The sequence below is a fragment of the Marinobacter sp. SS21 genome (assembly GCF_028369065.1).
Taxonomy (GTDB): domain Bacteria; phylum Pseudomonadota; class Gammaproteobacteria; order Pseudomonadales; family Oleiphilaceae; genus Marinobacter.
The window spans coordinates 1-56,892 of record NZ_JAQNDA010000018.1; the positions used below are offsets into that span (position 1 = coordinate 1).

The 56,892-nt window shown below is 56.2% G+C and carries 53 protein-coding genes, 1 tRNA gene and 1 pseudogene (1 of these 55 only partly in view); 27 read left to right on the forward strand and 28 right to left on the reverse strand.

Annotation, left to right across the window (positions count from 1 at the left end; genetic code table 11):
* The first annotated feature begins 190 nt into the window (after positions 1 to 190).
* Positions 191 to 526 carry a hypothetical protein gene (locus N6L25_RS17040; RefSeq protein WP_271982835.1) on the forward strand — a complete coding sequence of 112 codons (336 nt, stop codon included), beginning with the start codon at positions 191 to 193 and terminating at the stop codon, positions 524 to 526.
* A 54-nt stretch (positions 527 to 580) separates the two neighbouring features.
* Here N6L25_RS17040 and N6L25_RS17045 read toward each other — a convergent pair whose 3' ends face one another.
* Together N6L25_RS17045 and N6L25_RS17050 are read right to left on the reverse strand one after the other, a co-directional pair.
* Complete coding sequence (locus N6L25_RS17045) at positions 581 to 826, reverse strand: helix-turn-helix domain-containing protein (protein WP_271982997.1); 246 nt, start codon at positions 824 to 826, stop codon at positions 581 to 583.
* Positions 827 to 853: 27 nt separating this feature from the next.
* The gene (locus N6L25_RS17050; protein ID WP_271982838.1) at positions 854 to 1,225 is read right to left on the reverse strand and encodes a winged helix-turn-helix transcriptional regulator; all 372 of its coding nucleotides are present in this window, start codon (positions 1,223 to 1,225) and stop codon (positions 854 to 856) included.
* A gap of 106 nt (positions 1,226 to 1,331) precedes the next feature.
* On the opposite strand from N6L25_RS17050, the gene N6L25_RS17055 reads away from it, so the two are divergent.
* The 5 genes and pseudogenes from N6L25_RS17055 to N6L25_RS17075 form a co-directional block, all read left to right on the forward strand.
* The gene (locus tag N6L25_RS17055) at positions 1,332 to 1,916 is read left to right on the forward strand and encodes an NAD(P)H-dependent oxidoreductase (RefSeq protein ID WP_271982841.1); all 585 of its coding nucleotides are present in this window, start codon (positions 1,332 to 1,334) and stop codon (positions 1,914 to 1,916) included.
* Between the two features lie 18 nt (positions 1,917 to 1,934).
* Complete coding sequence (locus N6L25_RS17060) at positions 1,935 to 2,306, forward strand: hypothetical protein (protein ID WP_271982844.1); 372 nt, start codon at positions 1,935 to 1,937, stop codon at positions 2,304 to 2,306.
* 72 nt (positions 2,307 to 2,378) lie between these two features.
* Positions 2,379 to 2,780: a GFA family protein gene (locus N6L25_RS17065; RefSeq protein ID WP_271982846.1), complete on the forward strand. Its 402-nt coding sequence runs from the start codon at positions 2,379 to 2,381 to the stop codon at positions 2,778 to 2,780.
* Positions 2,781 to 2,810: 30 nt separating this feature from the next.
* Positions 2,811 to 3,476: a DsbA family oxidoreductase gene (locus N6L25_RS17070; protein ID WP_271982849.1), complete on the forward strand. Its 666-nt coding sequence runs from the start codon at positions 2,811 to 2,813 to the stop codon at positions 3,474 to 3,476.
* Positions 3,477 to 3,480: 4 nt separating this feature from the next.
* A pseudogene (locus tag N6L25_RS17075) lies at positions 3,481 to 3,675 on the forward strand (aldehyde dehydrogenase family protein); the annotation flags it as partial.
* Between the two features lie 19 nt (positions 3,676 to 3,694).
* Here N6L25_RS17075 and N6L25_RS17080 read toward each other — a convergent pair.
* Positions 3,695 to 4,267, reverse strand: a complete 573-nt coding sequence (locus N6L25_RS17080; protein WP_271982852.1) for an acyloxyacyl hydrolase — start codon at positions 4,265 to 4,267, stop codon at positions 3,695 to 3,697.
* A gap of 333 nt (positions 4,268 to 4,600) precedes the next feature.
* On the opposite strand from N6L25_RS17080, the gene fdhD reads away from it, so the two are divergent.
* Positions 4,601 to 5,392: a formate dehydrogenase accessory sulfurtransferase FdhD gene (gene fdhD, locus N6L25_RS17085; protein WP_271983000.1), complete on the forward strand. Its 792-nt coding sequence runs from the start codon at positions 4,601 to 4,603 to the stop codon at positions 5,390 to 5,392.
* A gap of 58 nt (positions 5,393 to 5,450) precedes the next feature.
* Here the strand turns inward: fdhD and N6L25_RS17090 are convergent, their stop codons facing one another.
* A complete protein-coding gene (locus N6L25_RS17090; RefSeq protein WP_271982855.1) occupies positions 5,451 to 7,775 on the reverse strand; it encodes an FdhF/YdeP family oxidoreductase in 2,325 nt (774 codons plus the stop codon).
* A 605-nt stretch (positions 7,776 to 8,380) separates the two neighbouring features.
* Here N6L25_RS17090 and N6L25_RS17095 point away from each other — a divergent pair.
* Positions 8,381 to 9,274, forward strand: coding sequence for a LysR family transcriptional regulator (locus N6L25_RS17095; protein ID WP_271982858.1), 894 nt, complete (start codon positions 8,381 to 8,383; stop codon positions 9,272 to 9,274).
* Between the two features lie 39 nt (positions 9,275 to 9,313).
* On the opposite strand, the gene N6L25_RS17100 is transcribed toward N6L25_RS17095, so the two are convergent.
* The 3 genes from N6L25_RS17100 to N6L25_RS17110 all read right to left on the reverse strand — a co-directional run bounded on the left by N6L25_RS17100 (position 9,314) and on the right by N6L25_RS17110 (position 11,053).
* Positions 9,314 to 9,589: a hypothetical protein gene (locus N6L25_RS17100; protein ID WP_271982861.1), complete on the reverse strand. Its 276-nt coding sequence runs from the start codon at positions 9,587 to 9,589 to the stop codon at positions 9,314 to 9,316.
* Between the two features lie 177 nt (positions 9,590 to 9,766).
* A complete protein-coding gene (locus tag N6L25_RS17105; RefSeq protein ID WP_271982863.1) occupies positions 9,767 to 10,345 on the reverse strand; it encodes a porin family protein in 579 nt (192 codons plus the stop codon).
* A gap of 117 nt (positions 10,346 to 10,462) precedes the next feature.
* Positions 10,463 to 11,053: an NADPH-dependent FMN reductase gene (locus N6L25_RS17110; protein WP_271982866.1), complete on the reverse strand. Its 591-nt coding sequence runs from the start codon at positions 11,051 to 11,053 to the stop codon at positions 10,463 to 10,465.
* Positions 11,054 to 11,361: 308 nt separating this feature from the next.
* Between N6L25_RS17110 and N6L25_RS17115 the strand changes: the two genes are divergently transcribed.
* Positions 11,362 to 13,497 (forward strand): TonB-dependent receptor plug domain-containing protein, encoded by a 2,136-nt coding sequence (locus N6L25_RS17115; RefSeq protein ID WP_271982869.1) that lies wholly within the window; start codon positions 11,362 to 11,364, stop codon positions 13,495 to 13,497.
* Here N6L25_RS17115 and N6L25_RS17120 read toward each other — a convergent pair.
* The 8 genes from N6L25_RS17120 to N6L25_RS17155 all read right to left on the reverse strand — a co-directional run bounded on the left by N6L25_RS17120 (position 13,494) and on the right by N6L25_RS17155 (position 22,955).
* Complete coding sequence (locus tag N6L25_RS17120; protein ID WP_271982872.1) at positions 13,494 to 14,312, reverse strand: hypothetical protein; 819 nt, start codon at positions 14,310 to 14,312, stop codon at positions 13,494 to 13,496. The genes N6L25_RS17115 and N6L25_RS17120 overlap by 4 nt on opposite strands.
* Positions 14,309 to 15,142, reverse strand: a complete 834-nt coding sequence (locus N6L25_RS17125) for a citryl-CoA lyase (RefSeq protein WP_271982875.1) — start codon at positions 15,140 to 15,142, stop codon at positions 14,309 to 14,311. The genes N6L25_RS17120 and N6L25_RS17125 overlap by 4 nt, the downstream gene beginning before the upstream one ends.
* Positions 15,143 to 15,193: 51 nt before the next feature.
* The gene (locus N6L25_RS17130) at positions 15,194 to 16,918 is read right to left on the reverse strand and encodes a thiamine pyrophosphate-binding protein (protein ID WP_271982878.1); all 1,725 of its coding nucleotides are present in this window, start codon (positions 16,916 to 16,918) and stop codon (positions 15,194 to 15,196) included.
* A gap of 360 nt (positions 16,919 to 17,278) precedes the next feature.
* On the reverse strand, positions 17,279 to 18,973 hold the full coding sequence (locus tag N6L25_RS17135) for a GGDEF domain-containing response regulator (RefSeq protein ID WP_271982881.1): 1,695 nt from the start codon (positions 18,971 to 18,973) through the stop codon (positions 17,279 to 17,281).
* Positions 18,974 to 18,985: 12 nt separating this feature from the next.
* Positions 18,986 to 19,432, reverse strand: coding sequence for a response regulator (locus N6L25_RS17140; protein WP_271982884.1), 447 nt, complete (start codon positions 19,430 to 19,432; stop codon positions 18,986 to 18,988).
* 137 nt (positions 19,433 to 19,569) lie between these two features.
* A complete protein-coding gene (locus tag N6L25_RS17145; RefSeq protein ID WP_271982887.1) occupies positions 19,570 to 21,030 on the reverse strand; it encodes an ATP-binding protein in 1,461 nt (486 codons plus the stop codon).
* Positions 21,027 to 21,575, reverse strand: a complete 549-nt coding sequence (locus N6L25_RS17150) for a YfiR family protein (RefSeq protein WP_271982890.1) — start codon at positions 21,573 to 21,575, stop codon at positions 21,027 to 21,029. The genes N6L25_RS17145 and N6L25_RS17150 overlap by 4 nt, the downstream gene beginning before the upstream one ends.
* 207 nt (positions 21,576 to 21,782) lie before the next feature.
* On the reverse strand, positions 21,783 to 22,955 hold the full coding sequence (locus N6L25_RS17155; protein WP_271982893.1) for a CapA family protein: 1,173 nt from the start codon (positions 22,953 to 22,955) through the stop codon (positions 21,783 to 21,785).
* 206 nt (positions 22,956 to 23,161) lie between these two features.
* Between N6L25_RS17155 and N6L25_RS17160 the strand changes: the two genes are divergently transcribed.
* Positions 23,162 to 23,854 carry a DUF2914 domain-containing protein gene (locus tag N6L25_RS17160; RefSeq protein ID WP_271982896.1) on the forward strand — a complete coding sequence of 231 codons (693 nt, stop codon included), beginning with the start codon at positions 23,162 to 23,164 and terminating at the stop codon, positions 23,852 to 23,854.
* 89 nt (positions 23,855 to 23,943) lie between these two features.
* Positions 23,944 to 25,746, forward strand: a complete 1,803-nt coding sequence (locus N6L25_RS17165) for a diguanylate cyclase (RefSeq protein ID WP_271982899.1) — start codon at positions 23,944 to 23,946, stop codon at positions 25,744 to 25,746.
* A gap of 54 nt (positions 25,747 to 25,800) precedes the next feature.
* On the opposite strand, the gene N6L25_RS17170 is transcribed toward N6L25_RS17165, so the two are convergent.
* From N6L25_RS17170 to N6L25_RS17180, 3 genes are all read right to left on the reverse strand, one after another.
* The gene (locus N6L25_RS17170) at positions 25,801 to 28,962 is read right to left on the reverse strand and encodes an efflux RND transporter permease subunit (protein ID WP_271982902.1); all 3,162 of its coding nucleotides are present in this window, start codon (positions 28,960 to 28,962) and stop codon (positions 25,801 to 25,803) included.
* A gap of 12 nt (positions 28,963 to 28,974) precedes the next feature.
* Positions 28,975 to 30,114, reverse strand: a complete 1,140-nt coding sequence (locus tag N6L25_RS17175; protein WP_271982905.1) for an efflux RND transporter periplasmic adaptor subunit — start codon at positions 30,112 to 30,114, stop codon at positions 28,975 to 28,977.
* A gap of 329 nt (positions 30,115 to 30,443) precedes the next feature.
* Positions 30,444 to 31,016, reverse strand: a complete 573-nt coding sequence (locus N6L25_RS17180) for an acyl carrier protein phosphodiesterase (protein ID WP_271982908.1) — start codon at positions 31,014 to 31,016, stop codon at positions 30,444 to 30,446.
* Between the two features lie 192 nt (positions 31,017 to 31,208).
* On the opposite strand from N6L25_RS17180, the gene N6L25_RS17185 reads away from it, so the two are divergent.
* Positions 31,209 to 32,621, forward strand: coding sequence for a TrkH family potassium uptake protein (locus N6L25_RS17185; protein ID WP_271983003.1), 1,413 nt, complete (start codon positions 31,209 to 31,211; stop codon positions 32,619 to 32,621).
* 76 nt (positions 32,622 to 32,697) lie between these two features.
* Here the strand turns inward: N6L25_RS17185 and N6L25_RS17190 are convergent, their stop codons facing one another.
* The 3 genes from N6L25_RS17190 to N6L25_RS17200 form a co-directional block, all read right to left on the reverse strand.
* A complete protein-coding gene (locus N6L25_RS17190) occupies positions 32,698 to 33,063 on the reverse strand; it encodes a PilZ domain-containing protein (RefSeq protein WP_271982910.1) in 366 nt (121 codons plus the stop codon).
* Between the two features lie 323 nt (positions 33,064 to 33,386).
* A complete protein-coding gene (locus tag N6L25_RS17195; RefSeq protein WP_271982912.1) occupies positions 33,387 to 34,049 on the reverse strand; it encodes an alpha/beta hydrolase in 663 nt (220 codons plus the stop codon).
* A gap of 26 nt (positions 34,050 to 34,075) precedes the next feature.
* Entirely contained in the window at positions 34,076 to 35,260 is a 1,185-nt protein-coding gene (locus N6L25_RS17200) for a 1-acyl-sn-glycerol-3-phosphate acyltransferase (protein WP_271982915.1), read from the reverse strand.
* A 234-nt stretch (positions 35,261 to 35,494) separates the two neighbouring features.
* On the opposite strand from N6L25_RS17200, the gene recQ reads away from it, so the two are divergent.
* Positions 35,495 to 37,342, forward strand: coding sequence for a DNA helicase RecQ (recQ, locus tag N6L25_RS17205; protein ID WP_271982917.1), 1,848 nt, complete (start codon positions 35,495 to 35,497; stop codon positions 37,340 to 37,342).
* Here the strand turns inward: recQ and N6L25_RS17210 are convergent.
* The gene (locus tag N6L25_RS17210) at positions 37,334 to 37,900 is read right to left on the reverse strand and encodes a YiiD C-terminal domain-containing protein (protein WP_271982921.1); all 567 of its coding nucleotides are present in this window, start codon (positions 37,898 to 37,900) and stop codon (positions 37,334 to 37,336) included. The two genes, recQ and N6L25_RS17210, sit on opposite strands and share 9 nt — an antisense overlap.
* Before the next feature lie 353 nt (positions 37,901 to 38,253).
* On the opposite strand from N6L25_RS17210, the gene N6L25_RS17215 reads away from it, so the two are divergent.
* Positions 38,254 to 39,132 carry a hypothetical protein gene (locus N6L25_RS17215; protein ID WP_271982924.1) on the forward strand — a complete coding sequence of 293 codons (879 nt, stop codon included), beginning with the start codon at positions 38,254 to 38,256 and terminating at the stop codon, positions 39,130 to 39,132.
* A 12-nt stretch (positions 39,133 to 39,144) separates the two neighbouring features.
* On the opposite strand, the gene N6L25_RS17220 is transcribed toward N6L25_RS17215, so the two are convergent.
* Positions 39,145 to 41,034 (reverse strand): methyl-accepting chemotaxis protein, encoded by a 1,890-nt coding sequence (locus tag N6L25_RS17220; RefSeq protein WP_271982927.1) that lies wholly within the window; start codon positions 41,032 to 41,034, stop codon positions 39,145 to 39,147.
* 255 nt (positions 41,035 to 41,289) lie between these two features.
* Between N6L25_RS17220 and N6L25_RS17225 the strand changes: the two genes are divergently transcribed.
* The 8 genes from N6L25_RS17225 to N6L25_RS17260 all read left to right on the forward strand — a co-directional run bounded on the left by N6L25_RS17225 (position 41,290) and on the right by N6L25_RS17260 (position 50,277).
* Complete coding sequence (locus tag N6L25_RS17225) at positions 41,290 to 42,819, forward strand: bifunctional GNAT family N-acetyltransferase/carbon-nitrogen hydrolase family protein (protein WP_271982929.1); 1,530 nt, start codon at positions 41,290 to 41,292, stop codon at positions 42,817 to 42,819.
* A 159-nt stretch (positions 42,820 to 42,978) separates the two neighbouring features.
* Positions 42,979 to 43,377, forward strand: a complete 399-nt coding sequence (locus tag N6L25_RS17230; RefSeq protein WP_271982932.1) for a hypothetical protein — start codon at positions 42,979 to 42,981, stop codon at positions 43,375 to 43,377.
* Between the two features lie 187 nt (positions 43,378 to 43,564).
* Positions 43,565 to 44,170, forward strand: a complete 606-nt coding sequence (locus N6L25_RS17235; protein WP_271982935.1) for a helix-hairpin-helix domain-containing protein — start codon at positions 43,565 to 43,567, stop codon at positions 44,168 to 44,170.
* On the forward strand, positions 44,170 to 46,455 hold the full coding sequence (gene selD, locus N6L25_RS17240; protein WP_271982938.1) for a selenide, water dikinase SelD: 2,286 nt from the start codon (positions 44,170 to 44,172) through the stop codon (positions 46,453 to 46,455). The genes N6L25_RS17235 and selD overlap by 1 nt, the downstream gene beginning before the upstream one ends.
* A gap of 28 nt (positions 46,456 to 46,483) precedes the next feature.
* Complete coding sequence (locus N6L25_RS17245) at positions 46,484 to 47,353, forward strand: putative selenate ABC transporter substrate-binding protein (RefSeq protein WP_271982941.1); 870 nt, start codon at positions 46,484 to 46,486, stop codon at positions 47,351 to 47,353.
* Positions 47,353 to 48,009, forward strand: coding sequence for a phosphonate ABC transporter ATP-binding protein (locus N6L25_RS17250; RefSeq protein WP_271982944.1), 657 nt, complete (start codon positions 47,353 to 47,355; stop codon positions 48,007 to 48,009). Before N6L25_RS17245 ends, N6L25_RS17250 begins: the two co-directional genes overlap by 1 nt.
* An 18-nt stretch (positions 48,010 to 48,027) precedes the next feature.
* Positions 48,028 to 49,494, forward strand: a complete 1,467-nt coding sequence (locus N6L25_RS17255) for a PhnE/PtxC family ABC transporter permease (protein ID WP_271982947.1) — start codon at positions 48,028 to 48,030, stop codon at positions 49,492 to 49,494.
* A gap of 192 nt (positions 49,495 to 49,686) precedes the next feature.
* Positions 49,687 to 50,277 carry a hypothetical protein gene (locus N6L25_RS17260; protein ID WP_271982950.1) on the forward strand — a complete coding sequence of 197 codons (591 nt, stop codon included), beginning with the start codon at positions 49,687 to 49,689 and terminating at the stop codon, positions 50,275 to 50,277.
* Here N6L25_RS17260 and N6L25_RS17265 read toward each other — a convergent pair.
* Positions 50,270 to 50,572: a hypothetical protein gene (locus N6L25_RS17265; RefSeq protein WP_271982953.1), complete on the reverse strand. Its 303-nt coding sequence runs from the start codon at positions 50,570 to 50,572 to the stop codon at positions 50,270 to 50,272. The two genes, N6L25_RS17260 and N6L25_RS17265, sit on opposite strands and share 8 nt — an antisense overlap.
* Before the next feature lie 58 nt (positions 50,573 to 50,630).
* Positions 50,631 to 51,098, reverse strand: coding sequence for a hypothetical protein (locus N6L25_RS17270; RefSeq protein ID WP_271982956.1), 468 nt, complete (start codon positions 51,096 to 51,098; stop codon positions 50,631 to 50,633).
* Between the two features lie 172 nt (positions 51,099 to 51,270).
* On the opposite strand from N6L25_RS17270, the gene N6L25_RS17275 reads away from it, so the two are divergent.
* From N6L25_RS17275 to N6L25_RS17285, 3 genes are read left to right on the forward strand one after another with little or no spacing between them, the layout of a single operon-like run.
* Entirely contained in the window at positions 51,271 to 52,191 is a 921-nt protein-coding gene (locus tag N6L25_RS17275) for an ABC transporter ATP-binding protein (RefSeq protein ID WP_271982958.1), read from the forward strand.
* A 28-nt stretch (positions 52,192 to 52,219) separates the two neighbouring features.
* Positions 52,220 to 52,981, forward strand: coding sequence for an ABC transporter permease (locus N6L25_RS17280; RefSeq protein ID WP_271982961.1), 762 nt, complete (start codon positions 52,220 to 52,222; stop codon positions 52,979 to 52,981).
* The gene (locus N6L25_RS17285) at positions 52,981 to 53,463 is read left to right on the forward strand and encodes a DUF192 domain-containing protein (protein ID WP_271982964.1); all 483 of its coding nucleotides are present in this window, start codon (positions 52,981 to 52,983) and stop codon (positions 53,461 to 53,463) included. Before N6L25_RS17280 ends, N6L25_RS17285 begins: the two co-directional genes overlap by 1 nt.
* Positions 53,464 to 53,467: 4 nt before the next feature.
* On the opposite strand, the gene N6L25_RS17290 is transcribed toward N6L25_RS17285, so the two are convergent.
* The 3 genes from N6L25_RS17290 to N6L25_RS17300 form a co-directional block, all read right to left on the reverse strand.
* Positions 53,468 to 54,301 carry a DUF2059 domain-containing protein gene (locus N6L25_RS17290; RefSeq protein ID WP_271982967.1) on the reverse strand — a complete coding sequence of 278 codons (834 nt, stop codon included), beginning with the start codon at positions 54,299 to 54,301 and terminating at the stop codon, positions 53,468 to 53,470.
* A gap of 168 nt (positions 54,302 to 54,469) precedes the next feature.
* Positions 54,470 to 54,556: transfer RNA gene (locus N6L25_RS17295), tRNA-Leu, on the reverse strand.
* 61 nt (positions 54,557 to 54,617) lie between these two features.
* Entirely contained in the window at positions 54,618 to 55,241 is a 624-nt protein-coding gene (locus N6L25_RS17300; RefSeq protein ID WP_271982970.1) for a class I SAM-dependent methyltransferase, read from the reverse strand.
* 196 nt (positions 55,242 to 55,437) lie between these two features.
* On the opposite strand from N6L25_RS17300, the gene N6L25_RS17305 reads away from it, so the two are divergent.
* Together N6L25_RS17305 and cydB are read left to right on the forward strand one after the other, a co-directional pair.
* Entirely contained in the window at positions 55,438 to 56,841 is a 1,404-nt protein-coding gene (locus N6L25_RS17305) for a cytochrome ubiquinol oxidase subunit I (RefSeq protein ID WP_271982973.1), read from the forward strand.
* A 2-nt stretch (positions 56,842 to 56,843) separates the two neighbouring features.
* Positions 56,844 to 56,892 carry the beginning of a cytochrome d ubiquinol oxidase subunit II gene (gene cydB, locus N6L25_RS17310; RefSeq protein WP_271982976.1) on the forward strand. The gene runs 956 nt beyond the window's last position, so 49 of the gene's 1,005 nt are visible here — the first part of the coding sequence; the start codon lies at positions 56,844 to 56,846; its stop codon lies beyond the right edge, outside the window.

Sequence of the window (56,892 nt, forward strand, 5' to 3'; positions counted from 1 at the left end):
GAACACCGATTCCGGAAAATCCTGAAAAGTGTTCACCTTCGACCAGAATGGTTGTTCAAGTTGAACCAGAATCGGTGTTTACGTTCGTCCGGAATGAGTGTTCATGATGGGCCGGAATATGCAATTGAACGCATTTTGTACAACCTGAGTGCTATGAACTGCGCGTTGAGAGTTGGAAGGAGGGGGCAGAATGTTCGCCCAGAGAAATCCGTCATTAATGAAAGAGAATCAACAATACGCCGGAACCGGGGGCGTGAGTGAAAACAATGCGCAGGCCTGCTTCGTCCCCGCATTCAAGGACTCTTTTACCGGGCAGGTTGAAATTTCCCGATACCGTGACGGCAGGCCCGCGCCGTTCCACCTGGTCGACGGTTTACCTGACGAATGGGTATCTCATCGGGATTTGACCGGGCGGGTGGTGAAGATCAAAGCCTCTGTCATTTCCGGCTTTGTCCGTTTTGGCCAGTTTTTCACGCGTCAGGAAGCTTCTGACTATCTGGAACAGATGGGCTCTGGCGCTGCTTAGGGTAATAGCATCTGCCTTCACTTATGAACATGCTTGCACTTGGCGAAATTGGGTCTACCGGTGCGAGCCTCTCCATTTGGCGGGGGTTTTTCCTGTTGCGCCCTTAAACAGCCGGATGAAATAGCCCACATTCTCGTAGCCAACTTCGTAGGCCACTACAGCCACCGAGTTGACGGCCATGCTGCTGGAGATCAGCAGTTTCTTGGCTTTGTCGATCCGGACCTGCTGCAGATACTCAACCGGGGTAATGCCGGTGGCATTCCGGAAGCGCCTGGGAATTCCCCCCTGTTTTAGTGGCATCACCGATTAGATTTTTCCGCCTGAATACTATTCAATGTTGTGCGTTTCCGACCAAACCCTGAGATCGTCCAGAAACTTAAGAGCACTGGCGCCAAACTCTGTGAGCTCGTAGGTTACCGCCACCGGTCGGTCACTAATGACTTTCCGGATGACCATGTTCCGGGCTTCCAATTCCTTCAATCGTTGATCAATCATTTTTTTGCTGGCGCCTCCCAGCATACGGTTTAAGTCGTTGAAGCGCACGGGGCCATCCTTCAGATGAAAGATGATCGACCCCGTCCATTTCCCGCCAATTAACCGCATGCCTTTCTCGATTGCACAAGGTTCCTCACAGGCGTTGATCACTTTTTTTCGACCGTAACCATCTGTTTTTACGACGGCAGGGGAGTTGTTGTTCATCTCGATCACCAGGTTACTAAAAGTATACTAATTGATGTCGTATTCCAGGTAACCATACTATACCTGCAAACTTCAGTTAACCATCCTTTTGTGGAGATCCAGAGACATGAGCAACGTTTTAATTATCAACGCACACCACAAATATCCGTTTTCAGAAGGGCGTCTCAACGGTGCCCTGACCCAGATGGCCGACGAACTGCTGACAGCCAAGGGCCATGAAACCCGGGTTGTTGAAACTGATGCCGGTTGGGATGTCGAGAAAGAACTTGAAAATCACCGATGGGCCGACGTGATCGTTCTGCAATCACCCATTAACTGGATGGGGGTTCCCTGGACTTTCAAGAAGTACATGGACGAAGTGTATACCGCAGGCATGGGAGGCGCGCTTTGTCATGGGGACGGCCGAACTGCCGAGGCGCCAAAGGAGAATTACGGGGCAGGTGGCACCCTCACCGGCAAGAAATACCTGCTCTCGGTGACGTTTAATGCGCCTGAAGAATCCTTCAACGATGAAAACGAATACCTGTTCCAGGGCAAGAGTGTGGACGACCTGTTGCTCCCCATGCACATGAATTTCCGCTTCTTTGGCATGGAAGCGCTGCAAACGTTTGCTTGTTATGACGTAATGAAAAATGCCGATGTCGAGAATGATTTCGTACGTTTCGGGGCTCACCTCGAGGCTGTCATCTGAGGTCAACCGGAGGTCGATATGAACTTAATGAAATCATCCGTGATAGTGGTGGCGCTGGTGATGAGTGCTGCTGGGCAGGCCAGGAGCGAAGAATACGCGCTTGCGCACATTGCGTCGCCAGACCAGTACCAAGTACTCCTTGAGAACGAGCAAGTGCTCGTCCTTAAGATGGTGCTGGAGCCAGGGGAAGCCGACGTCGTTCATCGACATCATAACGAAACCGTCTATTTCCAGGAGGGCGGCACATTAGCCATTGCTGATCCTACCGGCGATGCGGTGGAGGTAGAGGTTCCGGATGGTCACGTCATGTGGCACGAGGCCTGGACCCATCAGGTGACCAACGTTGGTGACAGTTCGGTGACGGCGATCATCGTCGAGGCAAAGGACTGAAGCATTGTGGCTAGCCTGGACAGCCATGGTTCAGGCTAGCAACGTCGCATCGAAACACTGAGAATGTAGAAAATGAGCGATCAATTCAAGGTTCATTGTGATTGTGGCGCCGTCGAGGCCACCGCCACGGGAAACCCAAGAGTGCACGGTTTTTGCCATTGCGAGGATTGCCGGGAACTGCTTCAGGTACCTTATCACTCGGTGCTGGCCTGGGAGTCTGATCAGCTGGCGATCACCCGGGGGAAGGGCGAGAGCATCGAGTTCAAACACCCCAGCAAGAATATGACCCGGGTGTTCTGCAAGCATTGTGGTGAGGTGCTGTATAACACCAATGCGATGGGGTGGAAAATCGTTTCCCAGTTGATGTTCAGGAAATGTAACGATGACCAGTTGCCTGCGGGCTTCGAATCCAATGGGCATTTCTTCTATGGCCGGCGAATCGTCAACATTGATGACGCCTTGCCAAAACGGTGACCCAGGGCCGATAGGAAGGAGAGAGTTAAAATGTCGAGTCAGTCGGAAGTACGAGAAATAGACATCGATCTGGTGTCGGATGTGGTCTGTCCCTGGTGTGTGATCGGGTATCACCAGCTGTCGGAGGCTGCCCGCCGCAGCGATATTCAGATCAACGTAACCTGGCAGCCGTTTGAGCTGAACCCACACATGGCCGCCGAAGGTGAAAACCTCAGGGAACACCTGGCGAAAAAATACGGTACCACGCCGTTAGAGTCACGTGCGGCTCGTGAAAGACTGACAACCCTGGGCGCGGAGCTCGGCTTTCGCTTCAACTACGCCGATGACATGAGAATGGTTAACACTTTTCGCGCGCATCAGCTGATTCATTGGGCGGAGAGCCAAGGCAAAGGTGAAACAGCCAACCTGGCCTTATTCGAAGCATTTTTTACCGAAAGACGCGATCTCAACGACGTCGACGTTCTGTGCCGAGTCGCAGAATCGCTGGGCCTTGACGTCCTCGAAACCCGCGAGGTGTTGCAGAAGGAAACCTACGCTTCAGCAGTGCGGGAGCAGCAGGCGTACTGGCAGCAGCAAGGCATCAGCGGTGTCCCGGCGATGCTTTTCAACCGTCGCTATCTGGTAACCGGCGCCCAAGGCGTGGAGCGCTACATGGAAATTCTACAGACAGTGGTGGCTGAAACCGCCGTGACGTAAGGCCGGAATGGCTGGAATCAATACAGGCGTAAGTTCCACTGAAGATGCGCCTTCCGGCCGCATCAAGTACAGCGGAATCGGTCGAGAGGGCTCTCGATATGGGCTGGAGGATTACATGGAAATGAAATATGTGTGCCAGAGTGTGTATGAGCAATGGCGCGCCTATATAACTACGCATAATGTATATTATGTTAAATAGCATATGGTGCAGAACCAAATCACATCGGAATGCTCACTGAACACACCACCGATTCGGTGCCGGGGTTCTCTTTGCTTAAGCCGCCATTGGATAAGTGATAGATGGCCAGCCCTAACCGATATCGATTTGGAAAGCGATAGGACAGCTCGACGCCGGAACGGAACTCTGTGGAATGTCCAAGCCTCAGTCCCCGCCCTTCGTGGAAGACGCCCAGACCAAAACTCGGGGTGAGCAACCAATGCTCACGCACCGGGAAGTCACGGCGCATTTCAAAGTAGGTAAAAGTCGCCCCGTTATCCACCCAGACATTTCCCACGGTGGGAATCAGCTGATAGAAGTTCATCGGCTGAAAACGATACTCGAGACCGTATCGAGTAGCGTTGTCGAGTGAACGATCCAGCCCCACTTCGCCGATACTCAGATTCAGCAACGCTGGATCGCCTTCGGCATAAGCCTGTATTGGATGCAAACCGAGCAAAGTAGTTATCAATAGATGAAGACTCAATCGAATGACTGAAAGACGGCAGAGGTCGGCTGCTAAAGAATGTCGGTTTCCAGCGTTCGTGCAAGGTGATCTTGCGTTATTTTTCATCCGGACACCTGCACATTAGCCGATGTGTTGATCGGTACTTCCCAATCTGAGTCTATCCATGCCGGTATGTTGTCAATAAGAAATGGTTTGCTCTGGTGTTCCCAACTCTTAGCTTAGCTCAAAGGCTGCCGCGTTGCGGTCGCGCGTAGATTTCGAGTGGTTCTGAAAGCCAGCGGTGGTCGGTGATGATGCGTAGGCTCTCAAACAATAACTGATTTGATCGGTTGATCAGGCGATCAGCCAGTTCAATTGGACCTTCAAGATCAGGTGATTAATAATCTTTAAAACCAATCGGTTCGGTATCTTTTTGTTGAACCCGTTTCCTGGAGAAAGCTGATTACGTCCGCTCCCGTTTCATTTGAATATCGCGAAATAAACTCCCGCCCGACCTTGGGCAGTTCCAACCTTGCCCACGAAGCGGCGCTCGCGATTAGTTACAACGGCATTAACCAGGCAGTCATGATGATGTCCCCCGAGCATTTGGAGGATTTTGTCAGAGGGTTCAGTTTGAGCAATGGCTTCGTCGGTTCAGTGGACGAGCTATACGACATTCGGATATCCGGTTCAGGTGAGTCCTTTCAAGCAGACGTGGAGATTTCCAACCGCGCTCTCTGGGCGTTGAAGCGGTCCCGAAGACAACTGGCCGGAACCAGCGGTTGCGGTATCTGCGGTGTTGAGGCTATCGAACAGGCATTGCCTCAGCTAACAGCCCTCTCACCTGCCCCAATCCCAAACGCCGCATCGTTTAAAGACCTGCGACATAAAATATCGACAGTCCAGCATGCCGCCCGCCCCAGCGGGGCATTGCACGCGGCACTCTACGTTGCTGCGAACGGAGATATCAGTCTTTGCCGTGAGGATATCGGCCGCCACAATGCGTTGGATAAGCTGATCGGTGCGATGAGCAGATCGGCGACGGATCCTCGGGCGGGCTTCGCCGTTGTCACCAGCCGTTGCAGCTTGGAGCTTATTCAAAAGGCGGTTCGAGCGCGGTTCGGCACCCTTGTGAGTTTATCCGCGCCAACGGCCCTGACCGTTCAATGGGCCCGTCGGCTCAACCTGAATCTGATTCACATTCCGCACCATAGTGCCCCCAGGTTATACAGCCCTGCCCCGATCCTGTAATCCGCAACAGCACTCGCAGACACTGAATACGGCAAGGCGAGCAGAGTCCGTGCATTCGCTAGACCGGCGAGGCTGCTATCCGGTTCGTTGGGGCGGCCGTTTCGAGTTTGATAGCGATGAACTTGGAGGTTGGCGTGAAGGTTCGATCGCCATAGCTATCAAGCGGTACCAAGGGGTTGGTTTCCGGGTAATAGGCCGCGGCCTGTCCTGGCGGCAAATCGTAGGCGACCAGCATGAAGTTGGACACCCTCCGTTCGCGTCCATCGCTCCAAAGTGACACCAGATCGACCCTGTCACCGGGCTCGAAGCCCAGTCGACGAACATCCTTTTCGTTCACAAAGATGACGTCGCGCAGGCCAAACACGCCACGATACCGATCATCCAAGCCGTACAACGTAGTGTTGTATTGGTCGTGCGAGCGCAGGGTCTGAAGGATCAGGTCGGGTCTGCTGCCTTGTATCAGCACTTCGTTGTTAATCAGTTCCTTGGGAAGGACGCTCGGCATAAAGCGGGCCTTGCCAATACCGGTTTGCCAGATTCGCTCGGCGGCGGTATTACCCAGGTGGAAGCCACCGGGAAGCTTCAGCTTTTCGTTGAAATTTTCAAAACCGGGGATCGTATCCGCAATCATCTCCCGAATGCGGCTGTAATCGTCCGTAACGCTTTCCCAATCGATTGGATGGTTACCCAGTGTGGCCTTGGCCATGCCGGCGACGATGGCTGGTTCCGATCGCAATTGGGGGGAACTTGGCGTTAGCTGCCCGTAGGAGATATGAACCATGCTGAAGGTGTCTTCCACCGTCACCCCCTGCGGACCTTCGGCCTGCATGTCGATCTCGGTGCGCCCCAAACACGGCAGGATCAGCGAATCCCGTCCGGTGACCAGGTGAGACCGGTTGAGTTTGGTTGAGATATTGACCGTTAGATTGCAGTTACGCAGTGCCTGGTGGGTGCGGTGACTGTCCGGTGTCGCTTGAGCAAAGTTACCCCCCAGCGCGATGAAAACCTTAGCACGCTGCTGCTCCATTGCCTTGATCGCCATCACCGTATTGTGGCCGTGAAGACGGGGCACGTTGAATTTGAACCGTTGTTCCAGTGCGTCCAGTAACCGACTTGGAGGCCGCTCATCAATGCCCATGGTGCGGTCGCCCTGAACGTTGCTGTGACCTCGTACCGGAGACACGCCGGCTCCGGGCTTTCCAATATTGCCCCGTAACAACTGAAGGTTGACGATTTCCTGGACGGTCGCGACCGAATGGCGATGCTGTGTCACTCCCATCGCCCAGTACATGATTACCCGTTCTGCTCGCCGATACATTCGCGCGGCCAACTCCAGATCGTCAAGGCTCAATCCGGATTGCTCAACAATATGATCCCAGCTTGTTGCATCGACGACATCGAGGTACTCATCGAGCCCAGAGGTGTGCTCGTCAATAAATGCGTGATCGAAAACCGGTGGCAGCCCCTGCTCTCGCGCGTCACGCTCCCAGGCTAAGAGAAACTTGGCGATACCCCGCATAACGGCCATATCACCACCCAGCGCAGGCCGGAAGTAGGCGGTATTGGTGGGCTCCGAGCCATTTTTCAGCATTTCGAACGGATGCTGTGGGTGCTGGAAACGCTCCAACCCTCTTTCCTTTAACGGGTTGATGCAGACCACTTGGGCTCCACGCTGCACGGCCTCACGCAAAGGCTCAAGCATTCGCGGGTGATTGGTTCCCGGATTCTGTCCAATCACAAAAATCGCATCGGCCTTGGCCAGATCCTCAAACACCACGGTGCCCTTACCGACCCCAAGGCTTTCCTTCATCCCCACACCGCTGGCTTCATGGCACATGTTGGAACAGTCGGGAAAGTTATTGGTACCAAACGCTCGGACGAACAACTGGTACAGGAAAGCCGCCTCATTACTAGCTCGGCCCGAAGTGTAGAATTCCGCCTGGTCGGGTGAATCGAGGGCTTGCAGGTGGTGGCTGATCAGGGCAAACGCCTCCTCCCAGGTGGTTTCGACATAATGATCCGTGGCTGCGTTGTATCGCATGGGATGGGTAAGTCGGCCTTGATATTCAAGCCAGTAGTCGGTCTGATGGGAAAGCTCTGATACGCTGTACTTTGCAAAAAAACCAGGATCCACCAGCCTACCAGAGGCTTCCCAGTTCACCGCCTTTGCGCCATTTTCGCAGAACTTCACCAACCCTTTCTCGGGGGCGTCTCCCCATGCGCATCCTGGACAGTCGAACCCTTTGTTCTGGTTGGTTTTGAGCATCGCCCGGATATTATTGACCGCATTGCCGCTTTCCAACCAGCTTTTGGTGACGCTTTTGAGGGCGCCCCAACCCCCAGCCGGTTTGTCGTAAGGCTTTATCGGTTCATTATCGCTCACAGCGGACTCCCGGCGGCTATTCGATTTGATGACTTCACGTTTGCTGGCACGATCTCCCAAAGGGGCCAGTAAAAATATAATCATCATGGCAAGTTGCGGCCAATCGAAAATTAGAAACGATCGATCAGTTCTGTCTATGACCACCGAAGAAATTCCTGCCGTTTCGGGCGATAGAGTGGAATGATCACGCGTTCAGAAGCATCGATTTGACGTCAATCAGAGATCGGCGTTGAATAACTAGGGAGTCTCTGATTAACTCCGGATCACCTCTGGCATTCAGAGCCATTCACAATCAAGGCGCGACTTTGCAGTAATGTCTGGACCTTGCAAAAAGGCGCAACGCCGAGTGTGGATGGCTCTGAACGCCCCGCAGGGCGCGTTCTGAAGGCTGCACCTGCGGCGTTGCGGCTCTTGCCAAGGCCAAGTTCTTTATCAAAACAGGGCCATTGGCTGCGAACCGCGTCTTGCATCTACAGCCTTCAGATCGCGCAGAGGTGATTCGGAGTTAATCAGAGGCTCCCGAGGGAGCGGATTGGTTCTTTGTTGGCTAACGCTTACCAGTTCGATGACCCGTCTAAACTCAACCAACGCAGTTGCTCGTTCCCATGGACATCAAACAACTCAAATTTCTCATTGCCCTGGACCAGACGCGCCATTTTGGAAAAGCCGCAGAGCTTTGTCATGTGACTCAGCCAACGCTGTCCATGAGACTTCGCAACCTGGAAGACGAGCTGGACCTTGTTTTGGTGGCCCGCGGCCAGCGGTTCGAGGGTTTTACCGAAGCCGGCGAGCGAGTATTGGCCTGGGCCCGAACGCTCATGGCAGCCTATGACGGACTGCAATCGGAGGCGGCAAGCTGCCGGGGACAACTGGTCGGCAGCCTGCGGCTTGGAACCGTGCCACTGTCCAGTCTCAATCCGATGGCGTTGGTGGCGCCCCTGTCGCGCCAACACCCCGAGTTATGTTTTCAGCTGACTTCGATGAGTTCGGAACAGATTCTTGACGGCATGAGCCGTAACAAGATCGATCTAGGGCTGTGCTATCTCGAGCAAGTCGAACCCGATCAGTTCGATTGGATTGAGCTGGGCGCTACCACCATGGGTCTGCTCTACGACACCCGACACTTTCAGTTCGATAAAGCGGAGTTAACCTGGGAAGATGTTAGCCATGTACCGCTGGGTCTTCTGACACAGGGCATGCACTACCGCCACTCGATCGCGCTGAGCTTCAGTAGCAGAGGGTTGGACCCCCGCCCCATTGTTGAAAGTGACTCCACTTTTCAATTGGTGCAAGCGGTGGGAGCCGGAATCTGCTGCGCCATCATGCCTCTACACAGCGGGGTTGAGTCATTGAGCGATTACCTGCGGATTCTACCTGTTGCCAACGCAAAGACCACCGCGCCGATCGGGCTGTTGATGCGTCGGGCGGAACCAAGATCCGCTCTGGCGGAAAAGTGCTTTGAAGAGGCGCGGGCAATCTTTGCTACACCGGGCAGCTGAAGGGACCCAGAGGTTTAAATGGGCCTTACGAGCAGGCCGTTAATCGGGTATGTGCAGGAAGGTCACCCGATCTTTCGTGAAGGAGATCTCAGTGCCATCCGCTTTGCGCAAGGTGTATTCGCCGCTGAACAAATCAATGGTTAAATCGCCCTTGAGCTCGCAGGCCTCGGTGACGCATCCATCCAGAAAAACGGTGACGTCTTTTGTGGTCTGCAACGCGGGCGCAATATAGAGTCCGATAACGACGATTATTGGAATCAGCCACCAAAATTTAATTCGTTGCCTGAGTGTGTCGTTATCGCCGATTAATGCCATGAGCGGGCGTCTCTTGAAGCGGAATAGGAATAGAAGGAAAGCGCGTTCGGTAGCACAAGGGCTCGGGTCAGTTTAACACTCAAGGTCGTGACAGTGCGATTGATGTCAGTTGCGGTGTTTGTACCGGGGGCTTGCGATTCAGCGCCAGCCCCCGGCTGTTTAAACAGGTTGAGGTTGTCAGAACATGAAAGTCAGGCCGACGCTGAGACCATCGATGGTATCGTCGTCCTTGTCAAAGTACCTCATATACTCGAGATTGCCTGACAGTTCTTTGGACATCTCCAGGTTAACTCCCAGGCCATAGGACAGATCAGATTCGTCGTCCTTGAATGTTCCGAACACGGTGTCCAGTTCCAACTCGATCCTGGTAAAGCCGATGATGGCGTATGGCGTAGCGGGTGACTCGTTGGCCAGGTTCAGCGTAGCGTAGCCGCCAAAGAAATTGTCCATGGAGAGTTCGGCGCCGTCGATCCGGTCGTCGTCAACGCCAAAACCACCGCGTGCTTCAACGCCCAAATACGGTGTGGCCAACACGCCGACCTTGGCAGACAAGGTACCTACATCAGCGTCATCGAGTCCGTCCAGGTCAATGTTCATGAACGAATAGTTAAGACCGGCATAGGCACCACCAACGCCAGATTTGTACATATCTCCTGCCTGTGCCCCCAGGCTGGTCAACCCGGCCGCCACTGCCAGGCCCAATAACATCAATGTCCGTTTGTTGGTTGCGCTACGCTTCATTCGACTAATCTCCATGTTTCACTCCTATTTAGCTAACCCCTTGAAGTTTGCATCATTTGAGACCGGAAACCAGAAATACGTTAAAAGATAACGTCATTTTAATGGTGGAATAGGGCCCGCCAGGTTTGGCCTTCAGTCATCGCCCTGCTCCCGCATGATGGCTTCCAGGCTGATCTTCGGGCAGACCGCGTTATTGATGTAATCCATCAGGCTGGTGGCGGCTCTACGAATGTTCTTTTCCGCCGCTGGATCCGTGCAACGGCCGCTCTCATCAAACACTTGCTGGACATGGGCGATGGATACAGCGAGAGGGAGTGGAACGGCGCCAACGTGGGCGCAGATGGCGCGAAGCTGCTCCGTGGATTTGACCGCGCCAATGGTGCCGGCAGCGACCCCGAGAATTGACACAGGCTTACCGGCCAGCATGCTGGGAAATCCCAGGTTATCGATGGCGAGCTTCATCGGGCTGCTGATGCCGCCATGGTATTCAGGGGAAGCCAGTAAGACACCCGTAGCCTCTTTAACCTGGAGTTGAAACTGCGCGATGGCATCAGGTTGCTTTGCCGGCAAACCGGGTAGTGGCAGATCCAGTGGTGCCAGCTGAATGGTTGTTACCTTCACATTTGGGACCGAGCGGAGTTCAGAAACCGCAAGCTCCAGCGCCATATTGGTGTAGTTTCCCGGCCGTACGCTGCCACAGATTGCAACAATATTTATGGTCATGTGATTCGTTCTCCTGGGGTGATCTCGCTCTTTACAATCGGTTGTTCGGAAATCAGAGGCCCCTTAAAACTAGCAGAGCGTGTGCTACCTGCCCGAAAGGTCGATATTTTTTCTGTCCCTACGGCACCTTGCACATTACTCAGCAGAGTCTAGACTTCGGATCAACAAGGAGTTTTTGGAAATCAGGCAGATGATTGCTCGGCTTATCACCAATTTTTCTGTTGGCTCTGGCCAAAGCTTGCCTTTAGTGTTAGAAACTAACTCCAATTCATTGAAATCCCTAGTTAATGGAAATGGGGCGCTACATTATGCTGCCAGGCACTCAGTGCACTCTCCGTTCTGCAACCAAGCGCATTACCTCCGCTGGTCTGGTATTGGGTTGGGCGCTGCTGCCTTACTCCGCCCAGGCTCAGGGCAGCGACGACCATCTCTGGGATATTTCACTGGAAGAGCTGGGCCAGATCCGGGTGGTGTCCATCGCCTCCGGGACGGCGACACCGCTTGATAAGGCGGCGGCGATCACGTCGGTCATCAACGCGGATGAGATTGCCGCGATGGGAGCGACAGACCTTGACCAGGTTCTGGAAACGGTGCCTGGCCTCCACGTCACGCATTCCGATCAGGTGTTTTCGTCCAAATACATCTTTCGGGGCATTACCTCCAGCTTTAACCCTCAGGCCTTGCTGCTCGTTAACGGCATTCCGGTTACCACCATGATGTTTGGAAATCGGGGGAATGCCTGGGGAGGCATGCCGGTTAAGGCCATCAAGCGGATTGAGGTTATCCGGGGGCCTGGGTCAGCGCTTTATGGGGCCGATGCCTACGCGGGGGTCATTAACATCATCACAAAGGATTGGCGTGATACCCAGGGCGGAGTTATCGGTGGTCGAATCGGTAGCTTTAACTCCCGCGGCGGCTGGCTCGAAGCAGGCAACCAATACGACGACCTGGGCGTCAGCCTGATTCTGGAATACCAGAGCACCGACGGATGGCGTGAAACCATCGACCACGATGCCCAAACCAATTTCGATACCGCATTCGGAACGTCAGCCTCGCTGGCGCCGGGACCGGTCAACACCGCCATGGACCAGCTGGATGCGCGGCTAGACGTGGGCACCGACAACTGGCGCCTCCGTGCGGGGCTGCAGGACCGTAAGAATTTGGGCACCGGACCTGGCGTCGCCCAGGCTCTGGACCCCGAGGGACAGTTTGGTTCCCAGCGGATTAATGTCGACTATACCTACAATTGGAAAGAACTTGTCGAAGGTTTTGATGCCGAGGCCCGGGTCAGTTACTTCAATATTACCCAGGAGCCGGAGAACGACATCATACTTTTCCCTGCTGGTGCCTTTGGCGGGCTGTTTCCGGATGGCTTTATTGGCAGCCCGGGCTACAAGGAACACCAGGCACGTTTTGATCTTAGTTCGGTGTACCGGGGTTTTGACGATCATCGTCTGCACGCCGGCATTGGGGGTTTGTGGGCGGATCTGTACGAGGTAACGGAGAGCAAGAATTTTAATCCGGATTTTTCACCCAAGGGGGCTGTCGTCGATGTCTCCGACGACCCCGATCAGGTATGGATGCCGGAAGAAGATCGCACCAGTTATTATGCCTTCTTGCAGGATGAATGGCAGTTCGCCCAAAACTGGCAATTGGTTAGCGGTGTTCGTTACGACCATTACTCGGATTTTGGTCAGACCATCAATCCTCGTGCCGCCCTCATCTGGGCAACGACTGACTCGATCACCACCAAGTTGCTGTACGGACGTGCGTTTCGTGCGCCGTCGTTGAATGAGCTTCACGTTGCCAACAACCCCGTGGTTCAGGGTAATCCCGATCTTGATCCTGAAACCATCGATACCGTTGAACTGGCATTTGCGCACCAGGTGACGTCCGATTTGTTTTATGGATTCAACCTGTTTCACTATGAAATTGAAGATTTGATCACCCAGGAGGCCATCCCGGGCGCGGTCGCCACCGAGCACCGGAATTCCGGTGAGCGCACAGGCCATGGGGGGGAGTTTGAACTGAGCTACCAACCGCTGGATGTGTTAACGCTTGTTGCGAATTACGCCTATCAGGATGCGGAAGACGACCGTACCGGTGAATCGATGGGTGAAGCCCCCAACCACCAGGCCTACGTGCGTACCGAGTGGCAATTAACGCCCAAGCTACAGTTGACCACACAGGTGAATTGGGTGGGGGAGCAAGATCGGGGGGCGATGGATGCACGAGACCCGGTAGACGATTACACCACGGTTGATCTTACCTTGCGTACGAACGATACCCGCATGCCAGGCTTGGGGTTGTCTCTGGCAATTCGCAATCTGTTCGACCAGGATGTGCGGGACCCCAGTCCCTTTGCAGCTCCGGTTCCGTCCGTACCGGGTGACTTCCCGATGGCCGGACGCAACCTGGTTGGAGAGGTTAAATACGCCTTCTAGCTTGGCGTTTCTTCCTTATTATCAGACCACTCCCGCTTAGCCGGCCCTCCGTAGCAGATGCTGGTGCAGCGCATGGGGAAGAAGGCCCCTTCCGGCTTCTCGGCCGCATCCAGGAAACAAGGGGTCATGCCGGCCAGGAAAATGGGCGTCATGAACAATTGATATTCTTCAGCGTTCAGGCCAACGTCGGCCGCCAAAGCTGCATCAATGGCGGCAATGTTCATGGAGTAACCATAGGTGGTCCTCAGGTACTCGTAGACGTCCAGGGCCATGTTCAGAAAACGGCCGTCAGAAAAACCCCATTCTTTGGCCTTTTCCAGTGTGTGGGAGATGCGCTCATCCGCACTGGCCAGGGGGCGCCCGTAGCCGTAGATTATCCTGCCCTGGGATTTCTCCAATTCAACAAATTCGGTCAATGATTTACCCTCGTCACACCAGCGACCGGCCCGGTAGAAGAAGTCCAGTGCGCGCACTTCCGGGCGGCGTCCGTAGATGGAAGCTTCGGAAATGCTAAGCCCCGCCATTAAGGCCAGGGACGGCGTAGTTCGTACGCTGCCCGCCAGTGCCGTCACGTGGTTCGGCCATATCGAGGGGTCTGGAAAGCTGGTGGCGACATAGTAGTAGTTCAGCAGCCGGTACACTTGTTCACCAGGGTCCCGCCCAAGGATGCTGAACAGGTACAGATGCAGCCATTCGTAATTTCCTAGCTGCTTATGCAAATCCCTGCCATGCATAACCACTCGTTCGGTGAGAAAGGCCTTCCCGCGGTTGGTTAACCAATGGGACTCGGTGTCCAGTAAGCGGCGGTGGCTCATGAGTCGGCTCCTTCGTTTGCCATGCTGACATTGGCGCCTGGGTCGTTGGCCAATTCGATGGCGTCGCCATAGAACGGGAACTTCTTCCAGCCCATCTGCTGCTGCTCTAGAGCATGGACCGCGGCACCTGGTAGACGAAGGATGAGAAAGAGCATGCTACCCTGCTCCGGGTTAAGGCCAAGATCAACGAATGCCGCACCGGCAACACCGCTCATCGCCAGTGGATAGCCCACGCTGTGTTCCAGTTCTTCCCGTTGCTGGCTCAGCCAGGCCAGCGCACCCTGCTCAGGTGCCAAGCTGGTCAGTAGCTCAAGGGTGCTCAGCACTGGTGTAGGCGTATGGTCGCCGTTGGGATCAAAGCCTGGGGCGTGCTCCATAGGTGCCCAAATGTCAGCGCGTTCATCCTGCTCCGGTTTCCGAAGTCGCTGCTGCCATGTGGTAAGGTCCCGGCCACATTGTTGCCACAGCTCCATGGCCACGGCCACTTCCCGTGCGCCGCCGTATTGGCCCGAGCCGACGGCCAACGCCGCCATCAACGCAGACCCTGGATTAGTGCCTGCAACACCGCCGTTCATTGCAGCCCGGACACTGGCCTCCCGCGGTCCCGGATTTGCCAGGCTCATAGCGAGCTTTTCCAGCAGCACCGACATTGCCGGCGATGATCGTTCGCCCTTGAACAGAAGTAGCAGATACTCAAACCAACCTGCTTTTGGCACGACCTGGCCGTAAACGTCGTAGCCGCTGCAATAGCAAGCCCTTGCGGCGAATGGGTTGGACTCTTCGGATTCTTCGAACCAGAAGTTAGAGTGGTATACGTATTTGGAAGTCATGATTGCGTCGTCCCTTTCATCGCCTGGATTCAGACCTATCCGCTCAGACACTTACACCGCGCCGGTCAGTACTTTCATTCGTGAGCCCATGGGCGGAATTTCGTCGCCATCGACCACGACGTCCAATAGATATGGGCCCGGTTCAGCCAGGATGGCCGGAATATCGAGGGCCAGTAACTCCTCCATGGTTTCCAGGCGGCGCGACTTGACGCTCATGGCCTTGGCCATGTCCGCAAAATTGACTTTGGGCAGTGCGTTGCCGATCAATTCGCCGCCACTGAGTCCCTGGCCGTGTCGAACCATACCCAAGGCGGAATCATTAAGTACCACAAGCAGCACATTGAGATTTTCTTGCAAGGCCGTGGTGATCTCCTGACCCGACATCAGGTAACTGCCATCCCCGGTAAAACAAACCACTGGTTTGCTTTTTACAGCAGCTGCAACACCTACGCTGGCACCAATTGCCCACCCCATCGAAGCGAAGCTGATACCGATATGAAACAGGCTCTTCGCGGGGGCCAACTCAGCGGGTTTCTTGATGTTCCAATAGTGAATGCCCCATAGGAAACTATTCCCCGTATCCATCAAAACCCGGGTATCCTGAGGACATACCTCGCTCATGCGAGTCATCAGGGCCTGGGGCTTGATGGTTCCTTTTGTTACGAGGCATTTATTTGGATTATCAATTGTTATGTTCTGGGATGGCGGCTCGTTTTCCGTTCTGGGTGCCGGTCTTCGCCGTTTCGGATCATTAGCGAGCATCTTGGCAAAGGGCTTAAGCATCAGGCGCGGTGAACCGAGTACCACCAGGCGGGCAACCGTTGAGCGGCTTAAATGCTCAGGATTGTCGGACAAGTGAATCATCCGATCTGAAAGGATGGTGCTGGGGTCCCAGCCGCAAGTGGATACTTCATCCAGGGCGGTGCCGATGACCAGTACCCGCTCCGCATTTTCAGGCTTCAGAGCTTCCACAGCGCTACTGTGTCCGGCAAACCCGAATACGCCACGATGGGCCGGGTGGCTGCTGTCCACCAATCCCTTTCCTCTTGGTGTGGTGACCAACTGCCACCCTCTGGCCTCCACCAAAGCCAGGAGTTCGTTGATAGCGCCGGCAGCACCCTCTCCCAGCACAACCGTGACTTTGGCTACTATCGCCAATTCATTAAGGATCAGTTGCAGGGCTTCCTGGCTTGGTGCCACGTCATGGTTGATAAAGGCTCGCAAATTACCTTTACCCGCTGCGTTATCGACCGGTTGGCGCATAACATCAAGCGGGATGCTGAGGTGTGCGGGACCCGGTTGATTGCTCAGGGTATGGCTGATGGCCTGAAGCAATTTAGGTTCGAGCTGGGCAGAGTGGGAAACCAAAGTGTTGTAGCGGGTACAGCGGGAAAACATCTCAACGGTATTGATGCCGGTGCATGAGGTTTCCTGAAAGGATCCCTGGCCGAATTTTTCCAGTGAGGTTTGGGCGGTAATAACCAGCATCGGTATGCCATCGGTATAGGCCGATGCCACCCCAGTCAGCATGTTGGTTGCGCCGGGACCGGACGTGGAGCAACATACTCCGAGTTTGCCGGTTTCACGGGCATAGCCTTCTGCCATGAACGCGGCGCCGGTTTCATGCCTGGCGATGATCGGGCGGATGCCGCCCCTTCTTTCGCTGCGAGCCAGGGCGTTAAACAAGGGTTCAATGCTGCCGCCGGGAACCCCGAAAATATACTCGACCCCAAGGCGCTCAAGGTAACTGAGTATCAGATCCCCATTTTCATACATAACAACATCCTTTGTACGGTAAGATCAGAATCTGAGTGCTTAGGAGCCCCTGTCTAAATCCGAATCACCTCTGGCACCCAGAGCCATTCACAATCCAGGCGCGATGTTGCAGTAAAGTCTAGAACGTCCAGACCTTGCAAAAGGCGCAACGCCGAGTGTGGATGGCTCTGAAGGCCCCGCAGAGTACGCAGAGGCGATTCGGAGTTAATCAGTGGCGCCTTAACTTATTGTTGATTTGTACGTGCACCTATAAAAGCGGTTCGGTGTTACTGCTTGTCATCATTTGTATCGGGGTAAGCGCCAGGAAACTGAAGGAATTCGTCTGCGAGATTCGTGCTTGCGCGCTTCCCTTAACGTGAGCTACCCATTCAGCAATTCGGGTCTGGCGATGCCATACCCCTGGGCATAATCAAGCCCGATTTCAGCCAGTTTTTTCTTTACATCTTCGGTTTCGACAAATTCCGCAATGGTTTTCAGTCCGGCGGCGTGTCCAATACGATTGCAGGCGTCGACGATGCCCATGTCGATTGGGTCTTCGAGCATGTTGCGTACGAAGCTGCCATCCACTTTGAGGTAGTCAACCGGTAGCGTTTTTAGATACGAGAAGGAGCTCATTCCTGAGCCGAAATCATCGAGAGCAAATTTGAAGCCCTCTTCCCGTGATTGCTCGATGAACCCCAGAGTCAGGTTAAGGTGAGCGATCGCTGCGGTTTCAGTGATTTCGAAGCAGATGCGTTCAGGCCGAATGTTATAGCGGTCGACCATGCGCCGTATGTAGGTAAACAGTTCGCCATCGCTCAAGGAACTGCCCGAGAGATTGATGAAAAAGGTGCCAGCGGATTCTCTGCCAAGACCTGTTCGATCAAGGTAATTGAAAGCCAACTCAATGACATGGCGATCAATTTTGGGCATCAGGCTGAAGCGTTCCGCAGCAGGGATAAAGGCGCCAGGGGGGATGATCTCCTGTCCTTGCTTGAGTCGAACCAGAAACTCCGTTCGGAAGCCGTCCAGGTTCCGTCGTTGCAAGGCGACCATTTCCTGGTGACAGAGACAGAAACTTCCGCTTTGCAGGGCTTGCTGCAGGCGGCTGGTCCACTGCATATCCGTTTGCCTTTGCTGCATCTCCTTGTCGTTGGACTGATAGACCTGAACATTATTGCGGCCGCGATCCTTGGCCGCGTAACAGGCAAGATCGGCATGACTGAGCAGTTCGCTGGTGGTGTTGTACTCGCTTGAGATCACCACCATACCGACACTCAAAGACACCGAAAACGGTTTGTGCTGCCAGACAAATCGGTATTCGCCCACTTCTTCGCACAGGGATTCCGCCACCCGGCTGGCGTGCAGCGCGTCACAGCCCCGCAGCAGGACGCCAAACTCGTCGCCGCCCAGACGGGCTAGCGTATCATCCGATCGGATGTGGTTTTTCAGTAGTGAGGAGAGCTGTTTGAGCAGCTCATCACCGGCGATATGGCCGCAGGTGTCATTGATCACCTTGAACTGGTCCAGATCAAGGTACAGCAGGACATGATTACGCCCGGTCTCGCGTGCGTCCTGTAGGGCCTGCGCCAAGCGGCGCTCGAATTCACGGCGATTGGCGAGATCGGTGAGGCTGTCATGAAACGCCATATGCTCCAAGGTAGACTCAGCCTGACGCTTGGCCTTGCGGACGGAGCTTTCGCGGACTTCACGATCAATAGCGGGGAGCAACCGGGACAGGTTGTCCTTCATGATGTAATCCTGCGCTCCGGCCTTCATCGCGCTGACCGCAACGCCCTCGCCTATGGTGCCGGACACGATGATAACCGGAAGGTCCGCAGAATATCGCTTGGTCAGTTCCAATGCCTGAAAAGATGAGAACCCGGGCATATTGTGATCAGTAATGACGATATCCCAGTTTCCATCCCGCAACGCAGCCGCCATGGTGTCTTCACTATCGACCAGCGTGTACTCAGGATCGGCGCCGCCTTTTTTCAGCTCGCGCAAAAGCAGAAAGGCGTCGTCTTCCGAGTCATCAACCAGCAATATTTTTAAGCGGTCCGGTGTTTCAATCACGCATGGTACCTTTTAGACCTTTCGGACCGAGCCGGCCCTGGGCACTTTGTTAACTTGTAGCCAATATCGGGCCAGTACGTTCATCTGGTCCGTAAATTCGCGAAGATTAATGGGTTTGTTGATATAGCTGTTGGCGCCGAGCCGGTAGGCCTCGAGAAGTTCCCCGGGTTCGTCCGAAGACGTGACCATGATGACAGGCAGCCAGTTGGTCCTGGGCGAAGACCGAATTTTATTAAGTACTTCCAGACCATTCACCCGAGGAAGCTTGAGGTCCAGCAATACAACACCCAACTTGTTCAGGGCCTCGTCAGCACCGTTACCGAAAAGGTAATCGATGGCTGCCTGGCCATCTTCGAGGACGACAATCTGGCAATTCTTGCTTGCGTTCTTTAGCGCCCGAACGGTGAGAACCTGGTCATCGGGATTATCCTCTACCACCAGGATCGAATATCCTTCCATGCTGTTTAGCGTCCTGTTTCGGGATGTTTGGATAGGGCCGCCGAGTCCCTTTGCTCAAATAGCGCCTCGTCCTTTAAGTAGCATAGCCTTAACCAGGCATTTCATGCATTTCAGTTCGAAATGCTAACTATTTGAGTCTATCGCTGTTCGGCTGAATGGGGCAACTTAACGTAGAAGGTTGCCCCCTTACCCAACTCGGATTCCGCCCATACCTCGCCATGATGTCTGCGAATCACCCGGTAAACGGTAGCCAGTCCTATGCCGGTACCCCCAAACTCTGATGGCGTATGGAGCCGATTGAAGGCGACGAAAAGTTTTTCAACGTACTTCATGTCGAATCCAGCTCCGTTGTCTTGAACTTTCACCACCGCACCGGCGGAGTCGCTGGTGGAGGTCACTTCAATACGCCGCCGATCTTTCTTGGAGCTGTATTTCCAGGCATTCTCAAGCAAATTCTGGAACGCCACCCTGAGCATCCGGCTATCGCCGGTGACCGCCATATCGGGTTGAATATGGATCTCTGTGGGAGGACGGTCTCCAATGCTGCACAGTTCGTCACAGATTTCCTGCAACAGGCTGGTCAGATCAACCGGCTCTGCCTCTACGGTCTGCCTACTCACCCTTGAGAGCACCAGCAAACCGTCAATGAGGTTGCTCATGCGCACACTGGCGGCCCTGACCCGGCGCAGATAATCCTTGCCGAGGTCATTCAGATTTTCCTCACAATCTTCTTCCAGCGCCTGACTGAAACCTTCAATGGCCCGCAGGGGTTGACGAAGGTCGTGGGAGACCGAGTAACTGAACGCCTCCAGTTCGCGGTTAGCCAGACTGAGCTGGGCCGTGCGCTCCTCGACCTTCCGCTCCAGCGAGTCCCTACTCTCAAGTATCCTTCGGTTTTGGAGCTGGATCGTGCTGATCATGTCATTGAAGGTTGCGCTCAAGCGACCCAACTCATCGTGCCCGGACACCGGAGCGCGTATGGAATAGTCGTGCTCGATGGCGATTTGCTCAGCCGTATCCGATAGAGCAAGAATCGGATGAGAAACAATACGTTGCAGCTTATAGGCAACAAATAACAGAAGCAACTGTATCAGCAGGCCAATACCGACAGCGGCCATAACAAAACTTTGGATATGCGCACGTAATACCTTGAGGTGAGAATTGAGATAGATGTAACCTAGCACTTCCTGGTCAAGCGTGACGGGAACCATCAGCTTATAGGCATTGGCTTCAAACCCCATGACTGGAGCGGTGCTGAGATCGGGGCAGGTAACCTTATCGGGCTCGTTCAGGGATGTCAGGAGCATACCCGCGGCATCGAATACGCAGGCCTGGGTTATGGTCTCAATTTGCCGAAGGCTGGAACTGATGCTGCGAAGCTGCTCGCGATCTTCGAACAGCAGTGCCGCTGCTGACTGCTCAGCGAGGATCGATGCAATGACATGAAGCTCCGATTCCATCTGGTTTCGGTAGGTTCGATTTTCCAGCACGATCAGGCTGACGCAAACCAGGGCAATGCCAAGGGTGCTGACCAACATGGTCAGGAACAGGAGCTTTAGCCTGATCGGCCAATAACGCCAACGTAATTGATCGTTCATCGGATCACCTTCGCTGCCAGTTCCAGCAATCGCGAATTGATGGTTAGTCCAGCCTCACCGGCGGCCAGGAGGTTAATCTCAAATCGGATCACGTTGCCTTGCTTGACATAGCCCACAATGCCGCCGTGTCGGGTAAAGTCGGGAATATCGCTGATGGTCAGCATACCCTGTCGAGTGGCCTGTTCCAGAATCGCCCTGAGATTGAACCGTTCGGATTCACTCACAAAGAGCACATGACAGCCGCTCATCTCCGTCTGTTCGCTGGGAGTGCGTAACTGCAGAACACGGCCGTGAGCCTTACGGCCGACCAGCGGATCCAGTAAATCCTCAAATGGATCGTCCCCCAGCACGCATACGGTCAGTGGTGTGTCTTCTGATGGAGGCTGATTCCAGTTGATAAACCGGGTGAAGTTATAGAGAAAGGCCGCCTTTACCTCATATTCGGAGCGCACGGAGGCCTGCACCTGGGACAAGCCGACACAAAGCGTGATGGCGAGCAGGCCTTTCCATAAATTCAGTAGGCAACGTCTGATGCGTGTTCTCATTGAATCCCTTTCCTCAGAGATGCCTGCATAGGAAGTGGCTGCCGTTGTTTCGCAGCGGGGAAATGACTTGGAGATTCAAAGGATCCTTCACAAATACAGTCCGACCGGAGCTAATTCTGGAGGCTTGTGTGCCGAAAGTACTTATCGTACGGAAGGTTAGCAGCGGAATTCCCTACGTCAACCGGTTTCGTCGCCAACAGCTTGGAATTAGTCAAGATTTACATGTATTAGCCCTTTAGGGAGGACGGAAATTGGGGGGCAGTTCAGTTCGTGGTGCTGGTCAAGCATTCGCTTGATCCACTGAGCTTCGATGAACGATGCCCGAACCAACTGCAGCCGATGAATCCTGAAGGGGATTAACTCCAGCACGGCAACGATTCCGGTGTCCGAATCCAGCAATACGCGGTACAGCAATGTGAGTTCTGGGCGGAAGTCTTTAAAGTCACCAATGCCTTCGTAATCGTTCAGAAAGTCACCACAGCCATAGAGGATCAGCTTACCCCGGTAAATTTCGAAGGGTTTGATGTGATGGGACGAATGCCCATGGATGATGTCCACGGCCCCAGAATCAATCAGCCGATGGGCGAACTGGCGCATTGCAGGGTCCACACGGAACCCCCAGTTCGGCCCCCAGTGTATTGATAGGACGACCAGGTCGCCGTCGACCCGGTAGCGGGTAATGTCTTCGCACACCCGCTGGGTGCCGTTTTCGCCCAATTCCGGCAGGAGATTTACCCCGGGCCGGTAAGCCTGGGCCGCCCAGTCCTGCCCTACGCCACTGGAGGTCATGCCATAGGCAAACACTAACACTCTCCGGTTGGAATCGGCTGGATTCAGCACAGCGGGCAGGCCCGCCTGCTCGCGATCCTGCCCGGCCCCGGTGTGGGCGATGCCGGCTCGGTCAAGCGCTGCAAGAGTTTCAGTTAAGCCTGAATACCCCCAATCCAACACATGATTGTTCGCCAAAGAGCAAACGGTAATGCCGGCAGCCCTAAGGCAATCCATATTGTCCGGATTCATCCGATAGTGCACGGCCTTCCCCGGCCAGTAATTTTCAGAGCGCGTGACCGCTGTCTCGAGGTTTATGATACTCGCGGCGAGATCGCCCTGTGCGAGTATCGGTAACGCCTGCCCCCAGATGTATGACCAATCTACCTGCCGCGGAATCGGGCCAGAGGCGGATTCGGCCAAACTGACATAGCCCTCTGCCGATTTCATATAAGTCTCATGCAGCACGGGCGACAGGGGGTAAGCCAAGATCTGATCGATCCCTCGCCCGGTCATGACATCACCGCACAGCTGCAGTCGAAGCAATGCCGTGTGCTGATTGGTGCTAATACCGCCGCCCTGGACCATGCCGACCCCCTCATTACCAGTCATTGGAGGTCATCTGTCATGGGAAGTTCCGATGCCGCCGACGTTCCGACCTTAGTGTGCTGTCTTTTCAGTGCAATACTGTGTAAATTGAACCGCGATTGGTTACCCCCGGTAATTGCAGCAGGCCCATGAACGGACTCCGACACTCCCTTTCCATTCAGGTCAGCCGATCTTCTGACCAATCGGCGTCTCAGGTACAGGAGTATGTTGTGTACCATTGGGGGCGAATACTTGGCGCACTGAGCCTGGTTTTATTAACGGTTTCCGTTGTGGTTTGGGGTCTTTGGCAGTGGCAGTTCAGCGACGATAAGGCTGCGCAGGCTGCTCCCGGCACCATCGCTTATGGCGAGGATTCCGGTGAGAGTATGAGTCAGCCACCTGAGCGCACACAGCCCTCCAACCCGATCGAAACACCCCCTACTTTGCCTCTGCAGGCGTTTGCACCAGGCAGCGCGGGAAACGATCATCTGGCGATTCAGGCGGCGCCGGAGCAACCGCAGTTGATTCGGGAACCCGACACGGTATTTCCGGCGGAAGTTGCTATTCTTTCCCCACAGTTGGTCAGGGTACAGCTCACCAGTGGACTCAATGCTAAAGAGCCTGTGGATGAGCTGCCGGCAAGTATCGAATTGCCTGAAAATGAGTTATTGCGGATCTACCTGTTTACCGAAACCCGCAACCTCAATGGGAAGCTGGTTTATCACGACTGGAGCAGGAACGGGCGCCGAATGGCTCGAGTTCCGATCAGGCTTTACTCTGACACTATGAGGGCTTCGTCGAGTAAATTTATTGACCGGCATATGCTTGGATTCTGGCGTGTGACGGTCGTTAACGCCCGTGGCGAGGTGTACGCCAGCGTCGAGTTTGACGTCATACCAGAGCAAGACCACACGAAAGATTGACGGATAACCGACTTTTCCTAGCATGAAGTAAGTTGGAATCCAAACTGCTTACGAGAGCCAGGATGGTCATAAGCGAAGAATAAGAAACAATGGATGTAAAACAGAACTGGCCGAAACTCTCTCCGCGTACCCTGCTGACCTGCATTCTGATATTGGCTGTCATGCAGGCGTGGGCTTCGCCTTTACAGGCGTCGCCGCCCACAATGCCTGCCGGGCAGGATATCCCGACGATTATCGATATCAGTACGGTAGAACGAACCTCGCTCGCTCCGGCTCTTGAGCTGCTTGAGGATTCAGACCATCGCCTCACTTTTGAGCAAATTCAGACGCCGGTCCTGCAGGCGAGATTTCAGACCATTGGCGGCATTTCCCCTAATTTTGGGTTTACGTCGTCTGCCTGGTGGGTTCGTTTCTCGTTATCTAACTCCAGCAGTCAACCGAGGCAAGTCTTCATCCGTCAGGATTATCCGCTTATTGACCACCTCGATTTTTGGGCGCAGAACGATGGCGGCGAATGGCAGCACATCGCCACCGGCGACATGGAGCCCTTTCATCAGCGGCCAGTGGACCACCGGCTGTTTGTGTTCCCTGTCGATGTCCCGGCAAATTCCGAATTAACCTACTATTTGCGTTTCCAAACCCAGGGGGCGCTCAATATTGGCCTGTTCAGCCACAGCCCGCTGAATCTGACCAACATGATCAGCAAGGAATATCTCGCCTTGGGGATCTATTACGGCGGCTTTATCGTACTGCTGTTCTATAACTTGTTCATGTTCCTGACCGTGCGCGAACGCACCTTCGCGTACTATCTGATCTACCTGGCAAGTTACGGCCTCTATATGTCGCTGCACAATGGCTTGAGCTTTCAGATCCTGGTGCCGGATTATCCGCTGCTTGCCAACAAGGCGTTGCTGGTGTTGTTGTCCATCTCTTTGTACGGGGGGACACTCTTCACCCGTACAATCCTGAATTCCAAAGCCATTGCGCCCGTAGCCGACCGGATTGCCTATGCCATGCAGCTTGCCTCCCTGGCTGCCATGGTGATCGCGCCGTTCGTGAGTTATCACACCATGATCGTGCCGCTGGCGATATTAACGGTATTCCTTTGTATGCATCTGGTGCTGCTTGGGTTGTTGGCGCTCTCCCGGGGGACCGGCACGGCGCGTTACTACATGATTGCCTTTTCCGCCTTGCTGTTAGGCGTTTTTGTCTACATGGCCAAGACGTTTGGATTTCTCCCCCATAATGCGTTCACTCAAAACGCATTCCAGATTGGGTCGCTGCTGGAGATGGTGCTGCTGAGCTTGGCGGTGGCCAGCCGGCTCAACGAACTCAAACACGAATCGTCCACCGATGCGCTGACCCAGCTCTATAATCGCCGTTTTTTCAATGACCAGATACAGATTGAATTCAACCGCGCACAGCAGCAAGGTCAGCCTCTGTCGCTGGTAGTCCTGGATATTGATCATTTCAAGCGATTCAACGACCGTTACGGACATTCGAAGGGCGATTCTGCTCTGAAAGCTGTGGCAGGAATACTGAAGGCGGCGGTTCGAAAACCCTATACTGTGTGCCGGTATGGCGGCGAGGAGTTTGTGCTTATCCTGCCCAGCGCCTCGGTATCCGACGTAGCCATTCTGGCTGAGCGGGTTCGTCGAAAAGTGGAAAAGGATACCGCGGGCGTCTTTGATCTCACGGTCAGCATCGGGTTTGCCAGTCTGGATGCTGACAACTTCTCCAGCCCCGAGGAATTGTTCATCGCTGCGGACTATGCACTTTACACGGCCAAAGAAGCCGGGCGAAATTGCGCCATGGATTACAGTGCCTGTCAGGTCAGACGTAAGGAAGATCTTGGTCGGGCAGAGCCCGAGGCAGCAATCGACGGTGCCTAGGCAGCAGGTTGGGCGATGCCCCACCTCACCTACCAACGAAGCTACTTCTCAATGCTATCTCGATGGAGAATACTCCGCCGGACCCTGGGTGTCGGACTCTGCGACCAGCGGGGCCTCGGTTTCATCCCGTTGGTGCTGCCGGGCAATCAGCATATAGAGTGACGGCACCACAAACAGGGTAAACACGGTGCCAATGGCCATGCCGCCGACCAGAACCAGGCCGATGGAGTTTCTCGCCTCGGCACCCGGTCCTGCCACCAGTGTAAGTGGAAAGTGTCCCGCGATGGTGGCCACCGAGGTCATCAGCACCGGCCGTAGTCGGGTCATGGCGGCGTCATGAATCGCCTCCAGTTTTTGTTTGCCCTGCTCCTGCAGTTTGTTGGCAAATTCCACAATCAAAATACCGTTCTTGGCGATTAGCCCCACCAGTGTGACCAGTCCAACCTGGGCGTAGATGTTCATGGTGGTTGTCCATCCGTCCGTCCAATACGGCATATCCGGATTGGGCATCTTCATGACCGTAAAGATCAGCGCACCGAACATGGCCAGCGGAACCGAACCCAGCAGGATCACGAAGGGGTCGCGGAACGAATTGAACTGCACCGCAAGCACCAGGAATATCATCAAAATCGCCAGGCCCAGCGCCGGCAGAAACTTCCCGCCCTCCGTCCGCAACTGGCGCGATTCGCCGGTGTAGTTGGTGGCGTATCCTGGTGGCAATATCTCGCGGGCGGCCTCTTCTAATACCTGAAGACCGGCATCCACCTGTGCCGTCATGCCTGAAAGCTTAATGGCATTGAGTTGCTGGAACCGGTTCAGTGAGCGGGGCACCGTTGTGTCGTCAATGGTTGCAATCGCCCCCAGTGGCATCAGTTGGCCATCAGGCCCGGAAATATAGATTTGCTTGAGCTGATCCGGGTTCAGCCGCTCGGCGCGCGCTACCTGGGAAATCACCTTGTAAGCCCGGCCATCCACATTGAAGCGGTTGATGTAATTGCCCCCCAGGGCCGCGCTCAGGTCTGCCCCCACCTGGGAATTGTTTAACCCCATCGCGGCCACCTTTTCGTGGTCTATCACGATTTCCGACTGGGGCTGGTCGTACTTCAGGTCGATCTCTGGGGGAAAGTAAAATATTCCGCTTTCCATCGCTTTCATCTGTAGCCGTTCGGCGTAGGCCAACATCTCTTCCGGTTCGGCCGTGGAGGCGATCACAAATTCGATGGGAAAGTTACTACCGCCCGGTAAAGCCGGCGGTTGTGCCGCGAAGATCTGCAGACCCGGGATCTGTGAAAGCTGCGCCTGCATATCGGGGACAATCTCGCGGATGGAACGGTCCCGTTCATCCCACGGCTTCACCACCATGCCGCTGAAACCGCCTACGCCCAGAGCGGCGGCAAACGGGTCTGAGGGCGACATCAGTATCTGGAAAGTGAGGTCTCGTTCCGGCGCATTCAGGAAAACCTGCTCCGCCGCTTCACCAAAATGGCTCTTCTGGTCGGCGGAGGCGTTGGCCGCGTTGTTGATGATGCCAAACATGAAGCCCTGATCCTCAAGCGGCGCCAGTTCCTTGGGCGAGAACAGGTACATGGGGACCACCAGCAGACTCAGCAGCGCCCACACCGCGTAGACGGCAGGCCGGGCCTGCAAGGTTGTGTCGAGCACTCGACCGTAGGTTTCCCGCAGGTGGTCAAATCGGTGGTTAATCCAGCCGGTCAGCCCCCGCTCTTCCTGTTCGGCGCTGCGGAGCAGCTTGGCACTCATCATCGGAGACAAGGTGAGCGCTACGATGCCGGATATGGTGACCGCGCCGGCCAACGTTAACGCAAACTCGCGGAACAGAGCGCCGGTGAGCCCGCCCTGCAAACCAATAGGGATATAAACCGCTGCCAGCGTCATGGTCATCGCTATCACCGGACCTATCAGCTCTCTGGCCCCGATCATGGCCGCTTCGCTAGGCGATCGGCCTTCCCTCAGATGGCGTTCCACGTTCTCCACCACCACAATGGCATCGTCCACCACCAGACCTACAGACAGTACGATCGCAAGCAGCGTGAGCAGGTTCAGGGTGAACCCGAACATCTGCATCAGGAAGATAGCGCCGATCAACGAGACCGGAATGGCCACCACCGGCACCAGAACCGATCGTACGGAACCAAGAAACAAAAAGATCACGACGATCACGATCAGCAGGGTGTCGGTAAGGGTGCCGACCACCTCCCGTATCGCACTGCTGATGTATGCCGAGGCGTCGTAGCCGACGTCAGCGGACAGACCGGCGGGAAGATCCTGCTCAATGGCCTCCAGATCCGCCACCACCTTTTCGACAACGTCAATGGTATTCGCACTGGGTAACGGGAAAATGCCCATGAACACAGCCGTCTGACCATTGAACCGTACCTCGGTGTCATAATCTTCGGCACCCAGCTCAACCTGGGCAATGTCCCGCAACCGCACAATGGTGTCACCTTGCTGGGAGATGACCAGGCTGCGGAACTGCTCTGTGGTGTGCAGGTCGGTGTTGGTTGTCAGGTAAACCTGTTCATAGACACCCTTGGTGGTGCCTACTGCCGCCAGATAGTTGTTGGCGGCCATCGCGGCTTGGACCCTCGCCGGGCTGATGCTGAGCGCGGCCATCCTGTCCGGATCGAGCCATACCCGCATGGCAAAGGTCCTGGCACCGAAGATATCGGCACGTTGTACCCCCGGCAGAGCCGATAATCGGGGCTGTACCATACGCACCAGATAGTCGGTGATCTCACTCTGGGACATCTCCTCGGAAGAAAAGCTCAGGTAGGCAGCGGCAAATTCAGAATCCGCAGATTGCACCGTGATTGAGGGCGCTTCCGCCTCAGGCGGTAGTTCGTTACGCACCTCATTGACCTTGGCGGTAATATCCGCCAGTGCCTTGGTGGGATCGTAATTCAGTTTCAGGCGGGCGGTAACAAGGGACAAGCCCAGCAGACTCTTGGATTCGATGTAATCCACGCCATCCGCTGAGGCGATGGAGCGTTCTATGGCGGTGGTGACAAAGCCTCGAACAACGTCTGCGCTGGCACCGATGTACTGGGTGGCGACCACCACCGAGGCGTTTTCACTTTGGGGATATTGCCTGACACTCAGACTGTTCCAGGCCTGGACGCCGGCGATCACGATGATGATGTTGACCACCAGCGCCAGAACCGGACGACGAACGAAGATGTCGGTGATTGCTTTCATGATGGTGGCCGCCTACGAGTTGTCGGGACGGGGTGCCAGGCTGAACTCGGGCGCCAGGCGATTATCGATAACAACGCTCATACCGGTGCGGAGCTTGAATACGCCCGTGGAGACGACCTGATCTCCCGACCCAATGCCTTCCTCGACAATTACAAAGTCCCCCATCCGATCGCCGAGTTTCACAGTGCGCTGCCTGACCACCATCGATTCGGCATTCTCTTCGCCTTGTTCTTCTTCAACGACAAAAACGGAATTGCCCCTGGGGCCGTAATGTACCGCCGTTGCAGGGATCAACAGCGCACGCCGGGACTGAGCCAGCTTGAGATCCAGCGATACGAACATACCAGGACGAAGCTGACCCGCGGGGTTGTTGAGTGTTGCCTGCAGGCGAACGTTGCGGGTAGACGGGTCGACGGCCGGGTTGATGGCGGTGATTTTTCCTTCAAACCCGTGATCGGGGTAGGAGTCCGTTCTGACAAGGACATTCAGGCCTTCGCCAATAATCCCCAGATGCTGCTGGGGCAGGGAGAACTCGACAAAGACCGGATCCAGTGCCTGCAGCGAGACGACAGGGCTGCCCTTATCGAGGAAGTTGCCAACGCTGATTTCAAGGATGCCGAGTTTGCCGGCGAACGGCGCCCGAATGGTCTTCCGGTCCATCACGGCTTGAAGGTAACGGACCTCCGCCTCGGTTTGCTGCAGTTCATTGGAGGCGGAATCCATCTCGGCATCGGAGATGTGTCGGGTCTTGCTGAGCTCCCTCGCTCTGTTATAGCGCACCCGGGCCCATTGGGCTGCAACTTGGGCAGAACGTAGCTGAGCTTCTTCGACCCGAGTATCCAGCTGGACCAGCACATCGCCCTGCTCTACCTGAGATCCCGGCTGAAAGTTGATGCGGCTGACCACTCCCTCGGCCTCCGTGCCAATCACGGTGCCCCTCACTGCCGTAATCGAGCCCACTGAGGAGATTCGGGGGTGCCACTCCACTTCCCGAGCCGCCATCACGTTAACCGGCTCAGGGGGAATCACAAACTGAGCACCTGCCTCGGCCATGGCCTGAAACTGATAGATCTTCGTGCCGATAACAACCGCGCCTATTGGGATAACGATGGCAATACCCACCAATACCCAGAGGAATTTCCTTCGCATCATTACCCCCTTATGCCTGCAACGTCCGTGTGAAGCGCTTGCTTCAATATTTTTGAATCTACAAGTAGTCGTTGGGCGGGGCGGGAAATCGACACCCCGGGCGGAATCGAATCGTTATTAAACAAACCGGCCCATCCCTGCGCCCGCTAGTTAAAAAGGAAGAGAGGTGACCTTCGCGAGACAGCCGATAGCCCGCGCGAATGCTTCACCTAATTTGGATACTGCGCTATTTCGGGAAGGCTGACAACCGCCGCAGCTAGACCCAAAACAGGTCGTATCCATAAAGGGTGACCTGGTTGTCATTTGACTCAAGGAGCGACGTTCCCAAGCGCTTATGGCAGGTCGAATTGTTGCTGTAGTTCATGGAAAAACAGCAGGAAGCGCGCTTCCAGCTCAGCGTCGTTGGAGCGGATCTCCTCGATGACACCGGCAAATTGATTGGGGCGGCGGAGCCGAGTTGAGATACGGTCAAGGGCATGACCGACATTGTCCAGCTCCCGATAGGCATTAAACCAGTCCTGACGGATCATGGTTGCCGTAGTATGAGCCATACTGTCTGGCATCAGACAGGCACCCAATTCCAGGTCTCGGTACACCTCCTGAATAAAGTGGTGACTGTCATCAGCCGCAAAGCGAGACCAGTGCCGTAGCAGATAGTGATCGAAGAGCACATCCAGTGCGACACCGGCAAATCGCCGGCGTTGAGCGGAAAACAATGGCTTACAGGCCAACACCTCCGGGTGTCGATCGGTGAAGGCGTCAACGGCCCGGTGGTGTTTGAGGCCCTGGTAGACTTCGAGTGGCAAACTGGCGGTGTCGATACCCCTGGCAAAGTCCCCCAGCAACGCGCCGACCCGGCCTGGCACCGAGGCCGGAGCGAGAAACAGATGGGCAAGATGGTTCAATGGATTAACCCTGGACACGCACGTTTTCACCATCGTGCGACAGGAACCTATGTAAATCAATCATCGCCGGTCAGGAGTTCAATGATTGCAGAAGGTTAGCGCCACAGGTATTCTGGCGCACGTCCGTGTGGTTTGCCGATTCGAGCGCGTCCCTTGAAAAACCTCTATCCCGTCATTTTTATCATCAGCGTCATGTTCGTCCTGCTGAGCATATTTATGACGCTGCCTCCTCTGTTGTTGCTGGGAGCCGAGTCTCCCAACGCGGTAGCGTTTGCTGAATCAGCCGGAATCATATTCGGCCTTGGCATGCTCGGGATACTCATAGCCTATGGTAAGCCGCGAGATCTGAAGCCCCGTTACATGTTTGTGTTAACGGTCAGTAGCTGGCTGGTGATGGCCCTGCTCTCCGCCCTGCCGTTCTATCTTAGTGATGCGGGCATTTCAGTGACTGATGCGGTCTTTGAAGCCACCTCTGGAATCACCACCACCGGCGCTACAGTGCTTACGGGCCTGGATCAGCTGGACCAGGATCTGTTGTTGTGGCGGTCCATTCTGCAATGGATTGGAGGTATTGGCATTATCGGTATGTTCGTTGCCGTGCTGCCGTTTCTCCGGGTGGGCGGTATGCGATTGTTTGCTACCGAATCGTCGGAGTGGACCGACAAGGCCCTGCCACGCATGAAAACCCTGAGTCGCGGGCTGCTCCTCGTCTATTGCGTTTTCACGATGATCGCGGTGTTCACCTACTGGATTTCCGGTATGACGCTGTTCGATGCTTTCAACCACGGTCTGACCAGCATCGCCACCGGCGGGTATTCCACCTCAGACCTGTCCATGGGCAAGTTCGAGTCTGAGCTGATTTTGCTGGAAGCGACCTTATTCATGATCCTCGGGAGCCTGCCGTTCTTCCTGTTCGTGCGGGAGATGCACGGCCAGCGTGGCGTGTTGTGGCGCGATCAGCAGGTTCGTCTGTTCCTGACGCTTTTGTTGTTGCTGACGCTGGGAATGCTGCTCTATCGCGCCATAATCACGGACGGCTTCGATATTGTCAGCGGTTCCATAACAACGCTGTTTAACGTCACCTCCATTCTCACCACCACCGGCTATGCGTCTGAGGACTATTCCGCCTGGGGCTCACTGGCTTTCTCGATGTTCTTCTTCCTGATGTTCGTCGGGGGGTGTTCCGGCTCTACCTCCGGCGGCATGAAAATTTTCCGCTTCCAGTTGTCGCTCATCGTCTTGCGCGAACAGCTGATGCGCCTGCTCCATCCGCGTGCGGTGCTCACAAGGAACTTCAACGGCCGCGCAGTCAGCGATGAAATCATCGCGTCGATGATCGCCTACACGTTCATTTTTCTGCTGTGCTTTCTGGGGCTCACGCTAGTTCTTGCGGCCATGAATCTTGATTTTGTCACCAGCCTTTCGGGCGCCCTGAGCGCACTGACCAACGTAGGACCGGCCCTGGGTGACATCATCGGCCCGGCCGGTAACTTTGCCACCCTCCCGGAGCAGGCCAAGTGGGCTTTGTGCGTGGGCATGTTATTGGGACGGCTGGAAATTCTGAGTGTGGTCGTGGTGTTATCGCCGGGCTTTTGGCGAAGCTAAGTGCAATATGGCAGAACGATGGATCACCGGGAGCCCGTTGGTCACCGGGCTCCGGTAGGATCAGGCAACGCAAGGATTACATCACGGCGGATCTGAAGTAAGGTCTCCGGGGTATTAAGTGGTTGGTTTCTTTTACCCAACGAAGCAATGAGCGCACCTCTGGGGTGTTTGCTTCGTTCCTGCCATCAAATTCGACACCCAGGCCACGGCTGTTTTTGTGGACCAGCACTGCGGAAACCCGCTGAAGTTGCGGCGCATCGGGATCGTGAAGCCGAAACTCGATCTCCAGTTGCTGGTTCAGGTCAAGATCCTCACAGTTCGTTGAAATGAATAGACCACTCCGGCTGATGTTTCGAAGCATTCCCGTTGCCACCAGCAGGCCTCGCCGGTAAATCAGCAGCGTCAAGCGTCCAGGCATACGCTTGTTTTGACGATAATCCATAGACCCCCCCTTCGTTGCCAAATTCTGGCTAAATGTTGCTCTCCGCAGGTTGTATTGTTTTCAAAGCACCCCTCCCCGGCTTTTCCCCATGGGAGCGGATCGCATTGTTTTTATTTCGCAATAACCTGCGCTCGGCTTTCACCGACTAATTATTGTACAGACAGCACTTGGTAGAGGGGAAGTATAGATAAGCTATGTCAAATTTTCCGCTATAACGTTATGCGAGCCTTCACTTCAGCATACGCTGAGAATATCATTGCAACTCATTAATAATAGGTAGTATTTTTGAATCACGCCGAAAGCCTGAGGTGGTGACTCAGACTCTACAGACCGAGCCGACTTCGCAGAAACTGGCCGATCGCCAGGACTTCCTCAAGGCAGACACTGTGATCCATAGGGTAAGTGGTGTATTCCGGCTGAAAGCCCAGCTCTTCCAGTTGCGTAACGCTTTTTCGGCCCAGAGCTTCAGGAACGATCCCGTCGTAAACCCCGTGGAAGACCTGAATTGCCAGTCCCCGGTTGGCCTCAGACAGCGCGACGCTGTCTGCGGTGGCGAAATAGGTCGACAGTCCCAGTAGCCCGGCCAGGGGTTTGGGGTAACTCAGGCCCGCTTCATACGCGACCGCGCCACCCTGGGAGAAGCCGGCAAGGATGATTTTCGAGCTGTCGATCCCACGACTGATCTCGGCGTCGATCAGCTCGACAACGGCAGCGGCGGAGCGCCGAAGCTGCTGCGTGTCGATAACACGGTCGACATCCATAGCCTTGATGTCATACCACGCTGGCATCCTCATGCCCCCGTTAATCGTTACCGGCATTTCGGGGGCATGTGGAAAGATGAAACGCACAGCGGCGTTTTCAGGCAGCCGCAATTCCGGCACGATGGGTTCGAAATCATGCCCGCTGGCCCCCAGTCCATGCAGCCAGATGACGGTGGCCGTCGGCCTGGGACCGGTTTCCCGTTCAATGTAATTCAGCTCACTCACGGCTTACCTCACGTCGAAGACCAGAATTATTCACGCGGTGCTTTGGATTTCAGCGCGCTGGTGACCGGGTTTGCGTACATATCAAGTAGGTAGGCGCGATAATCCGGCGTGCAGGACTCTAACCTGCGGTTCATTTCCTGTTCTGCAGCCTCGATCTCAGCGGGACTCCAGGTTTCTGCGGTGACCAGGGCGTCACTGACCTCATCAAGGCCGTGATGGGCCTGTGGATGCTGCCCCCGATGCTCATACGCCACCAGGTTAGATGCATGGAGGTGGTAATTGGCGTGCATTTCATTGTCGATCAGACCCGCCAGTTCATTAGGACTGTCCGGAGCATTGCGGATTGGAGTGCCAAAATGGACATGGACATGGCCCTTGAAGCCGGTCAGGCCCTTGATAATCTGATCGGCGTCTTCGCCCTGGGCCTTGGTGTAGGTTCCGGTTCGAACCCGTGCTTCCAGCTCCCGAGCCTTGTCGCTGTCACAGGGGTCGTACTCATAGGCAATGGAAACCGGCACAATGTGCAGACGGTTCATCACCTCGGAAAACGACAACCCACTTTTTTTCTGGCTCATGTAGAACATCTTGATAATGGCCGGGTCGGTCAGGTCCAAGCCATCCTTCGCCCGCCCCTCCCTTTGGGCGATCCAGATGCTGTGATTCTCGTTGATACTGTGATTGATGAACGCCGACAAGGTGAGGAAGGTATCCCGCATCTCCCTTGGACTGCTGAGGTTGCGGCGCACGACAAAGCTTTTGTTCAAACGCATCAGTTCGGCGAACACCCGATTCTCCAGCAGGTTGTCGCCAATGGCGATGCGGGTGGTGGTATAACCGTGACTGAACAGTAGGTAGTTCACCACCAGAGGATCAAACACAATATCCCGGTGGTTGGAGATGAACAGATGGGCGGAATTCTTGTCGAGATGCTCAAGGCCACTAAAGGTAATGCGGGTGGTGGTATTCTGGACCAGGTCCTCCACATACCGATAAAGCTTGGCCTGAATCTCGGCGATCTGCGTTATTCCGCCGAAATTTTCGATAAGCCAACGCTGAATGCGACGGCGCACCAGCCGGGGCAGCCAACGGCTTAGTGTTGGGTGCCTGAAACGCGCAATCAGATCCAGAAAATCGGCGTCGTTCACCAGACGCTGAACGGTCGGTTCTGTTTCATCGTCCCTGTAGGGGCGTATGGCGTCAAAGTCCTGCATGTGGTTCCTGTTCTTGTCGGTACCGGGCAAAGGCCGCGGTTGCCCTGGATGCTTGGGCCATGTTGTCTGTTGATGTCCTTGGTTTTTTTAGGCGGCTCTTTTAGCCCCAGGACAAAATGGCGCTATTGTAACGCCTAATTCCACCACGCGCCTCAATTGCCGCCGCCCATTCTGGTATCATGCCGGATCGATTACGCCAGCCCACTCTCCTGACAGCGACAACGAGCCGCACCTATGGATTTTCAGCAACTTACCACGGCCAGGCCCGACACCCAGCTCGCCGACCCCGGCGCGGTACTGCAGCAGGTATTCGGCTATGAACAGTTTCGGCCGCTGCAGGAAGACATCATTCAGGAATTGGTGGCCGGTCGCAACGCGCTGGTGCTGATGCCCACCGGCGGTGGCAAATCGCTTTGTTATCAGGTGCCCGCCCTGGTGCGCCCGGGTACCGCCATCGTGGTGTCTCCGTTGATCGCACTGATGCAGGATCAGGTGGCCGCGCTCCGGCAGCTGGGGGTTCGCGCCGCGTTTCTGAACTCCACCATCGACCTGCAGGAAGCCAGAGCCACCGAGAATGCGCTGATGACCGGGGAACTGGACCTGCTTTACTGCGCCCCGGAGCGGCTGTTGCAACCTCGTACCCTGGAGTTGTTGGGCCGCGCCTCCATATCCTTGTTTGCCATTGATGAGGCCCACTGCGTCTCGCAATGGGGGCACGACTTCCGTTCGGATTATCTCGGTTTGGACATTCTGGCTCGAGAGTTCAGCCAGGTGCCCCGAATCGCGCTGACTGCAACCGCCGATGAACGGACGCGTCGGGAGATCGCCGAGCGCCTTTCCCTGACCGATGCCCGCCACTTCATCAGCAGTTTCGATCGCCCCAACATCCAATATCGCATTGCACCCAAAGTTAATGCTAACAAGCAGTTACTTGACTTTATCAAGTCCGAGCATGAACAGGAATCCGGCATTGTCTACTGCCTGTCCCGAAACAAGGTAGAAAGCACCGCACGGATGCTTGAGGGCAAGGGTTACACCGCACTTCCTTATCACGCCGGTCTGCCACCGGAAGTACGGGCAAACCATCAAGAGCGCTTTCTTCGGGAAGACGGTGTGATCGTGGTGGCCACCATTGCCTTCGGTATGGGCATCGACAAGCCGGATGTCCGCTTTGTCGCCCACCTGGACCTGCCCAAGAGCCTGGAGGCCTATTACCAGGAGACCGGTCGGGCTGGCCGCGACGGCAATCCGTCCACCGCCTGGATGGTTTACGGCCTACAGGACGTCATCAAGCTTCGGCAGATGCTTGAAGGCTCCATGGGCAACGAGCAGTTCAAAAGAATCGAACGGCAGAAAATGGACGCCATGCTGGGGCTGTGCGAAGTCACCACCTGTCGGCGTCAGGCTCTGCTGCGCTACTTTGGCGACAGCCTGGAGCAATCTTGTGGCAACTGCGACACCTGCCTTACGCCACCAGAGACCTGGGACGGCACTGTAGCGGTGCAGAAAGCCCTGTCCTGTGTCTACCGGACCGGCCAGCGCTTTGGTGTCAGCTACCTGATCGATGTGCTGCGGGGCGTCGACAATGACCGTATCCGACAGGCCGGCCATCATCTGGTGACGACCTATGGCATCGGCACCGAGTTGGCCGCCAACGAATGGAAGTCGGTGTTTCGTCAGCTGGTGGCCAATGGATTCCTGCGGACGGACCCAGAAGGTTATGGCGCTTTGCAGCTGACCGAAGACTGTCGCGCGCTACTCAAGGGCGAGCGCGGCATCGAGTTGCGCAAAGATCCGGCTGTCAAGGCCTCCACGCGTCGTACACGCGACCGCGCCAATCTCTCAGACCACGTCCAGGACCCTGAAGGCTGGGAAGCCCTGAGAGCCTGCCGCAAGTCTCTGGCCGAGCAACAGGGCGTTCCACCCTACGTGATCTTTCACGATGCCACGTTACTGGAAATCCTGGAGCGCCGGCCTCGTACCATGGAAGAATTTGCCGGCATCACCGGTGTGGGCAAGGCCAAACTCGATAAATACGGCGAGACCTTCCTGTCGGTGTTGGCCGGTGGCAGCTCAACCTGAGGCCGAGGGCATGGCGACCCTCCCGCGTTTTCGGACTTGATAATGGGCAACCGATGAGGCGACGTGGGTGCCCTTGGCATCGGTCAGCCTGCCCTCCAGGGTAAAGGCAGCTTTACCGGATTCATCGGCTTGCTGTTTGATTGCCGCCAGCGCCTCTGGAGCCATGGAAAAGACCACCGTAACGTCTGATTTTGCCGCCTGGTGGTACTGCAAGGTCATTTCTTTCAGGATGGGGACATAGTCCGGCCCCAGATTGAACAGGGTCATTACCCCGCCTGGAATCTCAGCCACCAGGAAGTAGGCACCGGCATACAAGGTACCAAAGTGGTTTCGGTTACCCTTCAGCGGAATGCTGGCCCGGACATAGCACGGCGCAAGCTCTTCAACCCGGAAGCCATTGCGCACCGTAAATGGAATCGCCAAACCGATAATCCGGTTGATACCGGCGTAGCCCGATGTTTTCCTCAGCCAGGCTAACGGCTGGCTCAGATTGGCGTTGTTGTCTGATCCAGCCGCCCATTGGCCCGCCGCTTCCATAATTCGATTCACCAGCGTCATGCTGCCTCCTTAGTGTTATTGTGTCAGGGCGCCTCTTACCAGCTACGACCAGCCTCAGATCCTGCCTGGTCCTGAGCGCGCTAAAGCTGATTAGGAGCCGGTCGGAAACCCTTCAAACACCATGTAGCCACCTACGGAGTATTGCAAGTAATTGGGTTATTTTGTGGCCGGATCACGGCTTTCTTCCTTGAAATGGCTAAACTTCTGTCAGCAGTAATGCTGATCAGGACGGACCCGGTACCGCCAGCGGATTAATAACCAGAGGACCAATAAGGAGGTGGCGCATCAGTTTACCATTCGCACGATCATACCCTGGGCTGGCCACCGCCGTGCTTGCCGTTACGCTTTATGCCATGGCGCTTGCGTGTGGGCCTCGTGCCGAAGCCGCTACGTTGGAGACGGCGGTTTACCATCCCCCCGTCGAAACGGATTACATCCTGTGGTATCGGAACTACGACAGCCCAGCGGTTTACGCCCTGGTTAAGCTGGCGATGGAAGCAACGCCGGAATACGGCCCGTTCCGAATCCATCGCAGTGTAGAAATGGTCCAGGGTCGGGCTTTGCGGGAGCTTGCCAGGGAGGAGAGCCAGGTTTTGGATATCGCCACCGTGGCAACCTCGGTGGAGCGGGAGAAAGAGCTGCTCGCCATACCCATACCGATCGACGGGGGCCTGCTGGGGTTTCGCGTCTGTGTCGTCATGAAAGACCAGGTCCAACGATTTGAGGGCATCAATTCCATCGCCGAACTGAGCGCGCGAGGCCTGAAAATTGGCCAGGGCTTGCACTGGCCAGACTCGACGGTGCTTCAGGTCAATGGTATCGAGGTGATTACCCATTCCCGCTTCGAAACTCTGTTTCTAATGCTCAAGAACCGTCGATTCGACTGTTTCGCCCGTGGCGTCAGTGAAGTGATGTTTGATCTGGCGCTTGCGAACGACCCCAACCTGGTGATCGAACCGTCACTGTTGATCACCTACCCCATGCTGTCCTACTTTTTCGTTGGTCCGGACGATCATGAGACGGCGCAACGCTTGCAACTAGGGATGGAACGTGCCATTCAGGATGGCCGTTTCAGCCGCTATCTGGGCACCTATTTCGGCCATGCGGTGGAGGCGCTCAATCTCTCCGAGCGCACCATCCTGGTGTTGGACAACCCCTACCTTTCCGGAGATTCCATGGATATCGGGCGGCAAGCTCTGGAAACGCTGCGCGCCCGTATTCAGCGTTACTAGGGAGCCTCTGCCTTAGACCTTAAAGCGCTCCACATTTTGGTTCAGCGCCAGGCCGACCGACTCAATCCGGCCACTGTACACGTCGTTTTCACTGGCCGCCGCCGCGGCTTCCTGGCTCTGATCTGAAATGCGGGTGATCGAGGCATTGAGTTCTTCCGTTACCGACGTCTGTTCTTCCGAAGCGGTTGCGATCTGGGACGTCATCTGGCTGATAGAGGTAATCGCCTCGGCAATCCGGTTCAGGGTTTCCATGGCATCCTGGGCTTTTTCCATGCTGACGTTGGATACCGCTGTTGATGCCTGCATAACGTCTACGGCGTCTGAGGCGCCTTTTTGAAGACGCTCAATCATATTGTTGATTTCTTCGGTGCTGTCCTGGGTGCGCTTGGCCAGGTTGCGGACTTCGTCGGCCACAACCGCGAATCCACGCCCGGCATCCCCTGCCCGGGCCGCCTCGATTGCCGCATTAAGAGCCAACAGATTGGTTTGCTCTGCAATCCCCTGAATCACTTCCAGAACGGTGGTGATCTCACTGACATCCTTGCCCAGCGTATCGATGACTGAGGCCGCGGCGCCGATTTCCTCAGACAGTCGGCGTACCGCGTCCCGCGATGCCGCAACGGTCTCCAGTGACGCCCTGGCGTCTTGGTCTACCGTGTTGGCGGCGTCGGCAGTCTGCAAGGCGTTCTGGGCAATCTCACCCGCTGCTGCCGACATCTCGTTGATGGCGGTGGCAATCATATCGATCTCGGTTTGCTGGCCTTCGACACTGATCCGACTGGCGCTTGAGGTTTCTCGTAATGAGCTGACGCTGCTGGCGAGCTCCTCAGCGCCTTGCTTAATGTCACTGACCACGGTCTGGAGGTTGGAAACAAAACGATTGAAGTTATCCGCCAAGCGACCGAATTCGTCGTTGCGGATGACCTCCAGACGTTTGGAGAGGTCGGCATCGCCACTGGCTATATCCACCATGGCAGCCTCCAGCTTGTGAACCGGCTTGAGCAAGGCACGAATGCCCAGGTGCAGCACAAACAGCGTGATCACCAGGGAGAGCAACGCCACAATGCCACCGGTAATACGGGCATCGGCCAAGGGCCCATTCAGCAACGTCTCATTGACAAAGGTCCCGAGATACCAATTGACCGCGGGTGCTCCCTCAATGCGGTGAAAGGCGGCCAGCCAGGGCTGATCGTCTATGGCATAACGTGCCTGCACGCCATCGAGGTCCGGCAGCTCCCCCAACAACACGCGGATGTTCTCTCCCACCAGTTCACGTTCCGGGTGAAACAAAATTGTGCCATCCTCGGCAATCAGGGTGGCGTAACCGGTATCGGCCAGATTGACCGTCGCCAGCAGTCGCGCCACGCTGTCCAGGGTGATGTCGCCACCCACCACACCGGCATAGGAACCACGAGGCGCCGGCGCCAGCGATGAGATAATCACCTCCCGCGTACCGGCGTCCAGGTAGGGCTCGGTGAACGACGCCCGACCCAGATCCTTGGCCAGCCGAAACCAGGGCCGCGTGCGGGGATCGTAATCCGCCGGAAGGGTCGCTTCGGTTTCATCGTTACGCATAAGCATGTTGCCATTGTCCTGGCCCACATAAACATCCTTAAAGCCAACGCCAACCGTGGCCGCCTGCAGTATCGCCCGGGCCTGCACGTCATTACGCGCCGTCGCCAACGCCGCTGCGACGGCCTCAGTGGTCGCCAGCTTGGTATTGAGCCACTGCGCGATGCTGGCCGTGCTTTGCGCCACCGCATCGTCTATAAGCGCACTGGCGTAGGTCTGGGTGGTTTGCTTTAACCGTAAATCGCTGATCACCGCGTACAAGGCGATGACCAGAATCAGGAGGACGCCAACGGACGCAAGCAACTTCTGACCAAAGGAAAGGCGGTTCATTATTCTCTCTCTTATAGATGAACTCAGTCCTTAAGTTCAGACTAGACTTTAAAGAGTTCTTTATCCTTGTTGGGGAAAAGAAACTTCTTGCTTGAATTCCTATAGTGGTTTACGACAGAGTTCCCAGATTCTTTACCAACCCACGAAAAAAAGCGGCACTGTTCAGGACAGATGAACGCTGCCGGCCTGAAAAGTAACGTCGCTCACAGCGTTCCTGTCAAACGCTGGTCATGCAGATTATGGGAGTAGCCAGTTATGGCCCATGAAGAATTGCACCTCAATCTTCGCAACCTGAATGCGGCGGATTATGATCAGCTTCGGGCACTGATGGATACGGTTTACGACGACATAGGCGGCGCCTGGCCCCGGGACACCATTGCCAGCCTGGTGAAACAGTTCCCAGACGGTCAGATTTGCATTGAAGACAGCGGTCAGCTCGTGGCGGTGGCGCTCACAGTGTGTGTGAAGTACGACCGATTCAGTAATCCGCACACCTACGATGACCTGATCCTGCGCAACCAGAAAATCTGGCACAACGCCAAGGGCGATTCGTTGTACGGTCTGGACGTCTTTATTCACCCGGACTACCGAGGATACCGTCTGGGGCGGAGGCTTTACGAAGCGCGCAAGGAGTTGTGCCGATCCATGAATCTGCGCGCGATTTTGGCGGGTGGCCGAATTCCCAACTACTTCAAGTACGCCGACCAATGCACGCCTGAGGAGTACATTCAGCGGGTGGACCGCCGTGAAATCTACGACCCGATTCTCTCGTTCCAATTGTCCAACGACTTTCAAGTGACCCGTTTACTGCACAAGTACTTGCCAGAGGACGCGAAATCCCAAGGTTACGCCACCCTGCTGGAATGGCGGAACATTCTCTATACACCACCCTCAACGGTGATTCAGGCCAAGAAGACGCAAGTTCGCCTGGGCGCCGTCCAATGGCAGATGCGTGAATTTCACTCGGTGGAAGAGGTGCTGAAGCAGGTCGAGTATTTTGTCGATGCGCTGTCTGACTACAAAAGCGATTTCGCGCTGTTTCCAGAGTTTTTCAATGCTCCGCTCATGGGGTTAACCGATCAGGTCGACCAGACTCGGGCGATCCGGTTTCTGGCCGGTTTTACCGAACAGTTCCGGAACGAAATGTCGGAAATGGCGGTCAGCTACAACATCAACATCGTGACGGGTTCCATGCCACTGCTGGAAGATGACCGGGTTTACAACGTTTCCTATCTCTGTCACCGGGATGGCCGGGTGGACGAGCAGCGCAAGATACATATTACGCCCCATGAGCGCCGGGATTGGGTCATTGAGGGGGGCTCCAAGTTCGAGGTCTTTGAAACCGACGCCGGTCGGGTGGCCATTATGATCTGCTATGACATCGAATTCCCGGAGCTGGGGCGAATGGCGGCAGACAGCAACGTCGATATCATCTGCGTCCCGTTCTGGACCGATACCAAAAATGGTTACCTTCGGGTACGGCATTGTGCTCAAGCCAGAGCCATCGAGAATGAGTGCTATGTGGTTATCACCGGCAGTGTCGGCAACCTTCCGAAGGTCGAAAACCTTGATGTGCAGTACGCTCAATCGTCGGTTTTTTCACCCTCGGATTTCGCCTTTCCACACGATGCGGTGATGGCGGAAACCACACCCAATACCGAAATGATCATGTTCTCGGACATGGACCTGGAAAAACTGAAGTTGGTTCGGAATGAAGGTTCAGTGACGAACCTGAAGGATCGGCGCCTGGACCTCTACCGCTTTCAGGGGCCTGAACCGGTGTGACGCGACACGACAACGTCTGGATTTGAAGAAACGCATGAATCCCCTATGCTATAGGGTTGAGATTATTGCAATTCTGCGAATTGCTGACTATTGTTTAACCTGCAAATGAATGCGCTCAGTCGACATTGAATCGAAGGACAGACCTTGGACATTGAAGTAATGAACGAAGCACTGCCAGACCTGATAGCCCAGTTTCGCATTAAGCATGGGCTCTTCCGCAAGGAGCTCGTTCAAGCACAACTCTTTGATCTTGATCAATATGGCTGTGTCCTGAAGACGGACAAGGTGTTTAATCCCGGGGACACGCTTCAGTTCGAGCTGGTGATGGACATGCCGTTCGAGAATATTCGCGCCAAGGGCCTTGCCGGACTGATTACAGAGCGCAGAAAGCACTGCAGCAATTTCTTCTACTCGATTGATTTTATTGAGCCATCATCGGATAAGCAGTCGTCCATCTGCGACCAGCTCAAACGCATCCGAGATGTGCTTCGTAAGAAACAGTCGCTTCGGTCCCGGCGTTCATCTGGTTCGCCGCCGAGCATCAGACAACCCGTGTGACCGACAGGCTCTGGGGCAACGCCGCCCTCAGGGCTCTATGAGTTGTCATAAACCAGAATTATACTAAGGGTTTTGCTGGGATAGCCGTCCGCAAGTGACGGTTCTTCCGCAGCGGCACTCACAAGAAAAAGCCGGCTCAAAGCGGCAGCGAAAATACTGACCTAGGACTCAACTGGAGAAATCCATCATGGCGAAAAACCCAAAGCCAAGCGTCGATAAGATCGTCAAGAAAGTGAACAAGGAAATTGAAAAGACCGCATCGCAAATCGAAAAACTGATTAACGATGCGATCAAACAATTCGATACGTTGCAGAATCAGATTCAGGATCCGGTCAAGAAACTGCTGCGAGAAATCGACGATCTTCGCGAGCGTGAGATCAAACGCTTCAACGACGAATTGGAACGCCGCCTGGGTGAGTTCCATGAGCTTCAGGATACGATCCTGGAACGGCTGGGGTTGGCCAGCAAGAAAGCCGAGGCCGCTCCGGTGAAAGTCGCCAAGGTTGTCAAGAAAGCGCCAGCCAAGGCGAGCGGAGGCGCCAAGAAGAAGCCTGCATCCCCAAAGACCGCAGCAAAGCAACCCGCCGCCAAGGCCGCGAAGACCATTAACAAGAGTGACCTGACTCAGGTTAAGGGCATTGGCCCGGCGACCGCCAAGAAAATGCAGGATCTGGGCATCAACTCCATTGACCAGATCGCAAACCCTTCAGCCGCTGAGAAAGACAAGCTGCAAGCCTTCGCCAAAATGAAGGGCTTCAGCGACTGGTCTGGCGAAGCCAAGAAACTGCTTTAATGCAAGAGGCCGCTCAACCTGTTTTACAGGACATCATCCTGGTAGGTGGCGGTCATAGCCATGTAGGGGTTCTGAAGCGCTTCGCGATGAACCCCCTACCTGGCGTACGCCTCACCCTGATTTGCCGCGACACCCACACCCCCTACTCCGGTATGCTGCCCGGCTACATTGCGGGACACTACGACTATGACGACGTTCATATCGATCTGAGCCGACTCGCCGAATATTGCGGTGCTCGCTTCTTTCGTGACGAAGTGATCGGCCTGGACCGGGACGGCAAGAAAGTTCTCTGCCGCTATCGCCCCCCGGTTCCGTACGACCTGCTTTCCATCAACATCGGCTCTTCCCCGAATGTGTCCGGTGTGCCGGGCGCCCGGGATCATGCCGTACCGGTTAAGCCAATTCACGCCTTCGCAGCACGATGGCAGTCACTTCTGGAAAGAGCCCGGAGCCATGACGGTGAATTCAACATCGCCGTGGTCGGCGCTGGGGCCGGCGGTGTCGAGTTAACCCTGGCCATGCAGTATCGGCTCACCCAGGAACGCAAAGCACAGGGCAACAGCGCCGATGGGCTTCACTTCCACCTGTTCGACAGCGCACCGGACATATTGCCCAGTCACAACCGGCAGGTTCGCACCACGTTCCGGCGCGTGCTGGCGGAGCGTGGCGTCCAGGTTCACCTGGGCGAACAGGTGACTCAGTTGTCGCCTCAGGGTGTGATGACCGGGTCTGCCCCCCCCATCGCCATCGACGAGGTGCTGTGGGCCACCCGAGCCAGCGGTCCGAGCTGGCTGGGCGAGACAGGCCTGGCTCTGGACCGGGAGGGTTTTATCCGTGTCCAGGACACCCTGCAAAGCGAGACCGACCCCAACATCTTTGCCGCCGGTGACATCGCCCATGTGATTCGTCACCCCCGGGAGAAAGCCGGGGTCTTCGCCGTACGTCAGGCCAGACCGCTCGCCGGTAATCTGCGCCGCATGGCGCTGGGACAGCAGCCGCGTCCGTTTCGCCCGCAGAAGCGCTGGTTGGCGTTGATCAGCACTGGCGATCGCTACGCGGTGGCCGCCCGGGGCAACTGGTCTACCCGCGGCCAATGGGTTTGGCGCTGGAAAAACCGCATCGATCGCAATTTCATGCGCCAATTTGGCGACCTGCCAGTCATGCCTGACCGCAGTAAATTGCCTGATATCACCGCGGCGCCCTCGGACGAGGCTGCCAGCCAGGCCATTTCTGCCGTTGCCATGCGCTGTGGCGGTTGTGGCGCGAAAGTCGGCAGCACGGTGTTAACCCGGGCTCTGGCGCCACTGAACCCCATCGACCGCGATGACGTGCTGGTAGGTCTGCACGCCCCGGACGACGCCGCCGTGTTGAAAGTTCCCCCAGGCAAGGCGGTGGTGCATACCGTCGATTTCTTCCGGGCGTTCATTGACGACCCCTATGTGTTCGGCAAGATCGCCGCCAACCACAGCCTCAGCGACCTGTTCGCGATGGGGGCCGAGCCCCAAAGTGCCACCGCCATCGCCACCATCCCCTATGGCGTCGAGGCCAAGGTCGAGGACACCCTGCACCAGATGATGGCAGGCGCCGTCGAGGTGCTCAATCAGGCCGGTTGTGCACTGGTCGGCGGGCATACCGGCGAAGGACAGGAGCTTGCGCTCGGTTTTGCGGTCAATGGCCTGATTGATCCCGATCGCATTTTGGGCAAGGACGGCTTGCGAGCCGGCGACTGCCTGATCCTTACCAAACCGCTGGGCACCGGAACCCTGTTGGCCGCCCATGCCCGCCTGCAAGCCAAGGGGCGATGGATTGATGGCGCCCTCGCCTCTATGGAGGCTTCCAATCAAGACGCCGCCCAATGCCTGGTCAAATTCGGTGCCAAGGGTTGTACCGATGTCACCGGATTTGGGCTGCTCGGCCATCTGCTGGAAATGACCCGCCCGTCCCAGGTTGATATCGAGCTGGATCTTGCCACTTTGCCGTTACTGGACGGGGCCGAGCATACCGTTGCCGCAGGCATCCTCAGCTCCTTGCAACCGGCAAACGTGAGATTGCGCCGGGCCATCCGAGCGCAGCAAGCCTGGGCGGACCACCCCCGCTATCCGCTGCTGTTCGATCCCCAGACTTCGGGGGGACTTCTGGCGGGCGTACCCGAACAATTTGCCAACGACTGTGTTGCCGAACTGCGCGGCCTGGGTTATAAGCAGGCCACGATTATCGGGCGGGTCCAGCCCGCCTCACAACAACCTGAGCCTGTGACCCTGACAGACCGCAGGCGCATCCAATGAATCACCCACAACCCGTTTGGAATCAAAAATGCTGATCCCCCTCCTACGCCGACTGTTACTAAGTCTGAGCCTTGTCCTCGCCCCGGTCTCCATGGTGACGGCAGACACCTTCGTGTTCACCGCGATACCGGATGAAGACGAGACCAAGTTGATCGAGCGCTTTCAGGGGGTGGCCGACTACCTGTCTCAGCAGCTGAGCGTTGATGTCCGTTATATCCCCGTTAAATCCTACGCCGCCGCCGTCTCTGCCTTCCGCAACGACCAGGTTCAACTGGCTTGGTTTGGTGGCCTGTCCGGAGTCCAGGCTCGTCGTCTGGTGCCAGGCTCCTTGGCCTTGGCCCAAGGCGAAGAAGACCAGGCGTTTGAGACCTATTTTATCGCCCATCGCTCGACCGGCATCGAACCCGGTACGGAACTGCCCCAATCCCTGCGCGGACGAACCTTCACCTTCGGATCGAAGGGCTCTACCTCGGGCCGGCTGATGCCCGAGTTCTTCCTGCGCGAGCAGTTCGGCGAAGCCCCTGAATCGATCTTTTCCCGCGTTGGCTTCAGCGGCAACCATACCCGCACCCTGCGTTTGGTTGAGGCCGGCACCTTTGAGGTGGGCGCGCTGAACTTCAAGGTTTGGGAAAAGGAACTGGCCGATGGCAATGTGGACACCAGCCAGGTTCAGGTGATCTGGAAAACCCCCGGCTACCCCGACTACCAGTGGACGGTACGCGGCGATGTGGATGAGCGCTTCGGAACCGGCTTTACCGACCGGCTACGGACGGCGCTGCTGAACCTGGACGACCCGGCATTGCTGGCCAGTTTCCCCCGGTCTGCATTCATTCCGGCCAGCAACGCCGATTACGAATCCATTCGCGCCGTGGCTGAGGCGATCGGTATTCTCGAGTAATGTCCTTCATCCAGCTGGACCGGGTGTCAGCGTCGTTCCAGGGCCAAAAGGTCCTGGGCCCGCTAAGCCTGACGGTCGCTCCGGGGGAGCGGGTTGCCTTGGTGGGTAAAAGCGGCGCCGGTAAGAGCACGCTCATCAAGCTGGCGTTTGACCGCGCCAGGGAGCAGGCGTCTACGTCGCTGATCCCACAGGACCTGGGTCTGGTTGGCGCCCTGCCGGTATTCCACAATGTTTTCATGGGGCGGCTGGATCAGCATCGGAGCTGGTACAGCGCGGTTACCCTGTTTCGACCGTTCCAGCGCGACCGGACCGAAATTTCGGCGCTACTGAGTCAGCTGGGGATGGCCCACAAGCAATGGGCTCCGGTGGCGTCACTGTCCGGCGGCCAGCGACAACGGACGGCCATCGCCCGGGCGATGTATCAGCGCTCCGAAACGCTGTTGGCCGACGAGCCGGTATCCGCCCTCGATGGTCCGCTGGCCAATGAGGTCATGGCGCTGCTGCGAGAACGTTTCAGCACCAGCCTGATTGCCCTCCACGATGTGACGCTGGCGTTACGCTATTGTGACCGGGTGGTGGGTATTGCCGACGGCGCTGTGGTCCTCGACCAGCCCACCACGAAACTGAGCGAGCACGACCTGCTACCGCTCTACTGAGTGACGCCGATTCCGCCCATGCCCTTGCCAGCCACCGTACGAGTCAGCCTGCTGTTTTTAGTCATCGCCATCGTGGCGTTGGCTTTCTCAGATGTGGCCATCACCGCGTCCAACCCCTGGCGGGATCTCGGGCGTTTCTTTCTGGGCATGCTCACCCCCGATTTTTTCTCCTACGAGGGACTCGCCACCGCACTGGTTCGAACCCTCGCCTTCGCCTTCGTCGGTGTTGGCCTGGGCAGCGTCTGTGGCTTTGGCCTCGCCCTGCTCTATCGTTGGCGTGCCGTTCGGCTCTGCAGCGCGTTTGTCCGAGCCATCCACGAATTGTTCTGGGCGCTCATATTTCTCCAGTTTTTTGGCTTTCACCCGCTGACAGGGGTACTGGCAATCGCCATTCCCTACACCGGCATCTTCGCCAAGGTGTATTCGGAGATTCTCGACGACGTCAATCCCCAGGCCGCCCACCTCCTACCCCGAGGCAGCGGCACCCTGGTCAGCTACCTCTATGCCCGGCTACCGCAATGCTGGGCGCAGATCCGCACCTATACCCTGTACCGTCTGGAGTGCGGGTTACGCTCCAGCGCCATTCTGGGCTTCGTCGGCCTGCCCACGCTGGGATACTATCTGGAAGCGTCATTCTCTCAAGGCCAGTACTCCGAAGCCGGCGCCATGCTCCTGCTGTTCTACGCCTTGATTGCCACCATTCCGGTGTGGGTGCGGCGCTTTACCCTACCGCTTTACCTGGCGGCGGCGCCGTTCTTGCTTGGTGAGGGCTTTGCCATCCGCTGGGGTAACGTTGAGCGATTTTTTACCGAAGACATCGTTCCCGCCCCCCTCCGAAACGGCGACGGCTGGTCTGGATTGCAGGACTGGCTGGCCGACGTGATGGTCAATCAGGCGATCCCCGGAATCTGGAACACGCTGGTTTTGACGCAGCTCTCCCTGGTAGCCACTGGCATGCTGGCGTTGGTGACCTTTCCGCTCATCTCCAGGCATTTTGGTGGGCCCATTCGACGCGGCAGCGGCCATATCTTCCTGGTGGTGATGAGATCCACCCCGGAGTACGTGCTGGCTTATATTCTCCTGCAGCTCTGGGGACCGTCCATGCTGCCGGCGGCGGTGGCTCTGGCTTTGCACAATGGCGGTATCATCGGGCATCTGCTCGGTCGCCATTCCTCCCACATTGGGCTCCGGTCGGATGCCCCCATCGGCCTCAACCGCTACACCTATGAACTGGTGCCACGGCTGTACCGGTCTTTCCTCGCCCTGTTGTTCTACCGCTGGGAAATCATCATGAGGGAAACCGCCATTCTCGGCATTTTGGGGATCTATACCCTTGGCTTCTACGTGGATAGCGCGATCCAGAACATCCAGTTCGACCGCGCGCTGGTCCTGATCGTGCTCACCGCACTCCTTAACATCGGTGTCGACAAACTCTCTCGTGTCATTCGCCGTCGTTTGGCACTGCAAACCTTGCCCACTTGCTAGTCGACGCCCAGGCGCGGGATGCCATACCGGTCACAATTCCGCAACTTACCGTCACGGATTGCCACCTTAAGCCCACTCCGCCATGGGCTGTAACGTTACACGTTGTTACAATTATTACTCAGCCAGACAATCAGGCGTTTAACTAGCAATGTGGGGATGTGAATAGCAATGTGGGAAGGCGTGATTCTTCTAGTGGAGATTAGTCTGGCGGTTTTGATGGGACTGCTGGCAGTCCGAATGACGTCCCTGGCCAAGACAGGCTGGCCCACCGCCCTGCCGGCGTCTTCTGCTGACGGCTGTCCGCCCCGGGTTGCCCCGGAATTAAATCCGCACACGCCGCCACCGACGTCCGGCTTTGGCGTCCGACTCTCCGAGCCTCAATTGGTGGGCGCGCCTGACCGCACGGAACTTATCACCCAGCTTCATATCCTACTGTCGCTGCAAGAAAAAGTGTGCCGGGAGGATGGGTTGGTGATTGAAACGTTGCCGGATGTGGTGAAAAACTACGCCGTCGCCTGGACATACGGCGCCGCGTCCAGCCTGGTGGGCGTCTCCACACGCCATAGTGCCGAGGTGATCGACCTGACTGCCCGTCTCGTGGCCAAGAAGATTGGCTACAAACAATCCGCTGCGGTGCAGGCCATCGCCACCCTCACCAAATGCAGTTCGATGCTGGCCTGTTATCGCAACGGGCTGGAGAGTGCGGATTACTGGTTACAGCACCACCATGTGCCCGCCGAAACCGCGCTGAATCGCTCCATTTCCAGCAACGCCTTTATCTAGCCAGCGGGGATTCCAGCAACCAGTCCGGCCCCAGCGTGACAGGCGTGGACTTGGGATCATCACCCAGTGGAATACCCATGACCGTTGGCGCGGAAAAACGACCATCCGGCTGACGTTCCATGCTATCAACGTCCACCGCACACACCCGGTAGACATTGTCGTTGCAGCGCACCCTGGCCCGATGGGTGATTCCAAAAACGAAGCGACAGTAGTCGAGCTTTAGTTGAAGCAGGTCCCGCTCGGCCTTCTGAATTTTCCTTAGCAGCAGGTTTTCCAGCTTATCGGCATAATCCATATCCATCATCCGTGACTAATATACAGGTCGGCTAAGTGTACACACGCTGGCTAAAATTTCACCTACCCTGAGCCGTAAAGATCAGGCGAAACGGAACGTGTTCCAGCACCTGCTCGCCTGAGGTCAATTCCAGCCGCCACACCATGACTTCCTGAACCGTGCAAAGGGGCGCGGCAAAGGTGGCACTCCATCTTCCGGGGGCTTCCATTGGTTTCAGCACCACCGGGTATTCACCGAGATACATGGATTCACCAACCAATACCCCGTGCAGCCTCTGTGGCCTGGCATCCGTGGTCATCTCCAGCCGGAACCGGTGCAGGCCCTCGCTAAACTCCACTTCCTCAATTCTGGCTTGCCAGTGTTCATCGCCACTCTGCCACTGGCACTCGTCGCCCTGCAGATTACAGGCCGGCAGCTGTTCCTCTTCGTTTCCAGGCGACTGCTGCATTAACCAGCGAGGTCCAAGAACCGCGAACGCCAGCAGACCCACGATCAACACCGCAACACCGATTGCTCTGATTACCACACCGCGATCCCCTGTTTTACCTGCACGCATTATCGGGCTACGGTCTCAAGAAGCAAGCCGGTTGCGCACTTTGGGACCCTCTACGGATCTTCACGTATACTGCACGCTTCCGCGAACACCTTGAAACGTGAGAAAATCCAGGGTTTTGACGACTGCCAGACAGGGTGATCCCGTGACGCCGGACATATCGGTCAGACATGTAAACAAAATCTATGCCGGGGGCTTTCAGGCTCTCAAGAACGTGAATCTCGATATCTACCCTGGTGAAATCTTCGCGTTGCTGGGTCCGAACGGTGCCGGTAAAACCACCCTCATCAGCATCATCTGCGGCATCGTCAACCTCTCCAGCGGGAGCATTGAAGCGGCCGGTCACAATATTGTCAGCGACTATCGCGCCGCCCGCAAAACCATTGGTTTGGTCCCCCAGGAACTGAACACCGACGCCTTCGAAACTGTGTGGGACACGGTGTCCTTCAGTCGCGGCCTGTTCGGCAAGAGTCCCAACCCGGCCCATATTGAAAAGGTGCTCAAAGACCTGTCCCTGTGGGACAAGCGCAATAGTCGGATCATGTCCCTGTCTGGCGGCATGAAGCGGCGGGTGATGATTGCCAAGGCGCTCTCCCATGAGCCCAGCATCCTGTTCCTCGACGAACCCACCGCCGGCGTCGACGTGGAACTTCGACGCGACATGTGGGAAATGGTGCGGGGATTGCGCAGCAACGGCGTGACCATCATTCTCACCACCCACTACATCGAAGAAGCCGAAGAGATGGCGGATCGCATCGGCGTCATCCGCCAGGGCGAGATTATCCTGGTGGAAGAGAAGCACCGGCTGATGGAAAAGCTCGGCAAGAAAGAGCTCCGTCTGCTCCTGCAACAGCCGTTGGAGCAGATTCCGGGCGAGCTGGCACTGGAGCCCATAGAGCTGTCCGACGACGGCTTCGAGCTGATCTACACCTTCGATTCCCAGCAGGAACAGGCCGGCGTGGCCCGGCTGCTTCGACAACTGGGCGATCTTGGCATCGAGTACCGGGACCTGCAGACCCGGGAGAGTTCATTGGAAGACATTTTCGTGGGTCTGGTCCACGAATAGTCAACACGAGATCCGGTTGGAGTACAGAATGAATCTACACGGTATTCGGGCGATCTACCGCTTTGAAATGGCCCGCATGTGGCGTACCTTGATGCAGAGCGTGGCTTCCCCGGTCATCTCCACGTGCCTGTATTTTGTTGTCTTCGGTTCTGCCATTGGCACCCGCATGGGCGACATCGACGGCATCAGCTATGGCGCCTTCATCATTCCCGGCCTGGTGATGCTGTCATTGCTGATGCAAAGCATCACCAACGCCTCGTTCGGCATCTACATGCCCAAGTTCTCCGGCACCATCTACGAAGTGCTGTCCGCCCCGGTGTCCTACGTTGAGGTGGTGCTGGGGTATGTCGGTGCCGCCGCTACCAAGTCGGTCATCCTCGGTATTATCATCCTGCTCACGGCCCGGCTGTTTGTCGATTACCACGTGCTCCACCCGATCTGGATGTTCTCCTTCCTGGTGCTCACCGCCATCACCTTCAGCCTGTTTGGTTTCATTATCGGTGTCTGGGCCGATGGCTTTGAAAAGCTCCAGATCGTGCCGGCGATGATCATTACCCCGCTGGTGTTTCTGGGCGGGACGTTCTATTCCATCGACATGCTGCCGGAGATCTGGCAAACCATCACCCTGTTCAATCCGGTGGTGTACCTGATCAGCGGTTTCCGCTGGGCCTTCTACGGCGTCTCGGACATTCATGTGGGCATCAGCGTGGGCATGACCCTATTGTTCCTGGCAGGTTGCATGGCGACAATCTGGTGGATCTTCAAAACCGGCTATCGGTTGCGTTCCTGATGAACCGGCGACGCACAGCGAAGCCATGGGGCGTGATGCTGGTCGCCTGGTCGCTGAGTGCCTGCGGCGACGCCACCCTGCCGTCTCAACCGAAGCTGGAGATCATTCCCCTGGAGTTGGTCACCGAGCGCGGACGGGCCGAGCTGATGGTGGAGGTGGCCCATACCCCTGCCCAGCGGCGTATCGGGCTGATGGGACGGGAAGTCTTGCAGGAAGATGAAGGGATGCTGTTTCTGTATCCTTCAGAGCGCTCCGGCGATACCGGATTCTGGATGCGAAATACTCTGATTCCACTGGATATTGCCTACCTGGGCGAGGATGGCATCGTTCGTGCCATTCGTACCATGGCCCCCTGCCCAGTGGACCAGACTTGCCCGAGCTACCCCGCTGGCGCCCCCTATTCCGCCGCCCTGGAAGTGAACCAGGGCTGGTTTGCCAAACACGGGGTAACCGTCGGCGACCGCGCCGAGTGGGAGCACTAGCGGGTCAACTCTGCTGCAGGTTGCCGCCCATCAACCGCGCCATATCCCGGGCCAGATCCGAGATGCCGTTTTGGAGCGCACGGTTCATGCTTTCCAAGATGGTGGTGTTAAAACGTCGTGCTTCCGGCTCCCGCAGGAACTGGGCATAGGTTTCAAGCTTCGCCATGTCCAGGTTGCGATAGGAATACAGGTAGGACAGCACGATACCCTGCTCCACCGCGGGTCGGGACGCTTCAATCTCGGTCGCAATGCGCTCTTCAAACACCGACAAGTCCATGGCGGCACCCGGCTGCGTCCCCATCGTCATGGCGGAGAACACCGCCACCCCAGTGAACTTCTGCAGCTCCATCACCATGTCCGTGGCACCGAACAGCTTGTCCATCTTCTCGGCAAACTTTACCCGCCGTGAATCGCCATACAGGGTTTTGGCCTGCCGCATCATATCCCCGTAGGCGCTGGGCTGCGCGGCCCGCCGTTCCGCTTCGGCGATCTCCCGCCCCAGGTCCGACTGATACCAGGTCAACAGAGTTTGAATATCAGCATCGCTGAGTTTGCTGGCAAGCGAGGTCTGAATCTCAGCCAGAATATCCTCGGCAACGATGGACCGCTCGGTACTCCGCATCATCGCCTGAAACGTGGCCTCAGGAATCGGCGTGCCCTGCTGCTGCGCCTGTATAAACCCCGCCTTCAGCGATTCGGGAATCTGAGCGACCTGCTCGTTCAGCCCGGACAGCGCCATCAACTCATCGAGTTGCCGATCCCGCTCGCTGGCGTGGCCGACTCCGACATACATGAAAAGCGCCAATAAAAGCAGAAGATGAAAACGGCAATGGGTCATGATGACTCCCTGTTGTCGAACAAATACACGATCAATTTCGCCACGTCGGCGCTTGGGCTAGAAGGCAGGCACCTTTAAAAGGTAAGTGACCAGACGGATTCAGGCAATGCCAGGGTTTGAAAAAAGGCCTGTGGCGGTCAAAAAAAGGATTAGGGAAGAGGTAATAAATGGTGCCCGGAGCCGGAATCGAACCGGCACGGCCTTGCGGCCGAGAGATTTTAAGTCTCTTGTGTCTACCAATTTCACCATCCGGGCATGTTCGGAGGGGATAGGAGGGGCAGGATTGTATAAGGCCTTGGCCTGTAACGCAATTGGGTTACGATGCCTTCACTGCCCGGCCCTTGTAGATGTAACCGGCGATTTTTGGGGTTTTGGGCATGTAGAGGTTTTCTAGCGCCTGTACTTCGAAGCCTGCTTGTTGAATCAGCTCGGAAATGGGGCGGTTGAGATGGCAGCCGCCGGCGATTTTCTTCCAGGTGGGGGTGATTCGGTCTTGCCACTTGTGGACACCGGTGTCGGGAGACTGGCCGTGTTCCAGGAACAGCAGCACGCCGTCCGGTTTCAGCACTCGGTGCATCTGCCGTAACGCCGACAGCCAGTCCGGGATGGTGCATAGCGTGAAGGTCAGCAGTACGGTGTCGACCGATTCGTCTTTCAGCGGGATCTGCTCACCTGGCAGTCCCAGCCACTCAACCTTGACCGGTGACTTGGCCAGGTTGCTCCGGGCTTTGCGCCGCATGCCTTCAGACGGTTCCAATCCGTACACCAGTGTGGTGTGGTCCGGATTGTAAAACTCCAGGTTAATGCCTGAGCCCATGCCAACCTCCAACACCACACCGCGAGCTTGAGGAACCACCTGGCTGCGGAGTTTCATGACTTGGCCCACGGAGCAGGCCTTGTCGATGATGTAGGGCAAGATGTTCTCGTCGTAAAAGCGCATCGTTTGTTCCATAATGAGGAGGCGTTTGGGTAACTGGTTGTCATGGCGTATTTTTTCGCACCCAGTTCTTTTCGCACTTGACCTGCATCATTGCAATTACAAATACGTAATAACAATATGCCTGATGCTTATAAGGCAGCAGCCCGCCTTTGTGGGTGCTGATTAAACAGTATCGAATCGGTCAGCGGAGGTTCCAATGGAACTCGACCCCCTACTGCTCTCACGTATCCAATTCGCGTTTGTAGTTTCCTTTCACGCCATCTTCCCTGTCTTTAGTATCGGCCTGGCCGCCTTTATTGCGGTTCTCGAAGGTCTGGCTTACAAAACCGGCAACCCGGTCTGGCTCAAGCTTTCTGGCTTCTGGACCAAGGTGTTTGCCGTAGTGTTCGGCATGGGGGTGGTGTCGGGCATCGTGATGGCGTTCCAGTTTGGTACCAACTGGAGCAACTTTGCGTACGCGTCCGCCAACTTCCTCGGCCCCATGCTGAGCTATGAGGTGATTACGGCCTTTTTCCTGGAGGCGGCGTTTCTGGGGGTGTTGCTGTTTGGTCGCGATAAGGTGCCGCCGGGCGCCCACCTGGCGTCGGCGATTCTGGTCGCCACGGGAACCTTTATTTCCGCGTTCTGGATTCTGGCGGCCAACAGCTGGATGCAGACTCCGGCCGGCATGGAATTGCGAGACGGTATCTTCCATGTGGTGTCCTGGAGTGATGCCATATTCAATCCCTCATTCCCTTACCGGTTCCTGCACATGGTCCTGGCGTCTTTCCTCACCGGAAGTTTTGTGGTGGCAGGAGTCAGCGCCTGGTACCTGCTTCGTGGCCGGGAGGTTGAGGCCAATAAGAAAGCGCTATCCATGTGTTTGTGGCTGATCCTGTTCATCGCCCCGACCCAGGCCGTGGTGGGCGATTTTCATGGTTTGAACACGCTGGAACATCAGCCCATGAAGGTGGCGGCGATGGAGGGCCATTGGGAAACATCCGGCGAAGTGCCGCTGTTGTTGTTTGCCCTGCCCGACCAGAAAAACCAGACCAACCACTTCGAGCTGGCCATTCCCAATCTGGCCAGTTTTATTCTGACTCACGATTGGCACGGAGAGCTGAAAGGTCTTAACGAGGTGCCGCCGGAACACCAACCGCCGGTCGCCATCGTGTTCTGGTCCTTTCGGGTGATGGTGGGCATCGGCCTGTTGATGATTCTGTTTGCGCTGACCGGATTGGCGCTTCGCCACAAGGGCCGACTTTGGCGGGCCCGCTGGTATCTACAGGGACTTCGCGCCATGAGTATCGCGCCGTTTCTAGCGGTATTGACAGGCTGGTTTGTGACCGAAGTTGGCCGTGCGCCCTGGCTGGTTTATGGCCTGATGTCCCAGGCCGAATCGGTGACGCCATCGCTGACCGGCGGGATGGCGCTGTTTACGTTAATCGGGTACATCGTGGTGTATGCCCTGGTGTTCACCGCCGGGGTCTATTACCTGATGCGGGTGCTGTACGTGGGACTTGAAGACCCCGATATCGACGACATCGATGATCACGACCGTCCAGCCCGGCCGCTGTCTGCAGCTCATGTTCCGTTTGAAATTGAACAGGGAGGTCATTGATTATGAACGAACCTTTCGATCTGGCCCTGATTTGGGCCGCTATCATCGGCT

Excerpts from the sequence above, each read along its gene's own strand:
- N6L25_RS17040 (WP_271982835.1), top strand. The coding sequence starts at position 191 with ATGTTCGCCCAGAGAAATCCGTCATTAATGAAAGAGAATCAACAATAC.
- N6L25_RS17045 (WP_271982997.1), bottom strand. The coding sequence starts at position 826 with ATGCCACTAAAACAGGGGGGAATTCCCAGGCGCTTCCGGAATGCCACC.
- N6L25_RS17050 (WP_271982838.1), bottom strand. The coding sequence starts at position 1,225 with ATGAACAACAACTCCCCTGCCGTCGTAAAAACAGATGGTTACGGTCGA.
- N6L25_RS17055 (WP_271982841.1), top strand. The coding sequence starts at position 1,332 with ATGAGCAACGTTTTAATTATCAACGCACACCACAAATATCCGTTTTCA.
- N6L25_RS17060 (WP_271982844.1), top strand. The coding sequence starts at position 1,935 with ATGAACTTAATGAAATCATCCGTGATAGTGGTGGCGCTGGTGATGAGT.
- N6L25_RS17065 (WP_271982846.1), top strand. The coding sequence starts at position 2,379 with ATGAGCGATCAATTCAAGGTTCATTGTGATTGTGGCGCCGTCGAGGCC.
- N6L25_RS17070 (WP_271982849.1), top strand. The coding sequence starts at position 2,811 with ATGTCGAGTCAGTCGGAAGTACGAGAAATAGACATCGATCTGGTGTCG.
- N6L25_RS17080 (WP_271982852.1), bottom strand. The coding sequence starts at position 4,267 with ATGAAAAATAACGCAAGATCACCTTGCACGAACGCTGGAAACCGACAT.
- N6L25_RS17095 (WP_271982858.1), top strand. The coding sequence starts at position 8,381 with ATGGACATCAAACAACTCAAATTTCTCATTGCCCTGGACCAGACGCGC.
- N6L25_RS17100 (WP_271982861.1), bottom strand. The coding sequence starts at position 9,589 with ATGGCATTAATCGGCGATAACGACACACTCAGGCAACGAATTAAATTT.
- N6L25_RS17105 (WP_271982863.1), bottom strand. The coding sequence starts at position 10,345 with ATGGAGATTAGTCGAATGAAGCGTAGCGCAACCAACAAACGGACATTG.
- N6L25_RS17110 (WP_271982866.1), bottom strand. The coding sequence starts at position 11,053 with ATGACCATAAATATTGTTGCAATCTGTGGCAGCGTACGGCCGGGAAAC.
- N6L25_RS17115 (WP_271982869.1), top strand. The coding sequence starts at position 11,362 with ATGCTGCCAGGCACTCAGTGCACTCTCCGTTCTGCAACCAAGCGCATT.
- N6L25_RS17120 (WP_271982872.1), bottom strand. The coding sequence starts at position 14,312 with ATGAGCCACCGCCGCTTACTGGACACCGAGTCCCATTGGTTAACCAAC.
- N6L25_RS17125 (WP_271982875.1), bottom strand. The coding sequence starts at position 15,142 with ATGACTTCCAAATACGTATACCACTCTAACTTCTGGTTCGAAGAATCC.
- N6L25_RS17130 (WP_271982878.1), bottom strand. The coding sequence starts at position 16,918 with ATGTATGAAAATGGGGATCTGATACTCAGTTACCTTGAGCGCCTTGGG.
- N6L25_RS17140 (WP_271982884.1), bottom strand. The coding sequence starts at position 19,432 with ATGGAAGGATATTCGATCCTGGTGGTAGAGGATAATCCCGATGACCAG.
- N6L25_RS17145 (WP_271982887.1), bottom strand. The coding sequence starts at position 21,030 with ATGAACGATCAATTACGTTGGCGTTATTGGCCGATCAGGCTAAAGCTC.
- N6L25_RS17150 (WP_271982890.1), bottom strand. The coding sequence starts at position 21,575 with ATGAGAACACGCATCAGACGTTGCCTACTGAATTTATGGAAAGGCCTG.
- N6L25_RS17155 (WP_271982893.1), bottom strand. The coding sequence starts at position 22,955 with ATGACTGGTAATGAGGGGGTCGGCATGGTCCAGGGCGGCGGTATTAGC.
- N6L25_RS17165 (WP_271982899.1), top strand. The coding sequence starts at position 23,944 with ATGGATGTAAAACAGAACTGGCCGAAACTCTCTCCGCGTACCCTGCTG.
- N6L25_RS17170 (WP_271982902.1), bottom strand. The coding sequence starts at position 28,962 with ATGAAAGCAATCACCGACATCTTCGTTCGTCGTCCGGTTCTGGCGCTG.
- N6L25_RS17175 (WP_271982905.1), bottom strand. The coding sequence starts at position 30,114 with ATGATGCGAAGGAAATTCCTCTGGGTATTGGTGGGTATTGCCATCGTT.
- N6L25_RS17185 (WP_271983003.1), top strand. The coding sequence starts at position 31,209 with ATGTTCGTCCTGCTGAGCATATTTATGACGCTGCCTCCTCTGTTGTTG.
- N6L25_RS17190 (WP_271982910.1), bottom strand. The coding sequence starts at position 33,063 with ATGGATTATCGTCAAAACAAGCGTATGCCTGGACGCTTGACGCTGCTG.
- N6L25_RS17200 (WP_271982915.1), bottom strand. The coding sequence starts at position 35,260 with ATGCAGGACTTTGACGCCATACGCCCCTACAGGGACGATGAAACAGAA.
- recQ (WP_271982917.1), top strand. The coding sequence starts at position 35,495 with ATGGATTTTCAGCAACTTACCACGGCCAGGCCCGACACCCAGCTCGCC.
- N6L25_RS17210 (WP_271982921.1), bottom strand. The coding sequence starts at position 37,900 with ATGACGCTGGTGAATCGAATTATGGAAGCGGCGGGCCAATGGGCGGCT.
- N6L25_RS17215 (WP_271982924.1), top strand. The coding sequence starts at position 38,254 with ATGGCGCTTGCGTGTGGGCCTCGTGCCGAAGCCGCTACGTTGGAGACG.
- N6L25_RS17220 (WP_271982927.1), bottom strand. The coding sequence starts at position 41,034 with ATGAACCGCCTTTCCTTTGGTCAGAAGTTGCTTGCGTCCGTTGGCGTC.
- N6L25_RS17225 (WP_271982929.1), top strand. The coding sequence starts at position 41,290 with ATGGCCCATGAAGAATTGCACCTCAATCTTCGCAACCTGAATGCGGCG.
- N6L25_RS17230 (WP_271982932.1), top strand. The coding sequence starts at position 42,979 with ATGAACGAAGCACTGCCAGACCTGATAGCCCAGTTTCGCATTAAGCAT.
- N6L25_RS17235 (WP_271982935.1), top strand. The coding sequence starts at position 43,565 with ATGGCGAAAAACCCAAAGCCAAGCGTCGATAAGATCGTCAAGAAAGTG.
- selD (WP_271982938.1), top strand. The coding sequence starts at position 44,170 with ATGCAAGAGGCCGCTCAACCTGTTTTACAGGACATCATCCTGGTAGGT.
- N6L25_RS17245 (WP_271982941.1), top strand. The coding sequence starts at position 46,484 with ATGCTGATCCCCCTCCTACGCCGACTGTTACTAAGTCTGAGCCTTGTC.
- N6L25_RS17250 (WP_271982944.1), top strand. The coding sequence starts at position 47,353 with ATGTCCTTCATCCAGCTGGACCGGGTGTCAGCGTCGTTCCAGGGCCAA.
- N6L25_RS17255 (WP_271982947.1), top strand. The coding sequence starts at position 48,028 with ATGCCCTTGCCAGCCACCGTACGAGTCAGCCTGCTGTTTTTAGTCATC.
- N6L25_RS17265 (WP_271982953.1), bottom strand. The coding sequence starts at position 50,572 with ATGGATTATGCCGATAAGCTGGAAAACCTGCTGCTAAGGAAAATTCAG.
- N6L25_RS17280 (WP_271982961.1), top strand. The coding sequence starts at position 52,220 with ATGAATCTACACGGTATTCGGGCGATCTACCGCTTTGAAATGGCCCGC.
- N6L25_RS17285 (WP_271982964.1), top strand. The coding sequence starts at position 52,981 with ATGAACCGGCGACGCACAGCGAAGCCATGGGGCGTGATGCTGGTCGCC.
- N6L25_RS17290 (WP_271982967.1), bottom strand. The coding sequence starts at position 54,301 with ATGACCCATTGCCGTTTTCATCTTCTGCTTTTATTGGCGCTTTTCATG.
- N6L25_RS17300 (WP_271982970.1), bottom strand. The coding sequence starts at position 55,241 with ATGCGCTTTTACGACGAGAACATCTTGCCCTACATCATCGACAAGGCC.
- N6L25_RS17305 (WP_271982973.1), top strand. The coding sequence starts at position 55,438 with ATGGAACTCGACCCCCTACTGCTCTCACGTATCCAATTCGCGTTTGTA.